At 70.1% G+C, this 57,671-nt stretch carries 49 protein-coding genes (2 of these 49 cut by a window edge); 25 read left to right on the top strand and 24 right to left on the bottom strand.

The features are described from left to right. Positions 1 to 841, bottom strand: the 5' portion of a protein-coding gene (gene phnD, locus GON06_RS03970) for a phosphate/phosphite/phosphonate ABC transporter substrate-binding protein (RefSeq protein WP_157311016.1). Its footprint begins 62 nt before the window's first position; 841 of the gene's 903 nt are visible here — the first part of the coding sequence; the start codon lies at positions 839 to 841; its stop codon lies beyond the left edge, outside the window. A gap of 128 nt (positions 842 to 969) precedes the next feature. Beyond that, a complete protein-coding gene (locus GON06_RS03965) occupies positions 970 to 1,293 on the bottom strand; it encodes a helix-turn-helix domain-containing protein (RefSeq protein ID WP_332837144.1) in 324 nt (107 codons plus the stop codon). Positions 1,294 to 1,309: 16 nt separating this feature from the next. On the opposite strand from GON06_RS03965, the gene GON06_RS03960 reads away from it, so the two are divergent. After that, complete coding sequence (locus GON06_RS03960; protein WP_157311014.1) at positions 1,310 to 1,789, top strand: SRPBCC domain-containing protein; 480 nt, start codon at positions 1,310 to 1,312, stop codon at positions 1,787 to 1,789. Positions 1,790 to 1,960: 171 nt separating this feature from the next. Here GON06_RS03960 and GON06_RS03955 read toward each other — a convergent pair whose 3' ends face one another. Continuing rightward, positions 1,961 to 2,806, bottom strand: coding sequence for a PD40 domain-containing protein (locus GON06_RS03955; RefSeq protein ID WP_157311012.1), 846 nt, complete (start codon positions 2,804 to 2,806; stop codon positions 1,961 to 1,963). 135 nt (positions 2,807 to 2,941) lie between these two features. Between GON06_RS03955 and GON06_RS03950 the strand changes: the two genes are divergently transcribed. Then, positions 2,942 to 5,383 (top strand): polysaccharide lyase 8 family protein, encoded by a 2,442-nt coding sequence (locus GON06_RS03950; protein ID WP_157311010.1) that lies wholly within the window; start codon positions 2,942 to 2,944, stop codon positions 5,381 to 5,383. A gap of 92 nt (positions 5,384 to 5,475) precedes the next feature. Then, entirely contained in the window at positions 5,476 to 6,279 is an 804-nt protein-coding gene (locus GON06_RS03945) for a MerR family transcriptional regulator (RefSeq protein WP_157311008.1), read from the top strand. A gap of 195 nt (positions 6,280 to 6,474) precedes the next feature. Here GON06_RS03945 and GON06_RS03940 read toward each other — a convergent pair whose 3' ends face one another. Further along, positions 6,475 to 7,698 carry an NAD(P)/FAD-dependent oxidoreductase gene (locus GON06_RS03940; protein WP_157311006.1) on the bottom strand — a complete coding sequence of 408 codons (1,224 nt, stop codon included), beginning with the start codon at positions 7,696 to 7,698 and terminating at the stop codon, positions 6,475 to 6,477. Between the two features lie 125 nt (positions 7,699 to 7,823). On the opposite strand from GON06_RS03940, the gene GON06_RS03935 reads away from it, so the two are divergent. Continuing rightward, complete coding sequence (locus GON06_RS03935) at positions 7,824 to 8,297, top strand: Lrp/AsnC family transcriptional regulator (protein ID WP_157311004.1); 474 nt, start codon at positions 7,824 to 7,826, stop codon at positions 8,295 to 8,297. A gap of 90 nt (positions 8,298 to 8,387) precedes the next feature. Here the strand turns inward: GON06_RS03935 and GON06_RS03930 are convergent, their stop codons facing one another. From GON06_RS03930 to GON06_RS03905, 6 genes are all read right to left on the bottom strand, one after another. Continuing rightward, positions 8,388 to 9,164, bottom strand: a complete 777-nt coding sequence (locus GON06_RS03930; protein WP_157311002.1) for a DeoR/GlpR family DNA-binding transcription regulator — start codon at positions 9,162 to 9,164, stop codon at positions 8,388 to 8,390. Beyond that, positions 9,161 to 10,042, bottom strand: coding sequence for a class II fructose-bisphosphate aldolase (locus GON06_RS03925; RefSeq protein ID WP_157311000.1), 882 nt, complete (start codon positions 10,040 to 10,042; stop codon positions 9,161 to 9,163). Before GON06_RS03925 ends, GON06_RS03930 begins: the two co-directional genes overlap by 4 nt. Then, positions 10,039 to 11,343, bottom strand: a complete 1,305-nt coding sequence (locus GON06_RS03920) for a 1-phosphofructokinase family hexose kinase (RefSeq protein ID WP_157310998.1) — start codon at positions 11,341 to 11,343, stop codon at positions 10,039 to 10,041. Before GON06_RS03920 ends, GON06_RS03925 begins: the two co-directional genes overlap by 4 nt. Before the next feature lie 127 nt (positions 11,344 to 11,470). Then, complete coding sequence (locus GON06_RS03915; RefSeq protein WP_332837143.1) at positions 11,471 to 12,652, bottom strand: ROK family protein; 1,182 nt, start codon at positions 12,650 to 12,652, stop codon at positions 11,471 to 11,473. Positions 12,653 to 12,771: 119 nt separating this feature from the next. Continuing rightward, entirely contained in the window at positions 12,772 to 13,677 is a 906-nt protein-coding gene (locus tag GON06_RS03910) for an SIS domain-containing protein (RefSeq protein WP_157310995.1), read from the bottom strand. Between the two features lie 103 nt (positions 13,678 to 13,780). After that, complete coding sequence (locus GON06_RS03905; RefSeq protein WP_157310994.1) at positions 13,781 to 14,929, bottom strand: ROK family protein; 1,149 nt, start codon at positions 14,927 to 14,929, stop codon at positions 13,781 to 13,783. A gap of 129 nt (positions 14,930 to 15,058) precedes the next feature. Here GON06_RS03905 and GON06_RS03900 point away from each other — a divergent pair, with 129 nt between their 5' ends. The 5 genes from GON06_RS03900 to GON06_RS03880 all read left to right on the top strand — a co-directional run bounded on the left by GON06_RS03900 (position 15,059) and on the right by GON06_RS03880 (position 21,565). Beyond that, entirely contained in the window at positions 15,059 to 16,102 is a 1,044-nt protein-coding gene (locus tag GON06_RS03900; protein WP_157310993.1) for a winged helix-turn-helix transcriptional regulator, read from the top strand. Positions 16,103 to 16,185: 83 nt separating this feature from the next. Further along, a complete protein-coding gene (locus GON06_RS03895; RefSeq protein ID WP_232528146.1) occupies positions 16,186 to 16,803 on the top strand; it encodes an RNA polymerase sigma factor in 618 nt (205 codons plus the stop codon). Beyond that, positions 16,800 to 17,252, top strand: a complete 453-nt coding sequence (locus tag GON06_RS03890; RefSeq protein ID WP_157310991.1) for a hypothetical protein — start codon at positions 16,800 to 16,802, stop codon at positions 17,250 to 17,252. The genes GON06_RS03895 and GON06_RS03890 overlap by 4 nt, the downstream gene beginning before the upstream one ends. 80 nt (positions 17,253 to 17,332) lie before the next feature. Next, positions 17,333 to 18,943: a S8 family peptidase gene (locus GON06_RS03885; protein WP_157310990.1), complete on the top strand. Its 1,611-nt coding sequence runs from the start codon at positions 17,333 to 17,335 to the stop codon at positions 18,941 to 18,943. Between the two features lie 207 nt (positions 18,944 to 19,150). Beyond that, positions 19,151 to 21,565, top strand: coding sequence for a CHAT domain-containing protein (locus tag GON06_RS03880; RefSeq protein WP_157310989.1), 2,415 nt, complete (start codon positions 19,151 to 19,153; stop codon positions 21,563 to 21,565). 222 nt (positions 21,566 to 21,787) lie between these two features. On the opposite strand, the gene GON06_RS03875 is transcribed toward GON06_RS03880, so the two are convergent. Continuing rightward, entirely contained in the window at positions 21,788 to 22,087 is a 300-nt protein-coding gene (locus tag GON06_RS03875; RefSeq protein ID WP_157310988.1) for a chorismate mutase, read from the bottom strand. Positions 22,088 to 22,150: 63 nt separating this feature from the next. On the opposite strand from GON06_RS03875, the gene GON06_RS03870 reads away from it, so the two are divergent. Then, the gene (locus tag GON06_RS03870; RefSeq protein ID WP_157310987.1) at positions 22,151 to 23,413 is read left to right on the top strand and encodes an AI-2E family transporter; all 1,263 of its coding nucleotides are present in this window, start codon (positions 22,151 to 22,153) and stop codon (positions 23,411 to 23,413) included. A 62-nt stretch (positions 23,414 to 23,475) separates the two neighbouring features. Here the strand turns inward: GON06_RS03870 and GON06_RS03865 are convergent, their stop codons facing one another. The 7 genes from GON06_RS03865 to GON06_RS03835 form a co-directional block, all read right to left on the bottom strand. Continuing rightward, positions 23,476 to 24,393 (bottom strand): ABC transporter substrate-binding protein, encoded by a 918-nt coding sequence (locus GON06_RS03865; RefSeq protein WP_157310986.1) that lies wholly within the window; start codon positions 24,391 to 24,393, stop codon positions 23,476 to 23,478. Positions 24,394 to 24,427: 34 nt separating this feature from the next. Beyond that, complete coding sequence (locus GON06_RS03860; RefSeq protein ID WP_157310985.1) at positions 24,428 to 25,138, bottom strand: ABC transporter permease; 711 nt, start codon at positions 25,136 to 25,138, stop codon at positions 24,428 to 24,430. Continuing rightward, a complete protein-coding gene (locus GON06_RS03855) occupies positions 25,135 to 25,902 on the bottom strand; it encodes an ABC transporter permease (protein ID WP_332837142.1) in 768 nt (255 codons plus the stop codon). Before GON06_RS03855 ends, GON06_RS03860 begins: the two co-directional genes overlap by 4 nt. Before the next feature lies 1 nt (position 25,903). Then, positions 25,904 to 26,749 (bottom strand): ABC transporter ATP-binding protein, encoded by an 846-nt coding sequence (locus GON06_RS03850; protein WP_157310983.1) that lies wholly within the window; start codon positions 26,747 to 26,749, stop codon positions 25,904 to 25,906. A 9-nt stretch (positions 26,750 to 26,758) separates the two neighbouring features. Then, positions 26,759 to 27,061, bottom strand: coding sequence for a DUF427 domain-containing protein (locus GON06_RS03845; RefSeq protein ID WP_157310982.1), 303 nt, complete (start codon positions 27,059 to 27,061; stop codon positions 26,759 to 26,761). Between the two features lie 86 nt (positions 27,062 to 27,147). Then, positions 27,148 to 28,329 carry a lactonase family protein gene (locus GON06_RS03840; protein WP_157310981.1) on the bottom strand — a complete coding sequence of 394 codons (1,182 nt, stop codon included), beginning with the start codon at positions 28,327 to 28,329 and terminating at the stop codon, positions 27,148 to 27,150. A 108-nt stretch (positions 28,330 to 28,437) separates the two neighbouring features. After that, positions 28,438 to 29,724, bottom strand: a complete 1,287-nt coding sequence (locus GON06_RS03835) for an adenylosuccinate synthase (RefSeq protein ID WP_157310980.1) — start codon at positions 29,722 to 29,724, stop codon at positions 28,438 to 28,440. A 108-nt stretch (positions 29,725 to 29,832) separates the two neighbouring features. On the opposite strand from GON06_RS03835, the gene GON06_RS03830 reads away from it, so the two are divergent. Then, positions 29,833 to 30,555 (top strand): Pr6Pr family membrane protein, encoded by a 723-nt coding sequence (locus GON06_RS03830; RefSeq protein WP_157310979.1) that lies wholly within the window; start codon positions 29,833 to 29,835, stop codon positions 30,553 to 30,555. Positions 30,556 to 30,562: 7 nt separating this feature from the next. Here GON06_RS03830 and GON06_RS03825 read toward each other — a convergent pair whose 3' ends face one another. The 4 genes from GON06_RS03825 to GON06_RS03810 form a co-directional block, all read right to left on the bottom strand. Next, the gene (locus tag GON06_RS03825; RefSeq protein ID WP_157310978.1) at positions 30,563 to 31,987 is read right to left on the bottom strand and encodes a mechanosensitive ion channel domain-containing protein; all 1,425 of its coding nucleotides are present in this window, start codon (positions 31,985 to 31,987) and stop codon (positions 30,563 to 30,565) included. Position 31,988: 1 nt separating this feature from the next. Then, the gene (locus GON06_RS03820) at positions 31,989 to 34,124 is read right to left on the bottom strand and encodes an adenylate/guanylate cyclase domain-containing protein (RefSeq protein WP_157310977.1); all 2,136 of its coding nucleotides are present in this window, start codon (positions 34,122 to 34,124) and stop codon (positions 31,989 to 31,991) included. A gap of 162 nt (positions 34,125 to 34,286) precedes the next feature. Next, positions 34,287 to 35,666, bottom strand: a complete 1,380-nt coding sequence (locus GON06_RS03815) for an NAD(P)/FAD-dependent oxidoreductase (RefSeq protein WP_332837141.1) — start codon at positions 35,664 to 35,666, stop codon at positions 34,287 to 34,289. Between the two features lie 160 nt (positions 35,667 to 35,826). Continuing rightward, positions 35,827 to 36,825, bottom strand: coding sequence for a DUF2804 domain-containing protein (locus tag GON06_RS03810; protein ID WP_157310976.1), 999 nt, complete (start codon positions 36,823 to 36,825; stop codon positions 35,827 to 35,829). Positions 36,826 to 36,927: 102 nt separating this feature from the next. Here GON06_RS03810 and GON06_RS03805 point away from each other — a divergent pair, with 102 nt between their 5' ends. The 9 genes from GON06_RS03805 (at position 36,928) to GON06_RS03765 (ending at position 47,129) form a co-directional block, all read left to right on the top strand. Next, on the top strand, positions 36,928 to 37,830 hold the full coding sequence (locus GON06_RS03805; protein WP_157310975.1) for a hypothetical protein: 903 nt from the start codon (positions 36,928 to 36,930) through the stop codon (positions 37,828 to 37,830). 211 nt (positions 37,831 to 38,041) lie between these two features. Further along, on the top strand, positions 38,042 to 39,052 hold the full coding sequence (locus GON06_RS03800; RefSeq protein ID WP_157310974.1) for an AAA family ATPase: 1,011 nt from the start codon (positions 38,042 to 38,044) through the stop codon (positions 39,050 to 39,052). Between the two features lie 5 nt (positions 39,053 to 39,057). Beyond that, on the top strand, positions 39,058 to 40,017 hold the full coding sequence (locus GON06_RS03795) for a DUF58 domain-containing protein (RefSeq protein ID WP_157310973.1): 960 nt from the start codon (positions 39,058 to 39,060) through the stop codon (positions 40,015 to 40,017). After that, on the top strand, positions 40,004 to 40,492 hold the full coding sequence (locus GON06_RS03790; protein WP_157310972.1) for a hypothetical protein: 489 nt from the start codon (positions 40,004 to 40,006) through the stop codon (positions 40,490 to 40,492). The genes GON06_RS03795 and GON06_RS03790 overlap by 14 nt, the downstream gene beginning before the upstream one ends. Further along, positions 40,483 to 41,466: a vWA domain-containing protein gene (locus GON06_RS03785; protein WP_232528144.1), complete on the top strand. Its 984-nt coding sequence runs from the start codon at positions 40,483 to 40,485 to the stop codon at positions 41,464 to 41,466. The genes GON06_RS03790 and GON06_RS03785 overlap by 10 nt, the downstream gene beginning before the upstream one ends. Continuing rightward, entirely contained in the window at positions 41,463 to 42,584 is a 1,122-nt protein-coding gene (locus GON06_RS03780) for a vWA domain-containing protein (RefSeq protein ID WP_332837140.1), read from the top strand. The genes GON06_RS03785 and GON06_RS03780 overlap by 4 nt, the downstream gene beginning before the upstream one ends. Beyond that, on the top strand, positions 42,581 to 43,345 hold the full coding sequence (locus GON06_RS03775; protein ID WP_157310971.1) for a tetratricopeptide repeat protein: 765 nt from the start codon (positions 42,581 to 42,583) through the stop codon (positions 43,343 to 43,345). The genes GON06_RS03780 and GON06_RS03775 overlap by 4 nt, the downstream gene beginning before the upstream one ends. Further along, positions 43,339 to 44,427, top strand: coding sequence for a hypothetical protein (locus GON06_RS03770; protein WP_157310970.1), 1,089 nt, complete (start codon positions 43,339 to 43,341; stop codon positions 44,425 to 44,427). The genes GON06_RS03775 and GON06_RS03770 overlap by 7 nt, the downstream gene beginning before the upstream one ends. Before the next feature lie 59 nt (positions 44,428 to 44,486). Beyond that, on the top strand, positions 44,487 to 47,129 hold the full coding sequence (locus GON06_RS03765; RefSeq protein WP_157310969.1) for a PEP/pyruvate-binding domain-containing protein: 2,643 nt from the start codon (positions 44,487 to 44,489) through the stop codon (positions 47,127 to 47,129). 26 nt (positions 47,130 to 47,155) lie between these two features. Here the strand turns inward: GON06_RS03765 and GON06_RS03760 are convergent, their stop codons facing one another. Next, positions 47,156 to 47,860 carry a ZIP family metal transporter gene (locus GON06_RS03760; protein WP_157310968.1) on the bottom strand — a complete coding sequence of 235 codons (705 nt, stop codon included), beginning with the start codon at positions 47,858 to 47,860 and terminating at the stop codon, positions 47,156 to 47,158. 198 nt (positions 47,861 to 48,058) lie between these two features. Further along, complete coding sequence (locus GON06_RS03755; protein WP_157310967.1) at positions 48,059 to 48,598, bottom strand: hypothetical protein; 540 nt, start codon at positions 48,596 to 48,598, stop codon at positions 48,059 to 48,061. A gap of 143 nt (positions 48,599 to 48,741) precedes the next feature. Here GON06_RS03755 and GON06_RS03750 point away from each other — a divergent pair, with 143 nt between their 5' ends. The 5 genes from GON06_RS03750 to GON06_RS03730 all read left to right on the top strand — a co-directional run. After that, positions 48,742 to 50,613, top strand: coding sequence for an alkyl/aryl-sulfatase (locus GON06_RS03750; RefSeq protein WP_157310966.1), 1,872 nt, complete (start codon positions 48,742 to 48,744; stop codon positions 50,611 to 50,613). A 106-nt stretch (positions 50,614 to 50,719) separates the two neighbouring features. Further along, the gene (argG, locus tag GON06_RS03745; RefSeq protein ID WP_157310965.1) at positions 50,720 to 52,165 is read left to right on the top strand and encodes an argininosuccinate synthase; all 1,446 of its coding nucleotides are present in this window, start codon (positions 50,720 to 50,722) and stop codon (positions 52,163 to 52,165) included. Between the two features lie 174 nt (positions 52,166 to 52,339). Next, complete coding sequence (locus GON06_RS03740; RefSeq protein WP_157310964.1) at positions 52,340 to 52,957, top strand: TetR/AcrR family transcriptional regulator; 618 nt, start codon at positions 52,340 to 52,342, stop codon at positions 52,955 to 52,957. Next, positions 52,954 to 55,755 (top strand): YhgE/Pip domain-containing protein, encoded by a 2,802-nt coding sequence (locus GON06_RS03735; protein WP_157310963.1) that lies wholly within the window; start codon positions 52,954 to 52,956, stop codon positions 55,753 to 55,755. The genes GON06_RS03740 and GON06_RS03735 overlap by 4 nt, the downstream gene beginning before the upstream one ends. Beyond that, a protein-coding gene (locus GON06_RS03730) for a YhgE/Pip domain-containing protein (RefSeq protein WP_332837139.1) crosses the window boundary here: on the top strand, positions 55,752 to 57,671 show its 5' portion. 264 nt of this gene lie beyond the right edge of the window; the window shows 1,920 of its 2,184 coding nt (coding positions 1-1,920); it begins with the start codon at positions 55,752 to 55,754; the stop codon falls past the right edge of the window. The genes GON06_RS03735 and GON06_RS03730 overlap by 4 nt, the downstream gene beginning before the upstream one ends.

Here is a 57,671-nt window from a genome sequence, read left to right as displayed (position 1 = left end):
GGTCCTTCTGCGGTTCGACGACCTGCTCCGCTGCCGCGAAGGAGCCGAAGGCGCCGAGCTGCTCGGCGTTCTCGGGAGTGAACACGGCGGCGATGCCCTTCTCGATCGCGGCGCGCGTGTCGTCGTCCAGCGACTGCCGCCCGAGCACGGCGCCCTGCACAGCCATCGACGGGCTCTCGCCGACCGCGCGCCACTCGCCGTCCTCGAAGGGGAACATCGGCTTGCCCAGTTCGGTGAGCATGACAGCAGTGCACGCGGCATCCACCTGCCCCTGGGCGAGCGCGGCAAAGCTGCCCTCGTGCCCGCCGGCGAAGATGGCCTCGTAGTCCTCGTCCCGCTCCAGGCCAGCCTCGTGCAGCATGTACACCGGCATGAAGTAACCCGAGCTGGAGGCCTGGTCGGCGAACGCCACGGTCTTGCCCTTCAGATCCTCGACCTTCTGCACCGGCGAGTCGTCCAGGACCACGCAGGTCGAGACCGGCTTGCCGTCGCCCTTGAAGGCGACGAGGGCGTCAACCTCACCGGTGTTCACCGCCAGCGCCGACGGGAAGCCGCTCATGATCCCGATGTCCACGTGGTCGGAACGGATCGCCTCGACGACGCTGAGATAGTCGGGCACGTCGGTGACCTCCACCTTCCGGCCAGTCTCCTTCTCGAGCATGTCGGCGAACGCCTCGATGGGGTTCTCCGCGGTGGGATCCTCCCCGACGGGGAGGGTGGCGATCGTGATCGGGGCGTCCGGGTCGGACGGTGCCGCCTCGGCGCTGCCCCCGGAGCATCCGGTGAGGGCGAGCGCGGCGACGCCGAGGAGTCCGACCGCAGGCAGGGTGTAGCGACGCATGATGACCTTTCGGGGGAAGGAGTTCCGGGATTCCGAGAACACCGGTATTCCAACTCCCGAAGGTGACGAGGAATTAGGAGACCTCCGTACCTCGAATCGAACGCTCCATGAACGTCAGGTGACGGCGGTCAGTCGGCCGCGCCGCCGAGATCGTCGAGCAGCTGCACCGCGGCGCGCGCGTACTCCCCGATCCACCTGTCGTGGATGCGCTTGATGGGCAGCGGGGCGAGCATGAGCCGCCGCTCGCGGCCGCGCCTCTCTCCGATGACGAGGTCCGCGCGCTCGAGCACCCTCAGGTGCTGCAGCACGGTCGTGCGGTCGAGCTCCGGGAAGCAGGCGCACAGCTCGCCGGTGGTCCGTGGCGACTCTCGCAGCCGATCCAGCATCCGCCGCCTCACCGGCGCGGCGAGCGCCTTGAAGACGAGATCGTCACTGTCGGAATCGGATGACACGTTGTAATCTTATAACATGTCCGAGAACGAAACTCCCCTGAACACCCTCTCCTTCACGGTGTCGGGCCGCGTCGCGCGTCCGGCCGCCGAGGTGTACGAGGCGGTCGCCGATCCGGCGCAGCTGTCGCGATACTTCACGACCGGGGGCGCCCGCGGGCGCCTCGAGGCCGGCGCCGATGTCACGTGGGACTTCGCCGACTTCCCTGGCCGGTTCCCCGTCGAGGTCGTCGAGTCCGTGCCGCACGAGCGGATCGTCATCGAATGGGATGCCGCACCCGACTCGACTCCCACGGGACGGACGCGCACCACGTTCACGTTCACCCCGATCGACGAGGGCGCACGCACGCTCGTCACCATCACCGAGGAATCGTGGAGCGCGACGGATGCCGGCGCCAAGAGCGCCTTCGGCAACTGCGAGGGCTGGACCGGCATGCTCGCCGCGCTGAAGGCCTGGGTCGAGCACGGCATCAACCTGCGCGACGGCTTCTACGCCTGAGGCGGGTCATCGGCACCCCGCGCCCCGACCGGCATCCGCCCCGTCGCGCATCGCGCCCCCTCTGCGTTCCGGTCTCACTCGATGCGGGTGTGCGCGGCCATGCACCCGCATCCGTTGAGACCGGAGCATCCTGGGCACCCGCATCCGTTGAGACCGGAGCGGGACGGGCGCTCAGTCCTTCGGGTACGCCACGTACGCGAACGAGCGCGAGTCCGGTGCCCAGCTGTTCACGTTGATCGTGCCCTGCCCGCCGAGCAGGGGGATGCGGGCGAGCGGCGTGCTCCAGCGCGCGGTGTCGACGACGACGAGCGAGACCGGCAGGTCGGCCGGATGCCCCTCGGTGCCCGCCGGGTACTCCAGGTAGACGGCGCGCGTGCCATCGGGCGACAGGTGCGGGAACCAGTCCACCGTGTCGCTGCGATGCACTCGCTCGACCTCGCCGCGCGCGATACGCGCGAGCTGGGCGTACCCCCACCGCTCGGTGTTGAAGTACAGCCAGTGGCCGTCCGGCGACCACTCCGGCCCGTCGACGTGCCCTGGCCCGGTGTCGACGACGGTCACGCGACCGCCGGATGCCGGGATCAGCGCGAGCCGTCCCGGTCCTGATCCGTCCATGCGCACGAAGGCGAGCAGCTCGCCGTCCGGTGAGATCCCGTGCAGGTAGTGGCGGACGCCGTCCTCACCGGTGATGCGGGCGACCTGGCCACCGCTGAGCAGCCCGCGGTAGATGTGGCCGTCCTCGGCCGAGAGGTACACGGCGGGTCCCGCCGGGTCGAGGACGTGGTCGTTGTTGATCGGCGGCAGCCCAGCGAACGCGATCGGATGCGGTTCGGCATCAGGTCTCAGCCGCCACAGCATCCCCTCGCCGTTCAGGTACAGGCTTCCGTCGCGTCCCCAGTTGGGCGCTTCGAACAGGACCTTGTCGGATGTCGCGACAGGGCGCGACTGCGCAGCATCCAGGTCGTGGATCTTGACCTCGCAGCGCTGGCCCTCTGCAAGAACGCGGTAGTCCGGCATCCGATGCCTCCTGTCCCGTGGTCAGGATAGACCCTTCAGGTCAGATGATTGAATGTGCGTGAGTTGATTTGTTGAGATCACTAACGATCATGCCTACACTTCGGGAAAGCCCATTCCCACTTCAGGAGGCCGATGATGTCCCCCCTTGAACTCCCCCGTCGCTCGTTCCTCGCCCTCCTCGGAGCCGGCGCACTGGTCGCAGCCGGCACGCAGCCCGCCGCGGCGAGCAGCGGCCGCGGCAGCCTGTTCACCGCTGCGTCCGATGACCCGCTCGCCGCGCTCATCGAACGGCGCCGGATCATGCTCGCCGGCGACGGCAGCGCGGCCTCCATCCCCGCACTCGCGGAGGTGCTGAAAGACATGAGCGCTGCGGCCGCGGCCAGCTGGCAGGGCATGGTTCGCCCCGCGACCGCGCCCGGCATCTGGGCCGATCTGCCGCTGACGACCGTGACGGGCACCGCGCGCTCGGGCAACATGGGCGTCACGTTCGACCGGCTGTTCGGTCTCGCGCTCGCACATGCCACCGCCGGAGTCGACCAGTACGGCGACGCGACCCTGGCATCCGACATCTCCGACGCACTCGCCTGGCTGAGCGTCAACGTGTACGCCCCGGGCAAGTCGCCGGTCGGCAACTGGTGGTTCTGGGAGATCGGCGTGCCGCGCAAGGCCGCCGACATCCTGGTCCTGCTGCACGGATCCGTGCCCGCCGAGGTGCGCACCGCACTGATGGCCGCCGCACGCTACTTCACGCCCGACCCGAACTGGCGCGGCCGGGGCACGAGCTTCGCCGAGACCGGCGCGAACCGCACCGACAAGTCGCTGTCCTGCATCCTCCGCGGCGCTCTGGACGGGCGCCCGGACGAGATCGCGCTGGCTCGCGACGCCCTCAGCGACACCGTGCGCGCCGGCAGGAACAGCGTGTTCGGCTACGTGACCAGCGGCGACGGCTTCTACACCGACGGCTCCTTCGTGCAGCACACCTATCTGCCCTATGTCGGCACCTACGGCGTGGTGACGCTGGGCGGCATCGCCGAGATCTTCGGCCTGCTCGGCGGCAGTCCATGGGATGTCACCGATCCGAAGAAGTCGGTGCTCCTCGACGCCGTGGAGGCCGCATACGCCCCGTTCATCTGGAACGGTCGGATGATGGACGCAGTGCGCGGCCGGGCGGTCTCACGGCAGAAGGCCCCGGACTACGTCGACGGCGCGGCGGCCCTCACCGCGATCCTGCTGCTGGCGCCCGGCGCCGGTGAGCCCTATCGCACTCGCTACCTGTCGCTGGTGAAGGGCTGGCTGCAGCGCTGCGACGAGACGCTGTTCGGCCTGCCTTCGCAGACCGTCGCGAAGTCGCTGCTGGTCACGTCCGCGCTCGCGGACGCCTCGATCGAGCCGGCCGCCGCGCCGGTGTACACGAAAGCGTTCGGCGACCAGGACCGCCTCGTGCACCACCGTCCGGGCTTCAGCTCCGTGGTGAACGTCTCGTCGAAGCGGATCGGCCGTTACGAGTGGGGCAACAAGGAGAACAACGTCGGCTGGTACCAGGGCGACGGCCTGACGTTCTTCTACACTCCGGCCGATCCCGGCCAGTACAGCGCCGACTTCTGGCCGACGGTCGACCCGTACCGCCTGCCCGGGACCACGGTTACGGCAGAGCCGCGAGCGAACGGAGCCGCGGACGGCACCGGCATCCCGCGGGCGTACCAGGCGTTCGCGGGCGGTCTCGCGCTGGACGATCGCTGGGGCATCCAAGGCATGGACCACCTCAACCACAACCGCACACTCAGCGCGCGCAAGTCGTGGTTCTTCCTCGACGACAAGGTGGTCTGCCTCGGCGCGGCGATCGCCTCGACCACCGACTTCGACGTGTTCACCACCATCGAGAACCGCTCGTTCGCCCCCGGGTCGGTGACCGCCCTGCGCACCGACAACCGCAACCGCGAGATGGCGGCCGACGGAGACGCCGTGAAGGTGCGCCGCAACGTGCACATCCCCGGTCACGGTGGATACGTGTTCCTGCAGGGCGAGAACGTGAGCGGTGACATCGACGTGCGGATCGTGCGGCGCACCGGTGACTGGCGAACCGTCAACTCGGGCTCGGACACCGGCGGCGACGACGTGGCCAGGACCCGCGACTACGTCACGATCACCCACGCCCACGGCACGACCCCGACGGCAGGCGGCTACGCGTACATGGTGCTGCCGAACGTCGCGCACTCCGTCACGTTCACCGAGTCGGATGCCCCGACCGTGGCCGTGCTGGCCAACAACGCCACCGCGCAGGTGATCGGCGTGGCCGGGCAGGGACTCACCCTGGGCAACTTCTTCGGCGCCGGCTCGGCAGCCGGTGTGACGGCGAGCGGGCCATGCTCGGTCGCCGTGCGCACGGATGCCGGTCGCACGACGGTCGCCGTCTCCGATCCGAGCCGTACCCAGGCGACCGCCCGGATCGAGCTCGCGGATGTCAGCGGAACGGTGGTGGAGGGTGACGAGGGCGTCACCGTCGTCTCGGCCTCGCCGCTGACGCTGGAGTTCGCTCTCGACGGGCACGGCCACGCGAAGCGGGTCGTGCTGGGCTGACGGCTCGGGACAGCACGCATCGGGGGCGGGGTCATGACGACCTCGCCCCCGATACTTGACCCTGACACCGTGGGAGACGGGAGAACAGACACATGCTGTCCATCGGAGCGTTCGCACAGATCGGCCAGGTGACCCACCGCATGCTGCGGCACTGGGACACCGAGGGTCTGCTCGTGCCCGCCCACGTGGACGAGTTCAGCGGCTACCGCTCTTACGATCCGTCGCAGCTCGCGACGCTGCACCGGATCGTCGCACTGCGCCAGCTCGGGTTCGGGCTGGACGACGTCTCCTCGATCCTCGAAGAGGGCGCCTCCGCCGAACGGCTCGCAGAGCTGCTCGGCGAGCGTCGCGCCGAGGTCGAGGAGGAGCACCGGATCGCGGCCGCGCGACTCGTCGACGTGGAGCGGAGGCTCCGGCTCATCACCGAGGAGAACCACATGTCCCGTATCGAGACCATCGAGAAGTCCCTGCCCGCCGTCCGCCTCGCGGCACGCACCGCCGTCGCCCCGGACCAGCCGTCGGTCGGCCCGCTCGTCGGCCCCCTGTTCGATGCCGTGGCCGACGCACTCGCACCCACCGGTGCCCCGTTGAGAACCCCGATCGCCACATATGAGGCACGGGAGGACGGCACGCACATGGTGGTCGGCTTCGCGTACGCCGGTGACCCCGTCGAGGGCGTCGAGATCATCGAGCTGCCGGCCGTCGCATCCGCCGTCTGCGCCGTGCACCTCGGCACGATGGACGGCATCGCCGACAGCTGGATGGCGCTGCACGAGGAGATCCTGGGCCGCGGCTCCGTGCCCTCCGGCCCGTGCCGCGAGCTGTACCTGCGGTCGGAGTCCGAGGACCAGCGCGACTGGGTCACCGAGCTGCAGCAGCCCGTGGCATCCGCCTGACGGTTCTCTCCGCTCCGGTCGGCGCCGAGAGCGAACCACTTGCAGATGGCGGACGGATCGACGGATGGCGGACCGGAATCCGGCGTGTCGTCCGCCGGATGCAGATCGGTCCGCCATCTGCAAGGCCGCGGACGCCGGATGCCGGACGCCGGACGCCGGACGCCGGACGCCGGACGCCGGATGCCGGACGCCGGCCTACCGCAGCGGATCGAACGGCTTGATCGCCGGGTCGACGCGGCCGGTCACGATCTGCTCGGCGAGCAGCTTGCCGGTGACAGGGCCGAGCACGATGCCCCACATGCCGTGACCGCCGCCGACGTACACGTTGGGGGCCTTGGTCGCACCGACCAGCGGCAGCCCGTCGGGCGTGACCGGACGCGAGCCGACCCACTCGTCGTGACGGTCGTCGAGGTCGACGCCGGTGAACATCTCGCGCGCCTGCTCGATGATCGCCTGGATCCGGCGGTGCTGGAACGGCTCGTCGGGGCGACGGAACTCCATGGTGCCGGCGATGCGGAACCGGCCCTGGTACGGCGTGCACGCGATGCGCTGGTACGGCAGGTACACCGGATGCTCCTGCGTCTTCTCGGTCTCGACGGTGAAGGAGTATCCGCGGCCGGCCTGCACACGGGTGCGCACGCCGAGCTTGCGGGCCAGCTTCGGCATCCACGCGCCGGTGGCGATGACGACCGAGTCGGCCTCCATGCGCTCGCCGTTCGAGAGCAGCACCACGGGCTTGCGAGTGGATGCCACGTCCATCACCTCGAGGCCGGTGATCAGCGTCGCGCCCCGCGCGACCACGGCGGCACCGAGCGCCTCGACGTAGGGCGCCGGCTCGAGGAAGCGCTGGTTGTCGAGGCGGTAGACGACCTTCACGGCATCCGACAGCACCGGCGCGAGGTCGGTGGGCGTGTCGAGGCGCTCCATCGGCACGTCCTGTCCGTGCCGCACGACACCGGCGACCTCGTGCAGGAAGCCCTTGGAGTGCGCCTCCTCCTTGAAACCGATCACGAACGGACCCTCGCGTGTCCAGGCGTCGACGCCGCCGGCCTGCAACTCGTCGAACCCGGCGAGCGCGATCTTGTCGATCGGCGTGAGGTCGGCCATGGTCCTGTCCCAGGCCCTGTTCGTACCGTGGGCGGCGAACTGCGCGAGGAAGGTCCACAGCCCGGCATCCACCCGGAACGGCACGTGCAGCGCGGCATCCGGGTCGAGCAGGGCCTTCGGCCCGTAGGTCCACAGGGAGGGGTCCGCCAGCGGGATCGTCTTACCGGGGGTGAGCCAGCCGGCGTTCCCCCAGGACGAGCCGGCGGCGACGCCGACCCGGTCGATGACCGTGACCTCGACTCCGCGCTCCTGCAGATGCCAGGCGGTGGCGAGACCCACCATGCCCGCTCCGATGACGATCGACCGCGACATTGCGTACTCCTTCTCTCACCAGAGATTATGAGGATTCCGAGGACGTCTATGGAGGCTTGTCGAAGATTCTTCGTAGGATGCTGTTGAACCTGCCGGAAACTGCGCGTCGGAGCGAGGAACTGCCCATGCCGGAGATCGAATCCTCGGGACCCCTGGATGCCGTCGACCGCACGCTGCTGTCGGAGCTCAGCCGCAACGGCCGCATCTCGAACACCGAGCTCGCTGCGCGGGCCGGGATCGCCGAGTCGACGTGCCTGAAGCGGGTGCGCGCGCTGCAGGCCCGCGGGGTGATCGTGGGCTTCCACGCGGAGATCTCACCGGCGGCGATGGGACTGCACCTCGAGGCGCTGATCACCATCCGGCTGCACGCGCACGCCCGCGGAGACCTTCGCCGGTTCCAGGCCTACCTGGAGGATCTGCCCGCGACGCAGCGGGTGTACTTCCTCGCCGGCGATCGCGACTTCATGGTGCACGTCGCGGTGGCGGATGCCCCGGCGCTGCGCGAGCTGGTGTCCGACACGCTCAGCCTGCAGCCCGAGGTGGCGTCGACGAGCACGTCTCTGATCTTCGCGCAGGCCGCCGGCAAGCGCGGGCTGTAGCCGCATCCCCCTGTGGGGAATGTCGCGGATAGCCGCATCCGACGCCGGGAAGCGGCCAAAAGGGACATTCCCCAGGGCCGGAGGCCGCATTCAGTCCGCGATGCGGACCTCGTAGCCCAGGGCCTCCAGCTCGGCGCGGGCGGACTCCGGCGCCCCGGCATCCGTGATGATCGTCGAGAACAGCTCGGAATCGCCGACGGCGGCGAAGGTCTCGACGCCGATCTTCGACGAGTCTGCGACGATCGCGGCACGGCGCGAGCGCTCCGCCATGATGCGGTTCACGTCGGCTTCGGCCTCGTCGTGCGTGGTCGCGACACCGGCCGGCGACAGCCCGTTGATGCCGATGAACGAGATGTCCAGCCACAGCCCCTCGAGCAGCTGCGCGACGAAGGGCCCCACCAGTTCGTAGCTGCGCGAGCGGATGACACCGCCGGTCACCACGACCTTGATCTCGGGGCGCATCGCGAGCTGCGCCCCGATGTTCACCGCGTTGGTCACGACCGTCAGGCCGTGGTCGGCCAGGTCGTCGCGGGCGGCGAGTGCCGCGGCGATCGCCGTGGTCGTGGTGCCGCCGGACAGGCCGACGACCGACCCCGGCGCGACGAGAGCGGATGCCGCAGCCGCGATGCGCTCCTTCTCGTCGGTGCGCAGATGGCTCTTGTACCGGATCGGCAGCTCGTAGGCGACGGACTGCGCGACCGCCCCGCCGTGGGTGCGGGTGAGCAGCCGGCGCTCGGCGAGGCTGTCCAGGTCGCGTCGTGTCGTCGCGGCGGACGCCCCGAATCGTTCCACGAGCTCTTCGACGCTGACCTCGCCCTGCTCGCCGAGCACTTCGAGGATCGCGTTCAGACGGGCGGCGCGGTTCATGGGGTCTCCTTGGCGTCAGGCTCCAGGGCGAAAAGTCGCAGCATCCGCGCGGCCTCCGCGGCCACGGCATCCCGTGCCGGTGAGATGTACTTGCGCGAGTCGACGAGTCTCTCGTCGGCGGCGAGCCGCTCGCGCACCGCGCGGGTGAAGAAGCCGTTCAGGTGCGTCGAGACGTTGATCTTCGTCATGCCGGCTCGGACCGCGTCGGTGATGACGTCGTCGGGGACGCCCGACGACCCGTGCAGCACCAGCGGCACATCGGTCGCGTCCCGACCGCATCCCCGCAGCGCCTCGCGCAGGCGCAGGATGAGGTCGAGGTCGAGGGATGCCGAGCGGTCGAGCATCGCGTGCGACGAGCCGACGGCCACGGCCAGCGCGTCGACACCGGTCTCGGCCACGAACGCGCGGGCCTCGTCGGGGTTTGTGCGGACGCCTGGGGCGTGCGCGCCGTCCTTGCCGCCGACCTCGCCCAGCTCGCCCTCGACGTACACGCCGGCGGCGTGCGCGCGGTCGACGACGGCGGCGGTCAGCGCGACGTTCTCGGCGTACTCGAGCTTGCCGCCGTCGAACATCACCGAGCCGAACCCGAGGTCGATCGCCTCGTGCACGAGCTCGGGCCGCTCGGCGTGGTCGAGGTGCACCGCGACCGGCGTCTCGGCGCGGCGGGCGAGCGCGAGCGTCGCCAGCGCGATCGGCTCGAGACCGCCGTGGTAGTCGGCGCAGTTCTGCGAGATCTGCAGGATCACCGGGAGCGCGGCACGGGCGGATGCCTCCACGAGCGCCTCGGCGGTCTCGAGATGGATCACGTTGAAGGCCCCGATGCCGTTGCCGTTCCAGGCGGCATCCGTCACGAGGTCGCGGGCGGAGACGAGGGTCATACTGTGTCCTTCGCTTCGGGCGAGACTTCCGTCTGTGCACCAGACGTCGCGTCGGCAACGGGTTCTCGTGCGGGGAGAGAAGTCTCGCGGGTGATGATGACGGCGGCCTCGAGGTCGGGCCAGGACGGGTGGATGTCGCCGGCGAGCGGCATGAGGACGGCGGCCGCAGACCACGCGGTCGCGCGACGCAGGATGGCCTCGGGGTCGCGGATGCCCTCGGCGAGCAGCACAGCGGCCGCGGACACCGCCGCGTCACCGGCACCGGTCGGGTTCCCGGCGAGGGCATCCGGCAGGCGGGCGGAGATCACCTCGAGGCTGTCGGATGCCACAGACGAGACCCCCTGGCCACGGCGCGCCGCGGAGCGGCCCTCCGGCACCAAACCGGACGATCCGTGGTCATCGACCGGCGCGACGGCGGCGACCGAGGACTCCGCGAACGCGTCGGATGCCACGGACGAGAGTTCCTCGTCACGGCGCGGCGCGACCTGACCCTCCGAAACCGGACCGGACGATCCGTGATTCCCAACGGCCCCGGCACTGTCGGCGGAGACCGCGAGCATGCCCTCGGCTCCGCGGGAGAGCAGGATCAGCGAGGCACCGCGACGCAGCAGCTCGCGTGCCCCCTCGATCGGATCGGCGATGCCGGTCGCCTCCGCCAGCTCGGCCGCGTTCGGCTTGAGCACGTCGGCACCGGCATCCGCCGCGCGCAGCAGTGCAGGGCCGGACGTGTCGGCGACCACGATCGCGCCGGCCTCGCGGCCGAGGGCGATCAGCGACGGCAGCAGATCGTCGGGGGTACCCGGCGGGACGCTGCCGGAGATCGCCAGGACCGGGGGTGTCTGCCCCGCTCCGGTCGCAGAAGCTGTCGGTTTCGACGCGTCGGAACGACGAGAAGCGCGACCTGGACGAGCAGCCGAGCTCAGCGCGCCGGCCACCGCGTCCCGAAGGGCCTGCCACTCGGCATCCGTCGGGGCGATGCCGCGCTCGTTCACGATCGTCGTGTCGCCGAGCGCCTCGTCGACCAGCGCGATGCTGCGCCGGGTCGCGGCGACGACCGGCACCAGTACGGCGGGCACGCCGGCGGCGGTCAGTTCGGCCCGGAACTCCTCGCCTGTCGCACCGCCCGCCGTGGTCACGGCGATGACATCTGCCCCGGCCGCGTGCGCCACCCGGGCGACGTTCAGCCCCTTGCCGCCGGCGCGCACGGCGCCGGCATCCGCTCGGTGCGTGCCGCCGGGCACGATCTTCTCGACGTGCCAGGTGAGGTCCAGCGCGGGGTTCGGAGTGACGGTGACGATCATGCGGTCACCACCGCCCGACACACCTGCACGACGCGGGCCGGGCACGCGGGTACACCTGCACGGTCCGGGAACAGCTGCACGACGCCCGCCCGTACCCGGACCGCGCATCCGTGCCCGGGCGAGGCGATCATGCGACCACCCGCCGTGCGCGCAGCGCGGAGCCGAGGATGCCGGCGTTGCCGGAGAGTTCGGCCGGGATCAGCACCGGGATGCGATGGAAGCTCAGCCGTGCGGCCAGCCGGGCGCGCAGCTCGTCGAACAGCGCGCCGCCGGCCCGCGAGAGCCCGCCGCCGATCACCACGGCCTCGGGCGCGACGACCGCGGTCAGCTGGGCGATCGACATCGTGAGCGCGTCGAGAGCCTCGTTCCAGATCTGGTCCGCCACTGCGTCGCCTTCGACGGCCCTCGCGATGACCTCGCGGGCGCCGTCCACCTCCACGCCCGTCGCCTCCTCGTACCGCCGGGCGATAGCGCCGGCCGATGCGACCACCTCGAGGCATCCGCGGGCTCCGCACGGGCAGGGCCATTCGCCGATGGGGGAATGGCCGATCTCGCCCGCGTAGCCGCCACCCGTGTACGGCACGCCGTCGACGAGGATCGTGCCCGCGATGCCCGTGCCGATGATGATCGCCACCGAATTGGGATAGTCCCGAGCGGCGCCGAGCATGTACTCGGCCCAGCTCGCCGTGCCCACGTCGTGGTCGAAGGCCACCGGCAGCCCGAAGCGCTGCTCGGCAAGCATCCGCAGCGGCGCGTTCCGCAGGCCGAGATTGCTGGAGAACACCGCCACCCCGGCATCCGCGTCGACGATGCCGGGCACGACGAACCCGACGGCCTGCGGCACGATCTCCGGATGCTGCGCGCGCAGAGCGTCGCCCAGTTCGCCGATGCGCTCCACGAGGCGCGCGGGCATGTCGTCACCGGCATCCGGTGTCGGCGTGCGCCGCAGGCCGACGGCGTTGCCGTCGGCGTCGAAGAGCGCCGACTTGATGTCGGTGCCGCCCACGTCGAACGCGAGCACCGGAGCACCGGCGCCGATCGATGCGGCGCGGGCGAGCCGCTCGCCCGATGCGTCGGAGACGACGTCCGGGATGCCGGCATCTGTCGGCGCATCCGGACCATCTGTCTCCGCATCGGCGCGTTCCGCCTCGACACGCCGAGCGCGCACCGGATCATCCGTGGCTGCCGACGCATCGGCCAGGGGAGCATCTGCGCCGGAGCCGGCCTTCCCGGCCGCATCCGACCCCGCAGCCGAACCGCGCGCGGACACCGACGCGTCGCTCGGAGACTTCGCGTTGCGTGATTCCACCGGGATCTCCGGACGATCCGGGGCGCCGGCGGCGTGTCCGGCCGGGACACGCCGCTCGGACGCCGAATCGTCCGTGGAATCCCACCGCGGATCGGATCGGGGGTCGGGAGAAGCCATGATCAGTCGTCGAGGATGACGGAGCGGGTCAGGTTGCGCGGCTGGTCGGGGTCGAGACCCTTCGCGACGGCGCGCTCCAGGGCGACGTTGTGCAGGCGCACCAGGTCGGCCATCGGGTCGATCGGATGCTGCACGAACCGGGCGCCCGTGGCACGGACCTGCGCCTCGAGGCCGTCGGGCACCTGCCCGAAGGCCCAGGTGATGCGGCCGGGGGCGGCGATCGCGATCGGCCCGTGGCGGTACTCCATCGCGGAGTACGACTCGGTCCAGGACTGCGACGACTCGCGCATCTTCAGACCGGCTTCGTGCGCCAGGCCGATGGTCCAGCCCATGCCGAGGAAGCTGTACTGCTCAGCCGCACCGAGCGCCGGGTCGGCCGCCGCCGCATCGGACAGCACGCCGGCGGCGTCGGCGATGGCGCGGTCGAGCGACTCGCCCAGCGAGGCACGGAACAGCGCCAGCGCGGTGGTCGCGAACCGGGTCTGCACGACCGACTCCTCATCGGCGAAGGGCAGCCCGATCACGGTGTCGGCCAGGTCGACCAGCGGCGAGGTGGTGTCGCCGACGACGGCGATCACCGGAGTCTTCCCCTTCACACGCTCGGTCAGCTCGAGCACCTCGGTGGTCGTGCCGGAGCGCGTCAGCGCGACGATGGCGTCGTAGTCGCGTGCGAACGGGAACTCGGATGCGGTGAACGCGTCGGTCTCGCCGTGGCCGGCGGCCTCGCGCAGCGCGGCGTAGGACTGCGCCATGAACCAGCTGGTGCCGCAGCCGACGACGGCCACGCGGGCACCCGATGCCGGCAGCAGCGACTGCTCGTCACGCATAGCTGCGGCACGGGACCAGGTCTCAGGCTGGGAGAACAGCTCGGTGCGCATGTGCGCGCCGGCGGCGGGGGTCTCGGTCATGTCTGCCTCCTCAACGGCGATCCACTGCCCAAGCTCGTGCAGTTTTATGATCGTTTTTTGCAAGTTACGCTCATGATACTGCAAAACACGGGGAACGGACAGCCTACTCCGCAAGCTGCGCGGCGCTCCAGCGCACGCCCAGCGCAGTACCCAGTGCGAACTGCGCTGCTCCTGCGAACGGTACGATCCCCCCGGTCGCGCCGCGCACAGGGACCCGCACCGTTCCGCTCGGCGGCTGTTCGGTCTCGGCCCGCACCAGGTCGAGGAACTCCTCGCCGAGCCCGGCCGCCGAACCGCCGATCACGACTTCGGCGGGATCGAGCATCGCGGTGAGCATCGTGATCACGCGGCCGAGGGCGACAGCCCCGCCGGCCAGCAGCGCCGGATCAGCCGCCTCGATGAGGGCGCGGACCTGCGCATCATCCATACCCTCGTCGAACTCCGGGCCGAGCATCGCCGGCATCGACGCCGCCGACTCCAGGCATCCGCGCCGTCCGCACGGGCATGCCCGCGCGTCGTCGCCGAACACCACCTGCACATGCCCGATCTCGCCCATCCGGGCGTGCGGCCCGGCCTCGGGCTCGCCGTCCAGCGTCACGGTCGCGCCGACGCCGATGCCCATGTGCAGGAACAGCCGGCGCCCGCTCGACGATCCGCTCGCGATCGTCTCGGCGACAGCCTCGGCGTCGACGTCGTTGACCAGCTGCACCGGGGCACCGAGCAGTGCGGACAGCTCGTCGGCGAGCGGCAGGTCGATCCACTCCAGCTGCACACTCTCCAGCACCACACGGCCGTCGGTCGCGCCGGGAAGCTGCACGGCCGCGGCGAGCAGCCGGGGCCCGAAGCGCTGCGCGATCCTGCCGAGCATCGCCCGGATCATCTGGTCGCGATCGTCGGACGAGTACACGATGCGCTCCTCGTAGACCGAGGCGCCGTCCAGGGCGATCAGCGCGGCGTGCGCATCGGCGTATCTCAGCACGACCACGAGGAAGAGATGGAGCGTCGCGTCGATCGCGAGCACGGTGGCGCGCTTGCCGCCGGTGCTGGCCGCCTGCCCGACCTCGGCGATCAGGCGCTGCTCGATCAGTTCCGCCACCAGAGAGGACGCCGTCGCGGCGGTGAGTCCGGTGGCACGGGCGATGCCGGCGCGGGTTTCGCTTCCCGAGTTGTCGAAGACCAGCTGAAGCGCCCGCCGGAGGTTGCTCCGGCGGACCAGCGCCTGACCATCGAGCTCATCCTCGGCGTACAGCATCCACCGTTCCTCTTCGCATCTCGGCCCCGGGCCTGTTGACAACGACCGAGCCCGAGCCTACGCTCGCTTTCGTAAGTTTAGTCGATGAACTAAGTAAATCGACGGGCCGCCGACCGGCAAAGGAGCACGATGGTCACTGCGACGCACATCCCGGTGCAGGGAGCGCGCCGGCACAACAGAGGTGTCGTGCTGCAGGCGCTGCTGCGGGAGACATCCGCCAGCCGCGCCGACCTCGCCCGCATCACAGGCCTCGCCAGGCCCACGATCACCGAGGTCGTGCGTGACCTGCTCGCCGACGGCGTCGTCATCGAGACCGGCCAGAGCCAGGAGGCCCGGGTGGGCAAGCCCTCGGTGCTGCTCGAGGTGGACGGCGAAGCCGTGCAGACGATCGCCATCGACCTCACTTCTCAGGATTGGATCGTGGGTGCGGTGTGCACGCCCGACGGTCGCATCCTCGTGCGACAGGAGATCGCACGGGACTCCTCTTCCGACCTGCCCGATGCCGTGGCCGCGCTCGTCGCGCGGCTCGCCGCGCAGGCCGGATGCCCGGTGCTCGGCGTCGGGTTCGGGGTGCCGATGGACGCCGCATCGGGGGATGCCGCTGCGTTCATCGGCGCCCTTTCGACTCGGGCGGACACCGCTCTGCTGCCCGCCTATGCCGCGGCCGAAGCCGATCTCGCCGCCCGCGCGGAGGCGGGCTTCGGCGACTCGGAGTTCCTGCTGGTGCGGCTCGGCGGGATCGTCAGCACCGCACTCGTCACCGGATACACGACGGGAGCCGACACGGCTCGCGAGCTGGCCCACCTCGACGTCGGCGGCGACGCAGGTCGCGAGTGCCGCTGCGGCAACAGCGGATGCGTGCACGCCTGGCTCACGGCTCTCGAGGAGCGGATGGATGCCGCCACGGACGAGCAGACCCGCGAGGCGGTGCGCATCGAGGCCGGCGAGAAGCTCGGCACCCCGCTCGCCGCGATCGTCTCGGCCCTCGACCTGCCGCAGGTGGTGCTGAGCGGCACCTCGTCGCTGATGGGCCCCGAACTCTGCGGCGCCGCCGAGTCGGCGCTGACCGCCGCGCGGCTGCGCAACGCGCCCGTCGAGGTGCGCTGCGGCCAGACCGAGGATGCCGTGCTGCGCGGCGCCGCGGCCCAGGTGCTGGCGGCCGAACTGGCCTGAGGCGCCCGTCCCGGCATCCGCCGGCCGCAATGTATCAGCGCGGCGGTTGCCCGCTCCTGGTGGATATGGCCACAATGAGCATCATGAGCGATGCCATCCCCGAGGGCACCGCCGACCAGCCCCCCGCCACGAGCCGGTGGCGCCGTGCGGCGGACCATTTCCGCGCCTGGCGCGACGGTGACGCTCGCGCGATGGACGATCTGGTGCGCCTGATGACCCCCGTGCTCTGGCACGTCGTCCGCGCCTACGGCGTGGACCGCGCCCTCGCCGAGGACATCGTGCAGACCACTTGGCTGCGACTGGTGCGCGGGCAGGACCAGATCACGGATGCCGCGGCCGTGTCGGCCTGGCTCACCACCACCGCTCGACGAGAGGCCTGGCGGGCGGGCAAGGCGCAGAACCGGGCGGATGCCACGGAGGACGCCGATCTGGAGGCGATGCTGCCCGTCGCCGCATCCGCGGAGGACGAGGCGACCGTCGCCGACGGCGCCAACCGCCTCTGGACCGCCGTGCAGAAGCTCGACGAACGCTGCCGGCGGCTGATCCGCGTCGTCGCCTTCGAAGAGCGACCGGACTACAAGGGAATCGCGGCCGAGCTCGGCATGCCCGTCGGCAGCATCGGGCCGACCCGCTCACGCTGCCTGTCGAAGCTGCGCGTGCTGCTGGGCGACGAAGTCGGCGGAACGCAGGCGGCGACATGAGCACCACCGACGACGAGCTGATGGCGGCGCTGCGCGCCCTGTGGCAGGAGAACGATCCGGTGCCGAGCGACCTGGCCGAGCGCATGGTCGCGGCCGTGGCATCCGACGACCTGTCGCGCGAGTACGCGCTGCTGACCCTCGTGGAGGATGCCACCGCCGCCGTGCGCGGCGACACCGGCACCACGACGCTGCAGTTCAGCGACGGCCGTGTCGGCGTGATGCTGCACGTCGCCGACGCCGAGGGCGGCGGTCGACGGGTGGACGGCTGGGTCGACGCGGAGTCGCCCGCGGTGGTGCTCGAGCAGGGCGAGAAGTCCTGGACGGCCGAACCCGCCGAGCACGGCCGGTTCGCCTTCGACCGGGTGCCGCCGGGGCTGTACCGGCTGCGCCTGACCGTGCGGGAGGACGCCGGGGAGCGCGTCTTCTCCACGCCGCGTTTCGAGATCTGATCCGGAAGCAGTGCCCGACCGCCGGAGGGGTGGTCGCATGAGGGAGGCCGCCGCGGCGGCACCGAACGGGAGGATGGGCGATGGAGCAACCCCCAGGATGGACCTGGCAGGACCGTGCGGAGGGGTCGATCCCGCGCGGATCGGCGCTGGATCCGAGTGTCGATCCGGTCGACGGCGTGCGCGCCTACCCGACCGCGTACCTGCCCGATCGGCTGCTGCTGATCGGGTCGGGCGACCGGCGCCGCAGGGCGGTGGACAGCGATCTGGAGTTCATCGCCCAGGCCGCGGAGTCGTTCGGCTGGCAGATCTCGGTCGGACCGGCGGATGCGACGGCACAGATCGTCGCCGGGCGGGCGGCGCGCGACGCGGCGCAGGGAGCACCGCGCGAACTCGCCCCCGGCGTCCCCGGACTTCTGCGCGTGCTGCTGACCACCCCCGACGTCGCCGGCCGCGGTGAGTCGCCGGCGCCGCCGGACTCGTGGCGGGTGCTGCAGCGGGCGCGGCGCATCTCGCAGTCGTCGATGCCTCGCGCCGGGCTCGAACATGTGCTCTCGGTCGATCCGGTGGGGCTGAATCCCTTCACGCAGACCAACCCGTTCACGCAGACCAACCCGTTCACGCAGACGAACCCGCTGCGCGGGGCAGGTCCGGTGGGGACGGACGACTACCTGCAACCGGGACGAGGCGCGCGACAGCCGGTCGCGTGGATCGGCGCAGCGCCGATCCGCGGCGCGGAACCGAAGCGCGGACGACGGCCTGTCGTCGCCGTGCTCGACACCGGATGCGGCGAGCACCCATGGCTGCCGCACGACATCGTCACCCGCGGCGTCGAGCTCGACGGCGCGCCGATCGGCCTCACCGGACACGACGATCCGGAGATCTATCCCGACCTCTACGGGCAGCTGGACGGTGAGATCGACGCGGTCGCCGGGCACGGCACCTTCATCGCGGGACTGATCCGGCAGACCGCGCCCGACGCTGACATCCTGGCGATCCGTGTCGCCGGGTCGCTCGGAGTCGTGGACGAGAGCGTGTTCCTGCGCGCGCTGGCCGATGTGATCGAGCTGAAACGACGCAACGTCCGCGATCCGAAGGCGGGCCGTCCGATCGATGTCATCAGTCTGTCGCTCGGGTACTACCACGAGACCCCGGTCGACGGGCAGTTCTCGCTCACGCTCTACGGGCTGCTGCGTTCGGCGCGCGAACTGGGCATCGTCGTGGTTTGCTCCGCGGGCAACGACGCGATCGACAGGCCGTCCTTCCCGGCGTCGCTGTGGGCCTGGGATGGTGCCGACAACGGCATCCTGCCCGACGATCTCGCTCCGCTGGTGTCGGTCGGCGCGCTGAATCCCTCCGGTCGTTCAGTGGCGCTGTTCTCGAACGTAGGGCCGTGGGTGCGCGTGTACGCGCCCGGGACGCTGGTGGTCAGCACGACACCGCCGTTCACCGGCGGGGCGCAGGCCGGCACGCGGTCCGACTTCGACGACCTTCCGCGCGAGACCGTCGACCCCGACGACTACCGCGGCGGCTTCTCGGTCTGGAGCGGCACGTCCTTCGCTGCCCCCTTCGTGGCCGGCCGGATCGCCGCGGCGTTGGGGCCGGAACTCGCGAAGGGCGGCACCCCGACGCGCAAGGCGCTGCGCAGAGCCGTCGACGAGGTGCTCGCCGGGCTGCCGAACCCGGTGCGCTGACCGAGTCGAGCGCCCCCTGCTCCGGTCTCAGCCGTTGCGGGTGTCCTGTTTGTGGACCCGCATCCGTTGAGACCGGAACATCGGGAGGGTGGGCTCTCCCTGCTCCGGTCTCAGCCGTTGCGGGTGTTTCAGCCGAGACACCCGCATCCGTTGAGACCGGAGCAGGGGGGGAAGACGGGATGCCGCAGGACGCGGCATCCTTGAGATGTGCGCCTGACCGCAGCAGAACTCCATCAGCGGGGAAAGGATGCCGCGAACCACCGCCGGTTCGCGGCATCCCGTCGCGCCCTGAGCACGGCCCAGGCGCGCACCGACGATCCCGACCTGCGCGCCCGCATCGCGGGGACGCTGTCGTACGTGCTCGCGCAGACCGGGGAGCCGGATGCCGCGGAGCGGATGTGCCGCGCTGCACTCGACGCACCAGACCTCAGTGCCGCGACCAGAGTCGTCCTGGCCGGCCAGCTGGGCATCTTGGTGATGCAATCCGGGGGTGCGGACGAGGCCGAGCACTGGTTCACCGTCGCGATCGACGGCATGGCCGACGCACCGCGAGAACGCGCGCCCTGCCTGGTCAATCGGTCGGTGGTGCGGATGCAGCGCCACGACCTCTCGGGTGCCGCAGCCGACCTTGAAGCGGCCGTCGCTCTCTACGATGCTCTCGACAATCCCGAGGCGCGCGCCGAGGCCCAGCACAACCTCGGCTACGCCGCCCTGCTCCGCGGCGACCTCGTCACTGCGCTCACCCTGATGACCCGGTCACGGCCGGTGTTCGTCGAGACCAGCGATCTGGCGACCGCGATCGCCGACCTGGACCGCGCCGAGGTGTTGCGCGAGGCGGGGCTCACCGACGAGGCCGAGGAGCTTCTCGCCGAGGTCGCGGTGCGCTTCGGCGCGCAGCGGATGCGGCAGACCCGAGGTGAGGCGGAGTTCCAGCTGGCCCGGTCGCAGCTGCACCACGATCCGGTCGCGGCCCGGAGGACGGCGGCCCAGGCGCGGCGCCGGTTCGAGGCGCTGGGCAGCGAGGGCTGGGCGGCGCGGGCGGCATCCGTCGAGCTGGAGGCGCGTCGTCTCGCCGGTCGCGCACCGTCGGCAGCGGAGTACGACGCGGTGGCCTCCCGCCTGCGCGGACTCGGGCTGGCGGGCGAGGCGGCGGCGACCGCGCTGAGCGCACGTCTCGCCGATCCGCGACGGAAGACGACGCGCGTCTCGCCCGATGCGCCGACGGCGGTGCAGCTGCGATCCTTCGAGGCCCGCTCCGCGCACGCGCTGGATGCCGGACGGCCGGCCGACGCCCGCCGCCTGGCGGCCGCGGGGCTCGACCTGTTCACCGGTTGGCAGGGGGCGTTCGGCGCCCTCGACCTGCAGGCGTCCATGACGATGCACGGCTCCGGCCTGCTCTCCGCCGGGCTCGCGGCAGCCGAGCGCTCCGACGATCCCGGCGTGCTCTTCGAGTGGGGAGAGCGGGCCAGGAACATCGGCCTGCAGGTGGTCCCTGTCCGTCCCCCGCACGACGCGGATGCGGCATCCGATCTCGCGGAACTGCGGATGCTGCGCACCGAACTCGGCGCGGACTGGGCAGCCGACCCGCGCGTGCGCGCCGTCCGCGACCGCGTGCGGGAGCGGCAGTGGAGCGCGACGGCCGGAGCGGGCGCCCGGGAGCAGGTGACGCTCGCCGCGCTGCGAGACGGACTCGCACCGGACGTCGCCGTGCTCACCTGGGTGTACACCGGTGCGGCGCTGCGCGCCGTCGTGGCCACCCGTGATGCCGCGACGATCGTGCGACTGTCCTGGGAGCGGGTGCGGCCGCTGCTTGACGGCCTGCGCGCCGACCTCGACGCCAGCGCGCTGGCCCACGGCACGCGGATGGCCGCGGTGGTCGAGCGCTCCCTAGCCGGGCGGATGGCGCGGCTCGACGACGAGCTGCTCACGCCCTTGCTCGCTCACGCGCGAGGAGCGCGGCGCCTGGCGCTCAGCGTGCCCGGCATCCTCTCCGGCGTGCCCTGGGCGCTGCTGCCGAGTCTCGCCGGCCTGCCGTTCACCCTCGCCACCTCGGCGACCCGCTGGCTGGCCTCGTCGCCGCGTCCGCTGCAGCGTGCGGCCGTCGTCGCCGGCCCCCGGGTCGCCCGCGCCGACGACGAGGCGCACGCGGTCGCACAGTCACACGGCGACGCGCTCGTGCTGACCGGCTCCGAGGCGACCGTCGGCGCCGCGACGGCGGCCGCCGGGCAGGTGGACCTGCTGCACGTCGCCGCGCACGGCCGGCACAGCGCCGACAACCCGATGTTCTCCGGACTCGAGCTGGTCGACGGGGTGCTGTTCGGCTACGACGTGGACCTGATCGGCACGGTGCCAGACACGGTCGTGCTCTCCGCCTGCGAGCTGGGCCGCTCGGCCGTGCGCTGGCGCGACGAGGCGATCGGGATGACCCGGGTGTGGCTGCACGCCGGCGCACGATGCGTGATCGCGTCACCCGTGCTGATCCCCGACACCGCCGCGGCTGACCTGCTTCCCGCCGTGCACGAGCGGATCGCCGCGGGCCGTTCCCCGGCAGTCGCGCTGTCCGAGGCGGCTGCCGACACCGGCATCCGGGTTCCGCTGCACAGCCACGGCGACGGGTTCTGAGAACTTTTCCGGCATCCGTGTATCAGCACGCGTACCAGACGCTCCTGTTCTTCGGAAGGTGCCCTTGCAGGTCCGCCGAATCTGGGGAGAGAGGCGGAGCGGAGGAACAGCCGACAGGGAGACCGGACAGCGGGGAGTCCGGACGGCTGCACCGACCTCGCCGGGGCGTCGCGAGCCGACGCGGCGCCCCGGACCCGGGTCTCAGGGGCCGGGCCGGTTCGCTCAGCGGCCTTCGGCCGCCGCGGTGTGGTGCCGGATGACCTCCGCCACCACGAAGTTGAACCACTTCTCGGCGAACTCGGGGTCGAGGTGAGCCTCTTCGGCGAGCGCGCGCAGGCGCGCGACCTGCTGCTCCTCACGACCCGGATCAGATGCCGGCATCTCGTGCTCGGCCTTCAGGTGACCCACCTGCTGCGTGGCGCGGAACCGTTCGGCGAGCATGAAGATCAGGGCGGCGTCGATGTTGTCGATGCTGGCTCGGAGGCGCAGCAGCTCGGCACGGGCGGCTTCGGCGTCAGACATGTGGCTCCTCGATCGGCGACAGTACGACGATAGCCGGAACCCCCTGACCTCTAGAGTGTGACCATGAGTTCTGACGAGAACGCGCAAACCCCGGCCGAAGCCAACGGGTACTCGGAGCAGGCGACCGCCGAGAAGGCGGCTTCGGCGAAGCCGGCGTCCGCGCCGAAGTTGAGCAGGACCGAGCGCGCCGCTGCGGCGAAGGCCGCCGAGGCGGCCGCCGAGCACCACACGTATCCCGACACCGTCGTGATCGAGCCGATGACGCCGAGCCGCTCGTTCTGGACGCGGATCGACAAACCGTTCGTGTTCGGCCTGCTAGTCACGCTCGGCGCGCTGACGGCGATCCTGTTCGGCGTCATGCTGGCGAACCTCGCCACCGTGCTGATCTACATCGCTCTCGCCGCGTTCGGCGCGCTGGGTCTCGACCCGGCGGTGCGGATGCTGGAGCGGCGGGGCATGCCGCGCGGATGGGGCGTGCTCACCGTCATCCTCAGCCTGCTCGCCCTCATCGTGCTGGTGCTCTGGCTGATCGTGCCGGTCATCGTGAAGCAGATCACGCTGTTCATCACGTCGATCCCCGGCATCATCCGCGACTTTCAGACCACCGACCTCTACGCCTCGCTGCAGAAGCAGTTCGGCGATCAGGTCGGCGAATGGGTGAAGCAGATCCAGGGGTTCCTCACCGACCCCGGCACCGTGCTCTCGATCGGCGGCGGCGCCCTGCAGGTGGGCACTTCGATCGCCACCGGCATCTCCGGCATGATCATCGTGCTGGTGCTCATGCTCTACTTCGTCGCAGGGCTGCCGAGCATCAAGACCTCACTGCTGCGCCTCGCCCCGGCGCGCGACCGCGCACGCGCCGGTGACATCACCGACCAGATCACCGACTCGGTGGGCGGCTACATCATGGGCATGGTGGTGCTCGCGTTCGCGAACTCCATGGTCACGCTCGCGCTGTTCTTCTTCCTCGGTCTGCCGTTCCCGCCGTTGATGGCCGCGATCTCGTTCCTGTTCACCCTGATCCCGCTGATCGGATCGGTGCTGTTCTGGATCGTGGGCTCGGTGATCGCCCTGTTCAGCAACCCGCTGATGGCCCTGGTGTTCGCGGCCTGCTACCTCGTGTACATGCAGATCGAGGCGTACTACCTGACTCCGAAGGTGATGAACCGCGCGGTGGCGGTGCCGGGCGCCCTCGTCGTGATCGGCGCGATGGCCGGCGGAACGCTGCTCGGCCTGCTCGGCGCTCTGGTCGCCGTGCCCGTCACTGCGTCGATCCTCATCATCATCAAGCAGATCTGGATCCCTCGCCAGGACGCCCGGAGCTGATCCCCTACACGAAAGCGGCCGGTCCTGAACATCGGGACCGGCCGCCTTCGTGTCCTGGGTGATCAGCCGACCAGACCCTGGTCCGCCAGCCAGGCCTTCGCGATCGCGGTGGGCTCCTTCTTGTCGACCGTGGACCGCACGTTCATGCCCACGAGCGCGTCGACGGTGAGCTTCGCGCTGACGGCGTCGATGACGTCCTCTGCCTTGTCGGGGAAGTCCTCGGCGACGATCGGCACCACGTTCGAGGACAGGATCATGTTGTCCGGATCCTCGAGTGCGACGAGCTTCTCAGTCTGGAACGCCGGGTCGGCGCTGTAGATGTCGGCCACGTCGATCGTGCCCGCCAGCAGCGACTCGAGCGTCGTGGGGCCGGTGGCCGAGAACGCGAGGTCGACGCCGTACACCGTCTTCGCCGCAGCAGGCCCGTAGGGCCGCTGCTCGAACTCGGGCGCCGCGCCGATCGTGAGCTTCTTGTCGGCCTTGGACAGGTCGGCGATCGACTTCAGTCCGTACTTGTCGGCGGTCGCCTGGGTGACCGTGTAGGTGTCCTGGTCGGTCGCCTGCGCATAGTCGAGCGCGTCGAGCTGGTCGGGCAGCGCGTCCTCCAGCGCCTCGTAGACCTCGTCGGGGCCGGTCGCCTTGGTGTCCTTGTCGAAGTACTCCAGCAGGTTGCCGGTGTACTCCGGGAACAGGTCGATCGCGCCGGACTCGACCTCGGGCATGTACGCATCGCGCTGCCCGATGTTGAACTTGCGGTCGACGGTGAACCCGGCGTCCTCCAGCGCCTGCGCGTACACCTCGGCGATGATCTCGTTCGAGTAGTACGCCTGCGAGCCGATGACGATCGTCTTGTCGCCTCCGGCGGCGGGCTCCTTGCTGGGCTCGTCGAGCGGGTTGCCGCCGCATCCGGCGAGCGCGACCGCGGCGAGCGCGGCGATGCCGGTGACGGCGATGGTGCGGGTGGTGCGTCCGGCGAACATGATGTTCCTCTCTGACGGTGGTTTCGATGCAGGTTCAGGTGGCGGGTGCCGCGGCGCGTGCGCTCGCGCGCGCAGTCGTGCGCCGCAGCCCGGTCGGGACGGATGCCCGCTGTGCGAGCGCGAGCAGCAGGTCGGCGAGCAGGGCGAGGGCGGCGACGAGGATGGCGCCGGCGAGCACCATGTCGAAGCGGTTCAGCGGAATGCCCTGGATGATGGGCGCGCCCAGCCCGCCGAGACCGACGTAGGCGCCGATGGTGACGGTGGCGATGATCTGCAGCGCCGCAGAGCGGAGGCCGGCCACCAGCAGCGGCAGCCCGAGGGGCACCTCGACCTTCCAGAGCAGCTGCCAGCGCGTCATCCCGAACGCACGGGCAGCGTCGATCACCTGCCGGTCGATCGCCTCGAACCCGGTGTAGGCGCCGGCGAGCAGCGGCGGGATGCCGAGCAGTACGAAGGTGACGACGGCTGCGGCGGGGATCTGCAGCACCCCGAACAGCAGCACCAGCAGGATCATCAGGCCGAACGACGGCAGCGCCCTTGCAGCGCCGGCGAACGCCACCGCGACCTCACGGCCCTTGCCGGTGTGCCCGATCGCCCAGCCGACCGGCACGGCGATGATCGCGGCGATCAGCACCGAGACACCGGTGTAGAGCAGGTGCTGCCCGAGCATGACCGGGATCGAATTCGGGCCCTGCCACTGCTCGGGCGCGAACAGCCACGCGAAGGCGTCGGCGAAGACGTTCATCCGCGCCCTCCCCCCACGACCGGCAGCGCGCCCGGCTCGATCGCCGCGGGATCGCCGACGGGGTCGACGATCGCGGAGGCGGCGCCGTCCCCGGCATCCGCGTCGCTGCGCGACCCACCGCCGCGGCGCGAGCCGAGCCGCGTCCACGGCATGAGCGCCCGGCCCAGCAGCACCAGCAGCACGTCGACGACGAGGGCGATCACCAGCACGGCGACGACGCCGGCGAGCACCTCGGCGATCAGCCGTCGCTGCAGGCCCGCGGTGAACAGGTAGCCCAGGTTGGTGACGCCGATCAGGATGCCGACGGTCGCAAGCGAGATCGTGCTGACCGCCGCGACGCGGAGCCCGGCGAGGACGACGGGCCCGGCGAGCGGGAACTCCACGGTGAAGAACCGGCGCATCGGCCCGTAGCCGAGCGCCGTCGCCGACTCGCGCACCACCGGATCGACGGAGTCGAGCCCGTCGGCGACCGCGCGCACCAGGATCGCGATCGCATAGATCGTCAGCGCGATCACCAGGTTGAGCTCGGTGATCGCCGAATAGCCGAACAGCGCGGGCAGCAGCATGAACAGCGCCAGCGAGGGGATCGTGTAGAGCAGGCCCGTGGCGACGATGATCCAGCCGCGCAGCCGCGTGTAGCGCCAGGCCACCCAGCCCAGCGGCACCGAGAGCACGAACCCGCAGACGATCGCGATCAGGCTCTGACGCAGATGCACGACTGAGAGATCGAGGATCATCCCGATGTTCTCGACGATCCAGTCCACGTCAGCCGCCTTCGACCACCGGCGCCGCGGCATCCGAACCGACGATGGATCCCTGGGTGCGGCCGAACTCGTCGACGACGACCGTGCCGCGCGGCGTCTGCTTCAGCCGCAGCGCGCGCTTGCCGCGATCACCGCCTATGAACGCCGCGACGAAGTCGTCGGCCGGGTTCTCGATGATCTCGTTCGGGGTGCCGCGCTGCACGATGCGCGCGCCGACGTCGAGGATGACCACCTGGTCGCCGAGCAGGAACGCCTCGTCGATGTCGTGCGTGACGAACACGACCGTCTTGTCGAGGTCGCGCTGCAGCCGCAGCAGCTCCTGCTGCAGGTCGGCCCGCACGATCGGGTCGACCGCACCGAACGGCTCATCCATGAGCAGGATGTTGGGATCGGCGGCGAGCGCGCGGGCGACGCCGACGCGCTGCTGCTGCCCGCCGGACAGCTGCGCGGGGTAGCGCCCGGCGAGCGACTGCGCCAAGCCGACGGTGTCGAGAAGCTCGCGCGCCCTGGCGTGCGCCTCTGCACGGGGCACACCGGTGATGCGCAGCACGGCCGAGACGTTGTCGATCACGGTGAAGTGCGGCATCAGGCCGGAGTTCTGCAGCACGTACCCGATGCGACGGCGCAGGGCGACCGGGTCGCCGGTCAGCACACTCTCGCCGTCGATCTGCACGTCGCCGGACGTGGGCTCGACCATGCGGTTGATCATGCGCAGCAGCGTCGTCTTGCCGCATCCGGACGACCCGACGAACACGGTGGTCTTCCGGGCGGGGATCTGCAGGCTGAAGTCCCGCACCGCGGAGGTGCCGTCGGGAAAGGTCTTCGAGACCGATCGGAATTCGATCATGAGCAGCTCCTAGGAGCGCACCTCCACCTCGGGTCCGAAGGCGACGAAGTCGGTGAAGTCGACGCCGGCACGGGCGATCGCGGCATGCGACGGCTCGGGGTACGACCAGGCGATGTCCGCATGCTTCTCGCCGTCGATCACGGCGGAGAGGTAGTGTCGCGGTCCTCTGTCGTCTTCGGCATCGAACGCGGCTCCCTCGACCAGTGCCGCGGGGTGCACGCTCGCCGGCGGGAAGTAGTAGTCGCCCTCGAGCAGCACCAGCTCGGACTCACCGGCGTCGGCGAGCACCGTTCCTGCGAAAACTGCCTTCATCAAAGGCCTCCTCGGGGTCTGCTCCGAGCCTAGGGTCTGCCGCCGACATCCGGCCGTGTTTCCCACGGAACCGTGAGAAACACGCGTCAGCGCACTGGCAGGAAGCAGGTCGGCGCGGGCGCCGGAGCGGTGTGCCGGACGTCGCGCGGAGCACCCGTGCGCTCGTCGAGATCGAGCACCGAGACCGTGTCGGACCGCTGCCCCGCCACCAGCAGCGCCCCCTCGTGCACGAGGTGGTGCCGCGGCCAGTCGACACCCGAGTCGGCGAGCGCGAGCGGCTCGACGATCTCGCCGGCACCGCGCACCCGAAGCGCCGCGATCGTGTTGCTGCCGCGCAGTGCGGTGTAGAGCGTCTCGCCGTCGCGCGAGCGGGCGAGTTCGGCCGGATAGTCGTGACCAGGCGTCGCGATCGCCGAGACGACCACACCCGACACGAGGCCCCAGCGACCCTCGCGGTCGGCCGCCAGCGTGAAGACCTCGCAGGAGTACTCGGTCACCACGTGCAGGTGGCCGCTGGGGTGGGCGACCATGTGCCGGGGCCCGGAGCCGCGCGGCAGCACGACCTCGTGGTCGAGCTGCAGCCCCGTCGTTCCCGGCCGCCAGATCCGCACCAGGTCGAAGCCGAGATCGGTCGTCGCGATGCGCCCGTCGCGGAGGAACGCCGCGGCATGCGCATGAGAGACCCGCGGTTCGGTTCCGGTGGGGGTCGGGTACGGGTCGGATGCTGCGGCGGCATCGTTGCGGATGGCGGACGGATCTGCGTCCGGCGGAGCATCCGCCGGAGTGTCGTCCGCCGACTGCAGATCCGTCCGCCACCCGTCGGGGGCTCCACCGGAAGTCTCGCCGAACAGCGCAGCGCGCAGTGCGGCGGCCTTGTCCGCGGCATCCGGGACCAGTCGTCCTTCGGCGTCCAGCCCGATGCGCACGACCCGGCCGTCTCCATAGCAGCTCGCGACCAGGAACCGGCCGTCGGGCGAGACGGCCAGGTGGCAGACGGCCTCGCCGGCGGGCACCGGCGCGCCCAGCGGGCGCAGCGCAGACTCGCCGGAGCGCACGAAGGCCGCGACCTCGCCGGATCCCTCCAGCGCCGCGTACACGACGTCGAGCGACGGATGCTGCGCCAGCCACGACGGCGAACCTGCGGGCACGACCGTGCCCCGGTAGGCGAGAGTGGTCTGCGGACGCCCCTCGTCACCCGCGAGCAGGCCGATGCCCGCAGCATCCCCGTCCATGCCGGGGCCGTAGCCGCCGAGCCAGAACCGCGTCATGCGGCATCCTCCCTCGCGAGTGCACGACCTGCTGTCGAGTGCACGACCAGTTGACGTGAACAAGCCGTGCGCTCAGCGACAAGCCATGCACTCGGCGGAGCGCCCGACTCAGTCGAGCAGGTCGTGGCGGACGATGACCTCGTCGCGCTCCGGGCCGACGCCGATCACCGAGATGCGCGTGTTGCTCATCTTCTCGAGGGCGAGCACGTAGTCCTGCGCGTTCTGCGGCAGGTCCTCGAACCGGCGGGCGGTGGAGATGTCTTCCTTCCAGCCCGGGAAGTACTCGTAGACCGGCTTCGCGTGGTGGAAGTCGGTCTGGTTCACGGGCACGTCGTCGAAGCGGGTGCCGTCCACGTCGTACGCCACGCAGACCGGGATCTGATCGAGGCCGGTGAGCACGTCGAGCTTCGTGAGAACGAGGTCGGTGATGCCGTTCACGCGGGTCGCGTAGCGGGTGATCGGGGCGTCGTACCAGCCGGTGCGGCGCAGGCGGCCGGTGGTCGTGCCGTACTCGAAGCCGGTCTTGCGCAGCCACTCGCCCATCTCGTCGTTGAGCTCGGTCGGGAACGGACCCGAGCCCACGCGCGTCGTGTACGCCTTGACGATGCCCACGATGCGGTCGAGGCTGTTCGGGCCGACTCCCGAACCGGATGCCGCACCTGCGGCCGTCGCGGTCGACGAGGTGACGAACGGGTAGGTGCCGTGGTCGACGTCGAGCATCGTGGCCTGGCCGCCCTCGAACACCACGACCTCGCCGCGGCCGAGCGCCTCGGCGATCAGGTGACCGGTGTCGGCGACCATCGGACGCAGGCGCTCGGCGTAGACCAGCAGCTCGTCGACGATCTCGTCGCAGGTGATGGCGCGGCGGTTGAAGACCTTCACCAGCAGGTGGTTCTTCTGGTCGAGGGCGCCCTCGACCTTCTGCCGCAGGATGTTCTCGTCGAACAGGTCCTGCACGCGCAGGCCGACGCGGTTGATCTTGTCGGCGTAGGCCGGGCCGATGCCGCGGCCGGTGGTGCCGATGTTGCGCTTGCCGAGGAAGCGCTCGGTGACCTTGTCGAGCGTGCGGTGGTACTGAGTGATCAGGTGCGCGTTCGCGCTGACCTTGAGCTTGGAGACGTCGACGCCGCGGGCCGAGAGCGCCTCGAGCTCGCTGAAGAGCACCTCGAGGTCGACCACGACGCCGTTTCCGATGACCGGCGTGACACCCGGGGTCAAGATGCCCGAGGGCAGCAGGTGCAGGGCGTACTTCTCGTCACCGACGACGACGGTGTGCCCGGCGTTGTTGCCGCCGTTGAACTTCACCACCCAGTCGGTGCGCTCGCCGAGCAGGTCAGTCGCCTTGCCCTTGCCCTCATCGCCCCACTGGACGCCGATGATTACTAGTCCTGGCATGGGTGGACCCCCTGGATTGCGCTGTTCGCCGGGCTTGCACCGGCAGATGAGCTGGCCCTGAGCGGGCCTTTCCATCCTACCGAAGCTGCCCCGCGCTACAGTTTCGCCATGACGACATGGTGGCCGTGGGCCCGGCTCGCCGCGGCCGCGTTGGCTGCGGCGGCGATCATCGCTCAGCTGGTGCGCACCCTCGAGCGCACCCTCGCAGCATCCGATCCGTGGGCCGCGCACGTGCCCACGGTCGTGACGAACTTCTTCAGCTTCTTCACGATCCTGTCGAACGTCGGCGCGGTCGTCGCGCTGACGATCGGCGGTGTGTGGATGCTGCAGCACGCAACCGGCCCCGAACCGCGCTGGCTCGCTACCCTGCTGCTGTGCGTGGCGACCTACATGATCGTGACGGGCATCGTCTACAACGTGCTGCTGCGCGGGATCGCCCTGGATCAGGGTTCGACGGTGTGGTGGTCGAACGAGGTGCTGCACGTCGTCACGCCGCTGTTCCTGCTCGCGGACGTGCTGTTCGCGCCGCGTCCGCGGGCGCTGCCCTGGTCATCGCTGTGGATCGTGGCGGCGTTCCCGATCGCGTGGGTGGTCTACACGCTGATCCGCGCGAACTTCATCGTCGCACCCGCGACCGGAGACCCGTGGTGGTACCCGTATCCGTTCCTGAACCCGCACCACGTGCCGGGGGGATACCTCGGCGTCGCCGGGTACGTCGTCGGCATCGCGATCGCGATCATCGCTGTGGCGGCAGGAGTGCTGTGGATCGGGCGGCGACGAGCAGTGGCGGGCGCGCCGGCGGACGAGCCCGATCTGCTCGAGGCGCGCTGACTCCTCCTCAGCGCTCGGTGAGGGCGTTGATCGTGAGGCCGCGTTCGGCGAGCGCCTCGGTCGCCTGCGCACGGCGCATGTCGAGCAGGTCTCCGATGTCTGCAGCGAGACGCGGGCGGGAACGGACCAGGTCGTCGACGGCGGCCAGCGGCACCGTCAGCACCGTCAGCATGCCCGCCGCCGTGCTCACCGCCCTGCTGGGCTCGCGGGTCAGTGCAGTGTGGCCCACCAGGTCACCTCGCTCGGCCGTGGCGAACTCGATGCGGCTGCCCTGGATCTCGAGGGCGATCGTCACCGCACCGTCCACGATGAACTGCACATGGTCGGGGACCACGCCCGTGCCGAGCAGGGTCTCCCCTGCGCCGTATCTCTCCAGACGCGACGAGGTCCGCAGCAACTCGCGATCCGCCTCGTCCAGATGCAGATGCGGCGCCAGTGCGTCGATCGCGGCATCCAGCCGCGCAGGCTCGGCGATCGGGTCCGTCGCATCGCCGTCGAGCGCCAGCCCGCGCCGACGCGCGGCGTACCAGAGCCAGGACAGGTAGACGGTCAGAGCGCGAGTGGCATCCGCAGGGGACGCCACCGGTATCGACACCGAGTACGCGCCCTTGCCCGAGTACTCCACCGACACCTGCTCACGCGGCAGCCGCAGCGGCAGTCCCTCGGCCACGTCGACCAGCAGGGCGACCACTTCGTGCGGCGGATCGTCCGTGGTGAACGCGACATCCGCGGTCGCGGCGTACGGCCCCGCGGGCTCGCTCATGTTGGTGAACGACGCCCCCGAAAGGGTCGAGTTCGGCACGATCTGGATGCCGGAACCGGTGTCGATGTGCACGGCCCGCCAGTTCACCTCGATGACCCGGCCCTTCACGCCGCCGGTATCGAGGTGATCGCCGATCTTGAACGGCTGCTCGAACAGCAGCAGCAGGCCCGAGATCACACCGCCGACAGCGTTCTGCAGGGCGAGGCCGATGACGATGGAGGTCACCCCGAGTGCGGCGAAGAGTCCGCCGACGTCGGCGTTCCACACCCAGGAGAAGAGGATCGCGAGACCCACCACGACCAGCACCAGGCGCGCGATCTCGACGAAGATCGTCGGGATGCGCTTGCGCCACGACCCCTCGGAGGCGTTCGAGAACAGCACCACGTTGAACGCCGACAGCACCAGCAGGATCACCAGGAATCCGAACACGGTGGCGACCACCCGCACCCAGACCTGATCCGCGGGGGACTGGATGGCGAACGCGAGAAGCGCGAACAGAGCGCCGGCGGGGATCACCCAGTTGCGCAGGATCGCGACAGGACCGGCGAGCGGGCTGTTGCGCCGGCGCAGTGCGCCGAGCAGCTCGGTGATGCCCACCAGGAGCACCGGGAAGCCGATGGCGATCCCGATCACCCACCACGCCCAGCCGTCGGCGAAAGCCTCAGCCATGTCAGGCCACCTTCCACACGGTCTCGGTGCGGCCCTTCACCTCGACGGAGCCGGCCTCGATGTACGTGAACAGCTCATTGGTGCGGTCCCGCACATCCTGGCTGACGTAGATGCCCGGTTCGCCTGTCACCGAGCGCACCCGGTAGGCGAGGTTCACCGCGTCGCCCCAGAGGTCGTAGGCGAGTGTGGTCCGTGCGACCAGGCCGCTCGTCACGGTCCCGGTGTCCACGCCCACGCGCAGAGCGACATCCGCCCCGTTCTGGGTGTTGAACCGCTCGATCACGCCGAGCAGATCACGGGCGAACTGCACCGAACGGCGCACGTTGTCGACGCGCGGGACGACCAGGCCGGAGGACGCCAGGTAGCCCTCGTGCAAGGTGCGCACCTTCTCGACGCCGGCCTTCGCGGCGGCCTCGTCGAAGCCGCGCATGAGCACGTTCAGCTGCGCGACCTCCTCCTCCGGTGTCAGGGCCGCCGCGTACTCGTCGAAGCCGACGAGTTCCGCGAACACCACCGACACGTTGTCGTGCGCCTCGGAGATCGCCTCATCGCCCGCACGGTACTTCGCCGCCACGCTCTCGGGCATGAGCGTGTGCATGAGCTTCTCGTTCTCGGAACGCTGCTCGTCGATCAGCTGCTGCTTGATGCGCAGGCTCGACGCCATGTCGTTGAACGCGCTGCCGAGATCGCCGAACTCGTCGCGCGAGCCCTGCGGGACCTGCACGTCGAGGTCGCCCCCGGCGACACGGTTCACCGCGCCGACCAGCCGGTGCACCGGCCTGGTGAACACCTGGGCGAGCAGCAGCGAGAGGAGTGCGACGGCGAGCATGATGCCCAGCAGCCAGATCAGGACCGTGCGGGTGAAGTCCGCCGTCGGCGCGAACGCCTCGTCGGCGTCGATGCGCGCGATGACCACCCAGTCCAGATCGGGCACGTCGAGCGGCCCGTAACTGACGACCGTGTCACCGCTGCGGTAGCCGGGACCGACCTTCGTGCCCTCCTCGCCCTGCTGCGCCAGCTGGACGCTCTCGGCCCGCGCCGGCTGCAACAGCACCGTTCCGCCGACTTCCACGACGCGCTTCGCGATCCGCGGCGGGGTGCCGGCTCCGACCACCGCCCGGACATACTCCTCCGGCTGCTCGATGACGAGCCGCGAGTTGCTGCGCATCAGGTCATCGCGCCCCACCAGATACACCTCGCCGGTGTCGCCGAGTCCCTGCCCCTTCCACTTCTCGTCTCCGGTCATCACGTCGTTCACGAACGAGAGCGGCAGCTGCATGGCGAGCACGCCGGTGATGCGGGAGTCGTTGCCGATCGGCGACAGTACCCACATGGTCGGGACGTCCAGCGACGGGATCCACCGTTCGAAGTCGGTCAGCACCGTCGTGTTCACCGAGTTCGTGGCGACGGCGTCGCGATAGGCGTTCGCCAGCGCGCTCTCCTCGTAGGGCCCGTCGTTGAGGTTCGTACCGAGGTCGACCCCCTTGTACGCCGAGAACACCACGTCACCGTCGAGGTTCAGCAGCAGCACGTCCTCGTATCCCGCGTTCTCCACGAGTCTGGCGAAGTAGTCTCCATAGCGCTCGGCGGCGACCGAGTACGAAGTGCCGTCGCCGGCGTCGTTCATCTTCAGAATCGCGTCGTAATCCTTGTCGAAGTCCTCGTTCTTCACCGCGTAGTGGGCCTGCAGCCACTGACCCGCGGCGGATGCCGGGATGAAGGCGGTGTCGCCGTACTCGGCCTTGGACCGCTTCTCGAGCTCGGGGACGAAGACGTCCCCGTGATAGGTCTCGAGCGCCTCCTGCTGTGCAGCATCCAGCTGCCTCTGCTGCAGCTCGTCGAAGGCGGCGTTGAGCGCGACTGATGCGTTCTGCGCACTGAGATTGCGTGAGTTCAGTGCCGCGCTGCGCTTCGCGTCCTCTATGGCCGTCGCCATCTCGTAGCTGCGCATCTCGCGGATGGTCGTGAGCTGGTCGATCGCCGATTCGTGCAGCGACTGCCGGCCGTTGATGAACCCGACCGCGCCGACGATCACCGATGACACCAGGCTCACCCCCAGCAGCATGATCAGCAGCTTCGACTGGATGCTGAGCCCGCCGCGCCTCCGGCGCTTCGTCCTCGCCCGTTCCTCTGTCACCTGGGTAGCGTCGGCCACCGTGATCCCCCCGTCCGAGGGGTCGTCACGATCCCCCTCGCGACCGACGTTATCGGTATCCCAAATCCGGATGGAAGAGGCGAGGAGGAATTTTCACGTCGCCGACGATGCCGCTCCCGCCGGCGACGGGAGCGGCATCTTCACTCAGACGGCGAGCAGCCCCTCGCGGTCGTCGGCCGGCGTCGACAGGTAGCGCGGGAGCGAGTCGTCGAGCTCCTGCAGCCATGGGGTGTGGTGTTCGACGGCCATCGTCCCGGTCATCACGGAGCGGTACGCGCGGTCGCGGTAGCCCATGATGTCGGCCTTCTTGTCGTGCTTCCACTCCAGGAAGATCTCGACCACACGGTCGATGTCGAACTCGGGGTAGTCGGTCTGCCGCATCAGGTCGCGCACGTAGTCGGCCTGGAATCGGATCTCGTCGGCCGCTGTCCCGATCTCCTCGAAGCGTCGCCGCCAGTCCGCGATCGACGCCGCGCGCTCCGCGGCATCCGGCAGTTCGATCCTGCCCAGGATGAGATCGCGCACGTACCAGGCCTGCACGTCGAACATGTTGAAGGTGAACCACTGGTCCTGGGCGCCCAGGTAGGCCACGCGCGGATTCTCCTGCCACACCACTCCCCGGTACAGCCCGTCGGGGTACACGTTGTTCGGCGACGAGAGAGACAGCTCGTCGGGCAGGAACGGGTACTTGTGCAGGTAGCCCGTGCAGAGGATGACCGCGTCGAAGTCCTTCGAGGTGCCGTCGGCGAAGTGCGCAGTACTGCCCTCGAAGCGCTCGACGACCGGGCGCTCCTCGAAGCCGTCCGGCCAGTCGTAGCCCATCGGCGCTGAGCGGTAGCTCGCCGTGACCGAGCGCGCGCCCATCTTGAACGCCTGGCTGCCGATGTCCTCGGCGGAGTAGCTGCCGCCGATGACCAGCACGTCGCGGTCGGCGAAGCCCTCGGCGCCGCGGAAATCGTGGGCGTGGCTGAGGTATCCGGGGAAGGTCTCGATGCCGGGGAAGTCCGGCACGTTCGGGAAGGAGAAGTGGCCGCTGGCGATGATCACCCGGTCGAACTCCTCCACGCTCGATTCGCCGCTGGGCAGGTGCTCGCTGGTCAGGGTGAACACCTCGCGTGCGGCGTCGTACTCGACCCAGCGCACGATCGTCTGGAACCGGATGCGGTCGCGCACCGCGGTCTTCTCGAGGCGGCCGGCGATGTAGTCCCACAGCACCGGGCGCGGCGGGTACGACGAGATCGGGCGCCCGAAGTGCTCGTCGAAGGAGTAGTCGGCGAACTCGAGCGCCTCCTTCGGGCCGTTCGACCACAGGTTGCGGTACATGCTGGAGTGCACCGGCTCGCCGAACTCGTCCAATCCGGTGCGCCAGGTGAAGTTCCACTGGCCGCCCCAGTCGGCCTGCTTCTCGAAGCACACCACGTCCGGGATCTCCGCCCCGTCGCGGGCAGCGGACTCGAAGGCCCGCAGCTGCGCCATGCCCGAGGGGCCGGCGCCGATGATCGCTACTCGTTCTCTGCTCGTCACGTATAGTCCTCTTCTTGCGTCATGTATGAATCGCAGCCGCGACCGTCCGGCGGAACAGGGCTCCGCCGGGCACCGGGAGCAGGGATGCTCGACCGGCCCGCGGAAGCGGCTGTCCTTCGACCGTAGCAGGAGGCGCGCGCATGCCCGCAGAGGGCTCTGATCACCAGCGGTTGTGCACGTCCTCGGCCCAGCCGAAGATGCCGTCGAAGGCGATGTGCTCGCCGCTCGCGGTGCGGAAGGTGCCCGACCAGTCACCGAAGCACTGGTCGGTGGACGACGACAGGATGCCGAGATTCATGCGGCTCCGCTTGTCGTAGCCGGGCGTGAACGTGGCATCCAGCTCGCCGCCGGTGATCCGCCAGGGGCGGCGCCAGTCCGCGATGTCGTAGTCCCAGACGAGCTCGGCACTGATCTTGTGCAGCCGGCCGTCCACGAGGAAAGCGTTCTCGGTGGATCCGGTGCCGTCGGTCCACTGGCCGCCGACCTGCACGCCGATCGTGCGGCCGTGCGAGATGCCCGACCCCGCGCCCCAGTTCCAGCGCACGTCATAGGGCCAGCGCCCACGGCCGTGATCGAGCACCGCCCACGACGCGCCCTGCGGCAGCTCGTGCTCCACGCCGTCGAGGATCAGGATGCCGGATGCCGGGCGCGCGACGTCCTTCACCGTGTACTGGAACCGCTTCTCGCTCCAGGGAACGACGACCGCGAGCCGCTCGTGCCCGTCGGGGAGCGCGGCGACGACGTCGATCTCGGCACCGGGGATCCGCGCGCGCAGCCGTGTGCCGGCATCCGTGTCGTCGATGTCGATCTCGAGATCCTTGGCGCGGGCCCTGCTGGGCCCGGCCTCGAGCCGTGCAGGCAGCCGCACGCCGCGCGGCGGGATGTTCGTGACGGAGCGGTGCCAGGTCTGCCCGGTCGCGCGGTCCCACACCCACACCTCGTGCACGGCGGCGTAGTCGATCGACGAGACCGTCAACCCGACGACGTGGGTCGGCGTGGCGATGTTCCAGTACTCCCAGCGCTTGTTGCGGCCGCGTCCGCGGCCGATCCCCGCGGTGTCGACCAGCGGATGCCGCGCCCAGCCCACCGCATCCGGGTTCAGCCGGCCGTTCGGGAGCGTCAGCGGGACGGGAACGGTGAGCTCGCGCTCTGCAGGCATGGCGGATGCCTCTCTTCTCGGGGTGGGATCACCCTATCCGGGTAGGGTGATCCCACGGCCGCCTCCCCACCGGCCGCGCACCCGAACCGATCGGTGACCCTGATGTACCGCAGCAGCTACGAAGCCCCCGACGTAGCGCCCTCCGATGACGCCGTCGTGCTGCCGGACGCGCTGAACCTGCCCGCACACGAGCTGCCTGCGCCGCCCGCGCCTGTCGTCCTCCCGCCCGCAGAGCCGGGCGGAATCGTCCCGCCGGCGCCTCCCGTCCCGCCCGCGCCTCCTGTCGCTCCGGCAGCCGACACTCCGACCGTGCCGTTGCCGATGTCGCCGCAGGTGGCGCGCGTGCGCAATGAGAAGAGACTGCCTCTCCGCGCGCTCGCGTTCGCAGGAGGCGCGATCGTCGTCGTCGGCATCGTCGTCGGCACCATCGCGATCGTGAGCGGAGGCGGCGAACCGGCATCCGTCGCACAGGACCGGGCATCGCTCACTGCGCCGTCGGACTCGGGGCTGCCGGGCGAACGCGGCGGACCCGCGCCCGTCCGCACCGCGCCTCCGACCACGACTCCGGCGCCGACCGCTGCGCCGGTCGTGCCGCCCGCGCAGCCGGCGCCTTCGGCTCCGCCCGTGACCCGTGCTCCCCAGCCGCAGCCTTCCGCACCGGCGGCGCCGAAGCCTCCTGCCCCGTCGGAGCCCGCGGTTCCAGCGGCGCCCGCGCCGCTCGCGTTCACCGGCATCCAGGAGAACCGCGGCGACAACGCGATCGGCATCGAGATCGTCAAGAGCTACACGCTGTCGATGACCGGTCAGCCTGGTGCGACGGCCGCGGTGAAGTACGGCTGGAAGGATGCCGGGTCGGTGACCTTCGACGCCGCCGGGCACGCCACCCTCGAGATCGGACGGTCGGTGCTGAACCTCATCCCCGGCAATCCGCGCGTGCGCGCGGAGTACTCCGACGGCACCGAGGGCGACCCGATCGAGATGCGCCGCAAGGACATCCCCGCCTGAACCGCGCTCCGAGGCGCGACGACTACCCTGTAGCGGGGCCGCCGCACGGCCCTTCGTGAGGAGACCGACGATGACCGAATCCTTCCCCGCCGCAGGCGGGGCGTCCGCAGCGCCCCCGCCGCCGCCCGCACCGCCGATCTCTTCCGTCCCGGGCCCTTCGACAGGCTCAGGGACCCAGGGGGCAGGCTCAGGGACCCAGGGGGCAAGCCCCATGCCCCAGGTCTCGGCGACCCCGGCCACGGCCTCCGACACCGAGCTCGCGCAGGCCCGCGAGATCATCCGTGTCATCTCGGACTCGTACTCGACCAAGATGGTCGGCCAGGAACGGCTGCGCACCAGCCTGCTGGTCGCCCTGATCGCCGGCGGTCACATTCTGCTCGAGTCGGTGCCGGGCCTCGCCAAGACCACCGCGGCGAGCACCCTCGCCGACACCGTGAAGGCCAGCTTCAAGCGCATCCAGTGCACGCCCGATCTGCTGCCCGGCGACATCACCGGCAACCAGATCTACGACGCGTCCTCCGGCACCTTCCGCACCGTGCTCGGTCCTGTGCACGCGAACTTCGTGCTGCTCGACGAGATCAACCGCTCCAGCGCGAAGACCCAGTCGGCGATGCTCGAGGCGATGCAGGAGCGGCAGACCACGATCGGCGGCGAGGTGCACCCGCTCCCCCGTCCGTTCCTCGTGATCGCCACGCAGAACCCCATCGAGCAGGAGGGCACCTACGAGCTGCCCGAGGCCCAGATGGACCGCTTCCTGCTCAAGGAGATCGTGGAGTACCCGAGCCCCGCCGAGGAGTTCGAGATCCTCGGACGCATCGATTCCGGTGTGCTCGACCCCGACAGGCATGTACCAGGCGCGATCAGCCTCGACGACGTGCGCACGCTGCAGGAGACCGCCTCCCGCATCTACGTCGACCCCTCGATCCGCAACTACATCGTGCAGCTCGCCTACGTCACCAGGAACCCTGCGCCCTACATCGGCGAGGAGCGCGCCCGGTACATCAAGTACGGCGCCAGCCCCCGCGCGAGCATCGCCTTCCTGCAGGCGTCCCGCGCCCTCGCGCTGCTCAACGGCCGCACCCACGTGTTGCCCGAGGACGTTCGCGAGCTGCGTCACCTGGTGCTGCGGCACCGCGTGCTGCTGACGTTCGAGGCCGACGCCGAGGGTGTGCGCAGCGAGGAGATCATCGACCAGATCTTCGCCGCGGTGCCGACCCCGTAGCCCGCATGTCCAGCCTGATCACGCAGGTGAAGAGCAAGCTCTTCATCCACTCCTCGAAGAAGTCGATGCACGCGCTCGACGGCGCCTATGCGTCGCTGCTGCGCGGCCGCAGCCTCGACTTCGAGGACCTGCGCCCGTACGAGTACGGCGATCAGGTGCGCGACATCGACTGGCGCGCGACGGCCAAGCACAACGAGCCCCTGGTCAAGCGGACGAAGGCCACCCGCATGCACACGGTGCTGTTCGTGGTCGACACCGGGCGCGGCATGCGCGCCCTCGCCGAGGACGAACGGCCGAAGTCCGAGTCGGCCGTGCTCGTGGCCGGCGCACTGGGCTTCCTCACCGTGCGGCACGGGGACGACTTCTCCGTGGTGCACGGCGACGCCGCCGGCATCCGACGCATCGCCCCGAGCGGAACCGAGGGCGGACTCGAACATGCCCTGCGGCGCATACAGCGCGCTGTCGGCGCCAGCACCGCGCCGAACGACCGCGATGCGCTGCTCGGCTACGTCGCGCGCACCATCGCGCGCCGCATGATCGTCGTCATCGTCACCGACGAGGAGCCCACCACCGACGAGACCGAGCGGATGCTGCGCCGGCTGAAGGTGCAGCACGACGTGCTGTGGGTGACGCTGCGGGACGCGGATCCGGTGCTGCCGGGTCCTGAGCGAGCGAAGCGAGACGAAGGGCGCTCAGGACCCGGAAAGACTCCGGCTCCTGAGCGAGGAGCGAAGCGACGAGACGAAGGGCGCCGCGACGTCGACACCAGCTGGCGGGTGCCGGACTTCGCGCACGGCGACCCCGAGATCATGGCCGAGCTGGCCGCGCAGGAGGCCGCCGACATCGCCCGCCGCGACGACCTGCTGCGCCGGCTCGAGATCAGCCACACCGAGATCGAGGGCCAGGACTCCGCCGTGCCCGCGCTGCTGAGGATGCTGAACCGGAGGTCGCATGCCCGCCTCTGACGACCTCTATCCGCCGGCGCAGTACGGCTGGGGCTGGATCCTGCTGGCCGTCGGCATCGTCGCCCTGCTCGCGCTCGGCGCCTGGCTCGTGATCGCCCTGACGAAGCCCAAGCGCAGCCTGACGGTCGCCGGCGTTCCGGCATCCGCTCCGCTTTTCGTCGACGTGCTGGGCGCCCTGCGCACCGACTACCTCGGCCGGATCCAGCAGATCGAAGATGCATACCGTTCACGGAATATGGATCCACATACGGCGAACCTCGAGCTCAGCCGCACGGTGCGCGCCTTCGTGAACGAGTACTCGGGCCTGGAGGCGCCGGTGCTCTCGCTCGATGATCTCGAGCACCGCGGCGTGCATCCCGCCCTGATCGACGCGCTGCGCCGGCACTACTACCCGAGCATCTTCCAGCGCGGCCCGGCCATCGACCCGGTCGCCGGCGCCGAGGCCGCCCGCAGGGTGGTGACCTCATGGCACTGATGAACGGATGGATGCTGCTCGTCGCCGCCGGAATCGTCGTGCTGGCGGTGGGCCTCGGCGTGCTGCTCGGCCTGCGCCACGGGCGCATCGGCGACGGCGAGGGCGCGCTGGTCTCCCGTGCCGAGCGGCTGCGCCGCCTGCCGTCGTTCCGCACCGCCGTGCGCCGGCGGATGACCGCGCTCACGGGCATCCTGGGTCTCGGTCTGATCGCCGCTCTGCTCGGCGGCGTCGTGGCCGCGCGCCCGATGGCGGCGCAGACGATCCAGCCGGTGAACACCAGCCGCGACATCGTGCTCTGCCTCGATGTCTCGGGCTCGATGACCGACGTCGACCGCGAGGTGATCGACGTGTTCGACAACCTGCTCGACGGGTTCAAGGGCGAGCGCATCGGCCTGACGATCTTCAACAGTTCGCCGGTGCAGGTCTTCCCCCTGACCGACGACTACGCCTTCATCCGCGACCAGCTGGCGCAGGTGCGCAAGGGCTTCGACTACCAGACCGACACCCCTGACCACTGGGTCGGCACGCTGAACGGCCCCGGCGCCTCGCTGATCGGCGACGGCCTCGCCGCCTGCACGATGCGGTTCGACCACCTGGATGACGAGCGCAGCCGCTCGGTAATCCTGGCCACCGACAACGAGGTCAACGGCGCACAGATCCTCACCCTCGACGAGGCGTCCGCCTATGCCGCCTCGCAGAAGGTGAAGGTGTTCGCGATCGATCCGATCGGCGACGCGAAGGTGCAGACCAGTGCCGGGCTGACGAAGGCCGCACAGGCGACCGGAGGTCAGGCGTACGGCCTGCGGGACACGACCACGGTCTCCGACATCGTCGGGCAGATCCAGAAGCAGGAGGCGGCGGCACTGCGGGGTCAGGCGCAGGTGATCTGGGCGGATGCTCCGAACCTGTGGATCGCCCTGCTTCTGGTCGCCGTGCTCGGCTTCCTCGCACTGCTGTGGGTGGTGAAGCTGTGATCCTCCAGCCCGTGCTCAATCCATTGCTGCTGGTGCTGCTGTGCGCACCGGTCGCCGCGGCGATCGTCTGGGCGCTCGTCAAGGTGCGTGGCCCGCGCTGGATCTGGGCGCTGCGCATGCTGATGCTGCTCGCCGCCTTCGCGATGCTGCTGCGTCCCGGAATCCCGGGCGGCAGCTCGCAGACGCTCGCCACCGACACCGACGTCGTGATCGCCGTGGACACCACGGCGAGCATCGTCGCCGAGGATTGGGCCGGCGGCAAGCCGCGCCTAGACGGCGTGCGCGCCGACGTGCAGAAGATCGTCGACGAGTACCCCGGCGCGCGCTTCGCGCTGATCACGTTCGACGCGACCGCGCAGCTCCGCCTGCCGCTCACGACGGATGCCACGGCGCTGATCTCCTCGCTCGACGTGCTGCGCCCCGAGGTCACCGCGCAGTCGCGCGGCAGCTCGATCGGCGTCGCGAACGAGCTGCTCGCGAAGACCCTGCAGTCGGCCGCGAAGGCAGCGCCGGATCGCGCCCGGATGGTGTTCTACCTGGGCGACGGCGAGCAGACCTCGCAGAACGAGCCGGAGTCGTTCGGCACGGCGCAGAAGTACGTCGACGCCGGCGCCGTGCTCGGCTACGGCACCGTCGACGGCGGGCCGATGAGGATCACGACCGGTCGCGGCGCGACCGGCTCGGAGTACATCGAGTACCAGGGCCAGGAGGCGCACTCGGTGATCGACGAGGAGAACCTCGGGAAGATCGCCGATCAGCTCGGCGTCGAGTACGAGCACCGCACCGCGGATGCCGAGATCACCCTGCCCGAGGCGCCGAAGACGACGACCGACTACGCCGAGTCCGGGGAGGTCGGCGACGTCGTCGAGCTGTACTGGGTGTTCGCGCTGATCATCGTGCTGCTGCTGGGTGTCGAACTCGCCCGCGCGACCATGCTCGTCACCCGGATGCGGGGGCTCGCTGTGCCCTCATCGGCTCCTGAGCGAGGAGCGCAGCGACGAGACGAAGGACGCCCTTCGTCTCGCTTCGCTCGCTCAGGACCCGGGTCGCGGATCCTGAGCGAGGAGCGCAGCGACGAGACGAAGGACCCGCGGCGCGATGAAGGGGGTGGCCGATGACGACGCAACTCGACCCGGCATCCGCTCTTCTCGCCGCGAACCGGCGGCGACGCCGCATCCGTCGCTGGATCGCGATCTGCAGCGTGCCGCTGGTGCTCGCCGGGCTCGTGCTGGTGGCGAAGCTGCTCAGCATGTACGCGTTCGCGCACCAGTCGATCAGCGCCTACGTGACCGGCGACTACGCCGGCTCCGAGTCCGCCGCGCACGGCCAGTCGTGGTGGAACGTGTTCGAGCCGTACAAGGCGCCGTTCAACGCCGGCACCGCTCTCGCCGGCGCCGATCGGCTGCCGGAGGCGCGCAGCGAGCTCGAGGACGCGCTGGAGCTCGCGAACGGCCTCGAGGAGTGCGACGTGCGGATCAACCTCGCGATCGTGGTGGAGCGGATGGGCGATGCCGAACAGGCCGGCGGCGACGCGGCGAAGGCCGCGGAGCTGTACGGCGAGGCGCTCGAGATCACCGTGGACACCCCGAAGGAGTGCGACAGCGAGCAGGCGCAGCAGCAGTCGTCCGACCCGAGCCGCGACATGGGCGACACGCTCGACGACCTGAAGGACCGCCTGCAGCAGAAGCAGCAGCAGGGCCAGCAGCAGCCCGATCAGGGCCAGGGCGGCGACGAGCAGACCGAGCAGCAGCCCGATCAGGGCAAGCTCGACGACATCGAGGGCAAGCTCGGTCAGGGCCAGCAGGATCGCGAGGATCAGCTCGGCGGCGGATCGGATGGCGACGAGGGCGCAGGCTCGGGGACGGACAAGCCATGGTAGACGAGCAGCGCTCCCGCTATCTCGGCGATGATCAGGGCGCGCCGCCGGTGCCGCCGCCCGGCGGCTATCACGGCGCCCGGCGCATGGCGCCCGCCCCCGCGGCACCCGCGGCGACGGAGACCGTGCAGATCGACGTTCCGAAGACGAAGGCGAACGCGCTGGGCTGGGTGGCGCTGGTCGCCTCGATCCTGTTCACCCTGATCCTGCTCGGCGCGATGACCGGCGGCGGGGCCGACCCGGTGTACTCGGTGACCGTCGTGGTGCTGCAGCTGGTCGTCGTCGGCGTGATCATCGCCGCGCTGCTGACCGCCAGGGGCCGGATGCTGGGCGCGATCGCCCTCGCGATCGCGCTGCTGTTCAATGTGGCCACGGTCGGTGCGGTGGGAGCCGTCATGGCATCCGCCACCGGATCCTACGACGGCGTGAAGAGCGAGGCGCAGAAGCACGAGGAGGCGTACCCGGGGGTGAAGGGCACCTCGAACTCCGAGGTGCTGAGCCAGTCCTCGCTCGAGGACGTGCAGGCGAACGGCGAAGAGCTGATGGCGGAGATCCGCGCACGGCTCACCGACGAGTTCGGCTACACCTGGAAGCAGTCCGGCACGCCGACCACTAGGCCCGAGCGCAACGGCTACGGCGGCGAATCGCTGCTGCAGCAGTACACCTCCGAGCAGTGGACGACGGTCGAGCCGGTGCGCGACAACGACCGCAAGCGCGAGATCGCGTCGGTGATCGACGAGGTGCTCGCCGAGCGCGACATGTACGCGCTGTACCCGCTGAACTCGTCCGAGTCGGGCATCTCGAACGACATGGTGGCGAAGCTGTACGGCTCGGCCGATGTCGAGGAGCAGCACACCTGGGAGTGGTACAGCGACGCCTACCCCGACCCGCTCATGCTCTACGTCGACGCGTTCGATCCGTCCAAGGACCCGACCGGCGCGGCCCAGGCCGACCGCGAGGCGAAGCACCAGGCCACCGGCGAGCCTGTCGAGGGCGTGCAGCTGACGATCATCGCCCGCAAGGTGCTCAGCGAGAAGGACCGCGCCGAGTTCGAGAAGCGCATCGGGGAGTACCCCGGGTTCTGATTCGCGTGACGCGCGGTGAGGTGTTTCCTCAGCCGCCGCGCGCTCCTAAACTCGCGAGAATGACTGAGCAGAACGCTTCGCTGGTCCGTCCGCTCTCCGATCTCCGCAGCACCGATGTGCAGCTCGCCGGCGGCAAGGGGGCGAATCTGGGGGAGCTGCTGCGCGCCGGGTTCCCGGTTCCGGACGGGTTCGTCGTCACGACGGCCGCGTACGACGCATTCGTCTCGGCGGCGGGCATGGATGCCGCGCTCGAGAAGCTCGCGGCAGGTGCCGATGCGGATGCCGCCCAGGAGGCGGCGGCGCTCTTCGCCGCCTCCGACCTGCCCTCCGACCTCGTCGAGCAGATCGCCGCCGCGTACGCCGCACTCGACGAGGGACCGGTCGCCGTGCGCTCGTCCGCGACCGCCGAGGATCTGCCCGGCGCCAGCTTCGCCGGCCAGCAGGACACGTATCTCAACATCGATGGCACCGCCGCAGTCGTGCATGCCGTGCGCCGCTGCTGGGCGTCGCTGTGGAACGCCCGTGCCATCGCCTACCGATCGCAGGTGGGACATGAGGCGGCCGCCGGCCTCAGCATCGCCGTCGTCGTCCAGCGGCTGATCCCTGCTGAGGTGGCCGGTGTGATGTTCACGGCGAATCCCGGCAACGGCCGCAGGGACGAGACGGTCATCACCGCGTCCTGGGGGCTCGGCGAATCGGTCGTCGGCGGCCTGGTCGAGCCCGATGAGTACACCGTGCACGACGACGCCGTCGACCGCCGCATCGCGACGAAGGCGGTCATGACGGTGAGAGTGGACGGCGGCTCGGAGCAGTCCGAGGTCCCTTCATCGCAGGCAGACGCCGCCACGCTCACCGACGCCCAGGCCCGCGCGCTCGCGGCGATCGGCGCCGGCATCCAGTCCCACTTCGGCGCTCCGCAGGACGTCGAGTGGGCGCTCGCCGACGGCGAGTTCCAGATCGTGCAGGCACGGCCGATCACCGCTCTGCCCGAACCCACCGGTGAGGTGCCGACCGACTGGCCACTGCCGCGCAAGGGCAGCCTGTACTTCCGCGCCAGCATCGTCGAGCAGATGCCCGACCCGCTGACGCCGCTGTTCGCCGGCCTGGTGAGCGACGCCGTGCCGTTCGGCCTGCGGTCGATGCTCAGCGGTGTCGCGCCGGACCTGTCGACGCTGGACATGGCGTTCCCGACGATCAACGGCTACGCCTATTACGACTATCCGCAGTCGACCTTCATCGCCATGCTCAAGGCCACGCCGCCGCTGATGCGCTTCCTCCTGCGCAAGGGCTATGCGATGGACAAGTGGCACGACGAGGCGTTGCCTGCCTATCGCGCCGTCGTGGCCCGCCACGCGGACGAGGATGCCTCGCAGCTGTCGGCCGCCGACCTGATCGCCGGCGTTCGGGAGCTGCTCGGTGCGGCGTGTGCGTACTACAGCATCGTGCAGATGGTGATGCCGCTGGCCGGCATGAGCGAGGTGCTGTGGACGAAGCTGTACGACTCCACGATGCGCCGCGCGGGCGACCCGCAGGCATCCGACTTCCTGCTCGGGTTCGATTCGGCGCCGATGCGCTCGGAGCGTGCGCTGCACGAGCTGGCCGAGTGGTGCCGGACACAGCCGGGTCTGGCGGAGAGCCTTGATGCCGGTGACGACCTGCCCGAAGAGTTCCAGAAGCGCCTCGACGCGTACCTCGCCGAGTACGGTCACACCGTCTACAACCTCGACTTCATCAACCCGGTGCCCGCGGATGATCCCGAGCCGGTGTTCGAGACACTCAAGCACACGATCGCGGGTAACGCCGCAGACCCGGGCGAGCGGCAGCGAGCATCCGCGGCACGGCGCGAGCGCATCACGCGTGAACTCATCGCGCGACTGGATCCGGTACGCCGTGAGCTTGCCGAGCGCCGACTCCGATCCGCCCAGCTGTGGGCTCCGGTTCGGGAGGACGCCCTCGCGGCGATGGGGCTCGCCTGGCCGGTCCAGCGCCGGCTGCTGCGCGAGCTCGGCGCTCGGCTCGCGGCATCCGGCGCGCTGGAATCCGTCGAGGATGTGTTCTGGATCACTGCGGCAGAGGCGGATGCCGACGCCGCTGCGCTGGACAGCGGCGCTGCGCTGCCCGATCACCGCGCCGACGTCGACGAGCGACACCGCACCTGGCGCGGCCGCCGGCTCGCGACACCGCCGCAGTATCTGCCGAAGGGCGGGTGGATGACGTCGATGGAGCGCTTCATGCCGGCGAGGGAGAGCGATGAGACGGGGCCCGTGCTGCACGGTACCGGCGGGTCGGGCGGCCAGGTGACGGCCCCGGCGCGTGTGCTCGGCGGCACGGCGGATTTCGCGAGCTTCCAGCCCGGCGAAGTGCTCGTCGCATCCATCACGACCCCGGCGTACACACCGCTGTTCGCGCTGGCCTCGGGCGTGGTCACCGACATCGGCGGCGTGCTCAGCCACGGCTCGATCGTGGCGCGCGAGTACGGCATTCCCGCGGTGCTCGGCACCGGCAGCGCAACCAAGCGCATCTCCACCGGAGACGTGCTGACCGTGAACGGCGCGACCGGCACCGTGCGGCTGGACGGGGCGCCGGATCAGGCGGCGGATGCCGCTGTCGAACCGAAGCGCGGCAAGGTGCTGGCCATCCTGCTCGGCGTCGCGGCCGCTGCCGGGGTCGTGCTGCTCATCGCGCGCCGCAGGCGGCACTGAGCGATGTGTCGAGAAGACAGGCCTGATCAGCCCAGGAACGACAGCCCCGCTGCCACGGTGAAGCCGAGCACCGTGAACAGGCCGGTCGACTCCTTGGCCTTGGACTGCGCCTCGGGCACCATCGAGTCGACCAGCATCACCAGCAGCGCGCCGGCGGCGAACCCGTCGACGGCGGCCTGGAAGGCCGGGCCCACGGCATCCGTGATCGCGAAGCCGGCGACGGTCGAGAGCATGCAGACGACGGCCACGGCCGTCCACAGCAGCAGCATCCGCGACTTCTTCATGCCGGTTTCCAGCAGGTCGGACGCCGAGCCGATCGACTCCGGCAGGTTGGAGACCAGGATCGCGACCACGAGCGCCAAGCTGACGCCGTCGCCAGAGGCGAGGCCGATGCCGAGCACGAGCTGTTCAGGGATGCCGTCGAGCAGAGCGCCGATCGCGAGCGGCATGCCGGACGGGCCTTTCGCCGCCGCGGCCCTCGCGTCGACGATGCGATCGGCGACGTAATAGGTCAGCGCGCCGACGGCGAGACCGGCGACGAGAGGTACCGGGCCACCGAGACCCAGCCCTTCCTGCACCAGCTCGAACGAGATCGACGAGATCAGCGCGCCGGCGCCGAACCCCAGCACGATGCCGAGCAGACGCGGCGGCCAGCGTCGCAGCGTCGCGAGCCACGCGCCGACGAAGAGCGGCGCCGCGGCGACGGCGCCCCACAGGAAAGCACCACCCATGCAAGGAGGTTAGTGCAGCTCCCGGCGCCGTCGGAACGACACTTTGCTCCTTGCGCCCTGCTGGTGCGCGTCACGGCCGGCCTTCGCCGCGACCTCCGGCGTGTGGAAGGAGGGTAACGCCGCCCCGTGCCGCTCCGCACCGACGAAAACCTCCTTCCCGCACGGGCGGTCCGGCGGGTGCGTCAGGAGCGGCGCGCGTCAGCGCAGCGTGCAGGACGTCGTGCCGGTCACCTGGTTACTGTCGCCGTCCGCGCGCACGCCGTCGCAGTTCAGGTCGCCGCCGACCGTGTTCTTCACGAGGGTGGCGTGCTGGGCGTCCGAGATGTCGAGCGTGCCGCCGACTTCCGTGAGCTTCACGACCACGCCCTGGGTGCGGGTGATCGACAGATCCCCGCCCACCTTCGAGCCGGTCACGACGATCTCGCGCAGGCCGCCGGCGGTGACGCCGCCGTCGAAGGCGCTGTCGATGAGCTTCACGATCTCGTAGCCCTCGAAGGACAGGTCGCCGGTCACGTTCTGGCCGGTCACGATGCAGGCGCCGTCGTCATCGGCGGGCCCCGCCTCGCACAGCGCGTCGGCGCGCTCGACCGGCGTGGCGGCATCCGTCTCGCCGGCATCCGTCGTCTGCGTCGCCGACGGAACCGGCGGCTTCGCGGCATCCTCCGCCTGCGGCGCGCAGGCCGACAGGCCCAGCGCGAGAAATGCGGTGACGAACAGCATGCCGGTGGTGCGGCGCATTGCGATCTCCAGAGTTCCGTGGCAAAGGAACCAGGGTAGCCCGGGCCCTTTTCACAGGCCAGTCCGCTGGCGCGCCCTGCGCGTGGCGGCCAGGATGGACATGGGATAAGGGGGGACCGCCCCGATGGATGACTGGAGACGCCATGGATCACAAGCCCGCTTCGGCAGCAATCAAGGCGCAGCACGACGCTGCGCTCAAGAATCTTCCGTTCGACGACACGACCGACTTCGATGACACCGCACGCGGGCTGATCGCAGAGCTGAAGCCGAACGTCGTCAAGAACGCGGACGGCGAGGTCGTGTGGGACAACGACACGTATGCCTTCATCGACGGCGACGCCCCTGACACGGTGCACCCGAGCCTGTGGCGGCAGTCCACGCTGGTGGCGCGCGCCGGTCTGTTCGAGGTCGTTCCCGACGGCATCTACCAGGTGCGCGGCAGCGACCTCTCCAACATGACGATCATCGAGACCGACACCGGCATCATCGTGATCGACCCCCTGATCTCCACCGAGACCGCCGCCGCGGCCCTCGCGCTGTACCGCGAGCACCGCGGCGAGCGCCCCGTCGTGGCCGTCCTCCACACGCACTCGCACATCGACCACTTCGGCGGCATCTTCGGCGTCACCTCCCAGGAGGAGGTGGATGCCGGCACGGTGCAGGTCATCGCCCCTGAGGGCTTCGTCGAGCACGCCGTGTCCGAGAACGTGTACGCGGGAACGGCGATGGGTCGTCGCGCGGGCTACATGTACGGCGCCGCGCTCGAGCGCGGTCCGCAGGGCGCCGTGGGCGCCGGCCTCGGACAGACCACCTCCACCGGTGAGGCGGGGATGATCGTGCCGACCCTCTTCATCACCACCACCGGCGAGACGCACACGATCGACGGGATCGAGATCGAGTTCCAGATGGCGCCTGGCACCGAGGCTCCGTCAGAGATGCACTTCTACTTCCCGAAGTTCCGCGCCCTGTGCATGGCCGAGAACGCCACGCACACGCTGCACAACCTGCTCACGCTGCGCGGCGCGGTCGTGCGCGACCCGCACGTGTGGTCGCAGTACCTCACCGAGGCGATCGCCACCTTCGGCTCGCGCACCGACGTCGTGTTCGCCTCGCACCACTGGCCGATGTGGGGTCAGGACCGCATCGTCGAGTTCATGGGTCTGCAGCGCGACCTGTACGCGTACCTGCACGACCAGACCCTGCGCCTGATCAACCGGGGATTCACCGCCGCCGAGGCGGCCGAGGCGTTCGTGCTGCCGCCCGCGCTGGAGAACGCCTGGCACGCCCGCGGGTACTACGGGTCGGTCAGCCACAACGTCAAGGCGATCGTGCAGCGCTATCTGGGCTGGTTCGACGGCAACCCGGCACGGCTGTGGCCGCACCCGCCGCAGGAGCAGGCGAAGCGCTACGTCGCCCTCGCCGGGGGCATGGACAACATCGTCGCCGCGGCGCAGACCGCGTACGACGAGGGTGACTTCCGCTGGGCTGCGACCCTGCTCGACCACGCGGTGTTCACCGACGAGAACCACACCGCAGCGCGTGCACTGTACGCGGACACCCTGGAACAGCTGGCCTACGGCTCCGAGAACGGCACCTGGCGCAACTTCTTCTTCTCGGGTGCGACCGAGCTGCGCGGGAAGAACTTCGGCACCCCGACCGTGACCAACGCGCCGTCGATCGTCGCGAACCTGACCGCCGAGATGCTGCTCGACGCGATCGCGATCAAGATCGACGGCCCCAAGGCATGGGACCTCGACCTGGCGCTCTCGATCGAGTTCACCGACCTGCAGCGCACGTTCCGCGTCACGCTGCGCAACGGCGTTCTGGTCTACCTCGAGGACGGCGAGGGCGACGTCTCGCTCACCCTCCGGCTGACCAAGGCGCGGCTCATCGCCCTGGCAGCCGGTGACGCCACCTCCCCCGGCATCGAGACCGAGGGCGACATCGAGACGATCAAGAGCATCCTCGCCGTCGTCGATCCCGGCGACCCGGCGTTCGCGATCGTCACGCCGTGACATCCGTCTGATCGGGCCGGAGCCCCGTCGCCTCGCGCGGCGGGGCTCCCGTCGTACCCGGCATCCGGGCCGGAACGCGCGACGCGCCGCCGATAGACTTGATCGCATGTCCAAGGTCCTTCAGTCCCTCCCCGTCGGCGAGCGCGTCGGCATCGCGTTCTCCGGAGGTCTCGACACCTCCGTCGCCGTCGCGTGGATGCGCGACAAGGGTGCGATCCCCTGCACCTACACCGGCGACCTCGGTCAGCCCGACGAGGACGACATCGAGTCGATCCCGGGCCGTGCGCTGGAGTACGGCGCCGAGGTCTCGCGCCTCGTCGACGCGAAGACCGCGCTGGTCGAGGAGGGCTTCGTCGCCCTGCAGTGCGGCGCCTTCCACATCCGCTCCGGCGGCAAGACCTACTTCAACACCACGCCGATCGGCCGTGCCGTCACCGGCACCATGCTCGTGCGCGCGATGAAGGAGGACGGCGTCGACATCTGGGGCGACGGCTCCACCTACAAGGGCAACGACATCGAGCGGTTCTACCGCTACGGCCTGCTGGCCAACCCCCGCCTTCGGATCTACAAGCCCTGGCTCGACGCCGACTTCGTCACCGAGCTCGGCGGCCGCCAGGAGATGAGCGAGTGGCTCGTCGAGCACGGCTTCCCGTACCGCGACTCCGCCGAGAAGGCCTACTCGACGGATGCGAACATCTGGGGCGCCACGCACGAGGCGAAGACCCTCGAGCACCTGAACGTCTCGCTCGAGAGCGTCGACCCGATCATGGGCGTGAAGTACTGGGACGAGTCGGTCGCGATCGCCACGGAAGACGTCACCGTCACCTTCGAGGCCGGCCGCCCTGTCGCCCTGAACGGTCAGGAGTACTCCGACCCGGTGGCGCTGGTGTTCGAGGCCAACCGCATCGGCGGTCGCCACGGCCTCGGTATGAGCGACCAGATCGAGAACCGCATCATCGAGGCGAAGTCGCGCGGCATCTACGAGGCCCCGGGCATGGCGCTGCTGTTCATCGCCTACGAGCGTCTCGTCAACGGCATCCTCAACGAGGACACCCTCGCGACGTACCACGAGCAGGGCCGGCGCCTCGGCCGCCTGATGTACGAGGGCCGCTGGCTCGAGCCCCAGTCGCTCATGCTGCGCGAGTCGATCCAGCGCTGGGTGGGCCTCACCATCTCGGGCACGGTCACGCTGCGGCTGCGTCGCGGCGACGACTGGACGATCCTCGACACCGTCTCGCCGAACCTGTCGTACGGCCCGGAGAAGCTCTCCATGGAGCGCGTCGGCGACGCGGCCTTCGGCCCGGTCGACCGCATCGGCCAGCTGACCATGCGCAACCTCGACATCGCCGATTCGCGCTCCCGCCTGGAACAGTACGCGGGTCTCGGCCTGGTCGGCGGCGCCACCGGCGAGCTGGTCGGACGCGTCACCGCCGGCGAGGCCGCCGAGATCACCGAGCAGGTCGAGGGCTCGGTCTCCGAAGCCGACGAGAAGCTGACGGATGCCGTGGACGTGGCCTCCGAGGGTGCTGCGTTCGACTCGGGCACCGACTGATACGAAGTCTCACGAAGGGCGGATGCTGCGGACTGCGGCATCCGCCCTTCGTCGTTCCCCCCCTTCGATTCGAATCGCGCAATTGACCCCATCTGAGGCCCGAGAGGGACCAGTTGAGCGATTCGAAGGAGGATTAACTTGCACAACATTGTGCAGGTTTGTACACTGGAACACATGACCACCGCCCGTGTGCCCCGCAGCGATGCCCGTGCGAACCGCGCCGGCATCCTCGACGCGGCCCGCACGGCGCTCGCGACCGACCCGCACGCGTCGGTCGACGTGATCGCCCGTGCAGCCGGTCTCTCCCGCCGCACGCTGTACGGTCACTTCGACGACCGCGACGCCCTGATCCGCGAGCTGATCGTCACCGGAGCGCAGCGCTTCAATGCCATCGCCGAGTCGATCACCGACACCGACTCGCGCCTCGCGCTCGCGCGGCTGGCGACGCGTCTCTGGCAGGAAGCCGCGCACGTGCAGTTCGCCGCCGTGCTCGCCCTCGACGAAGCGCACGTCGAGCACACGGCCGAAGCGCTCGCACCGCTGCGCCGCGCGGTCGCCGCACTCGTGCGCCGCGGCCAGGAGGACGGCAGCTTCCGCACCGATCTCGCGGCGCCCACCGTCGCGCGGCTGATCGAGGAGATGGCCCGCACGGTCGTGGCGAGGACGGATGCCGCGAGCGCGGGCGCCGCGGATGTGGCGGTCCGCACAGTGCTGAGCATCGCCGGCCTTTCCTGGCGCGAGGCGGATAGTCTGCTGGCAGCACATCCCGACATCGCGGAGGTCGCTGAATGAGCTCGGTCGGCACTCCGAACGCCTGGACCGTCTTCCGCCGCGACGTCGGTCGTCTCGCCCGCGTCAGCAAGGCGTGGATCATCATCGTCGGTGTCATCGTGACGCCGTCGCTGTACGCGTGGTTCAACATCGTCGCGTTCTGGGATCCGTACTCGAACACGCAGAACGTCTCCGTCGCGATCGTCAACCAGGACGAGGGCGCGACCTCCGACCTGACCGGCCCGATCGACGTGGGCGGCGAACTCGTCACAGAGTTGAAGAAGGATCACCAGCTCGGCTGGGAGTTCCTCGACGAGGACGAGGCGATGGACGCCGTGCGCAGCGGCGACAGCTACGCCGCGATCGTCATCCCTCCGGACTTCAGCCGCGACTTCCTCAGCGTCACGACGGGCGACATCACCCGGCCCGAGCTGAAGTACTACGTCAACGAGAAGGCGAACGCGATCGCCCCGAAGATCACCGACGTCGGCGCGTCCACGCTCGACAAGCAGATCAACAGCACCTTCGTCTCGACGGTGTCGCGGGTGATCACCGAGCAGCTTCAGGCTGCCGGCATCGACGTCGAGGGTCGGCTCACCGAGGCGCGCGACGATTCGATCACCGCGCTGGACGACGCGGTCGCGAAGGTCGCGGCCGCGCGCACGGGTCTCGCGGATCTGCAGAACGGCCTGACGGATGCGCAGGGCAGGCTCGACAGCGCCGCCGGCACGCTCGACAAGGTCGACCGGACGCTCGCCGACGTGCAGAAGTCGATCGCCCAGGCGCAGGCCCTCGCCGCCGAGACCCAGCAGGAGCTGCTCACCGTCACCGACAAGGTCACCTCCGCCTACGTCGAGGGGGCCGGTCTGCTCGCCGACGCATCCGGCAAGATGAGCGCCTCGATCGCGACGCTGTCGGCCGGTCTGCAGCAGGCGAACGTCGCCGTGGGGACGGCGATCGACGACATGACGGCCGTGATCAAGGCCAACGGCACTGCGCTCGACGAGCTGCAGGCCGCGCTGGATCAGACCGACCCGAACTCGGATGCCGCGCAGAAGCTGCGCGCGGCGATCGACGCCCTGCAGCAGCGCAACGCCGCAGACCAGCAGGTGCTCGAGCAGCTGAAGACGCTGAACGGCGACGTCACGAACACCCTGAAGTCGCTCGATGCGGCATCCGGCAAGGTCGATGCCGCGGTCAAGCAGGCAGCGACCTCGGCGAGTGACATCCGCGCCGCGCTGATGAACAACGTCCCCGACCTGAACCGGGCGATGTCGGCGCTGTCGGCCAGTGCCGACGGGTTCTCCGCCGCCGTGGGCGCGCAGCGCTCGCAGGTGGCGCAGGCGCAGAACCTGCTCGCCGGACTGAAGTCCCAGCTCGCCTCGACGACCACCGCGCTCACCGCCCTGGACGGCAACCTCGCCACCGCCGAGGAGGGCCTCGGCACGGTGCGCACCGACGTGCTGGCGCTCGGCTCCGCCGACCTGTGGCAACGGCTCAGCGAGATCAGCGGACTCGACCCCGAGCAGATCGCCGACTTCATGGCCTCTCCAGTGCAGGTGCACGAGAACGTGATGTTCCCGACGCAGGCGTACGGCTCCGCGATGGCGGCGCTGTTCACGAACCTCTCCCTGTGGATCGGCGCCTTCGTGCTGATGGTCATCTTCCGACTCGAGGTCGACACCGAGGGCGTCGAAGGCGTCACGGTGCGCCAGGCGTACATGGGCCGCTGGATGCTGTTCGCCGCGATCGTGTTCTTCCAGGCGCTGCTGGTCTCGATCGGCAACCTGATTATCGGCGTGCAGACTGCGAACGCGTTCGCCTTCGTCGGCACCAGTGTGCTCATCGGGCTGTCGTACCTCAGCATCATCTATGCGCTCTCGGTCGTCTTCGGCTATGTGGGCAAGGGGCTGGCCATCCTGCTGGTGATCTTCCAGATCCCGGGGGCATCCGGTCTGTATCCGATCGAGATGATGCCGGACTTCTTCCGCAGCCTGTACCCGTTCCTGCCGTTCACCTACGGCATCGACGCGCTCCGCGAGACGATCAGCGGCTTCTACGACGGAGCCTGGTGGCGCGCCATGGGCACGCTCGCCGTGTTCGTCGTGCTGGCCTTCGTGCTGGGTCTGTTCCTGCGACGGCGGCTGGGCAACTTCGCGCTGCTCTTCAACCGCAAGCTGGCCGAGAGCCGGCTGCTGGTCAGCGAGGACGTGCAGATCGTCGGCCGCCGCAGCACGCCCCAGATCATCCGTGCGCTGACCGACGGCGACGGCTTCCGCGCCGAGAACGCCGCGCGCGCACGGCGGTTCACCGAGCACTATCCGACCCGGCTGCGGCTCACCCTGATCATCGGCGTCGCCGTGATGGCCGTGATCGGCGTCGCTGCCTGGCTGCTGCCTGGCGCCAAGGCGTCGATGCTCGGCCTGTGGGCGCTGTGGTGCCTGATCCTCATCGCCGCGCTGGTCACGCTGGAGTACATCAAGCAGAGCATCGAACAGGCGTCCGAGCTGGGCGCGATGCCCGAGGCCGATCTGCGCCAGGCGCTGGTCGACGAGACGACCGGCGCCGGGATCCTGCACGACGACGCACCGCACGGCGCGCCGGAGGAGACGGATGCTGCGGCGAGCGCCTCCGCCGTCGGACCCGCGACCACCGCGACGGCGGTGCTCGAACGGCCCGAGCCGGAAGCCGACGCCGAGCCGGACGACGACACGGTCGTCCTCGAGGAGCTCTTCGAGCCGGATCCCGGTGAAGAGTCGGATCCTGCCGAGGAGCCGGAGCCCGAAACCGAGACCGACGATGAGGAGGAGCAGAAGTGAAGAACATCCTCGCCGTGCTCCGCTTCGACCTGCGCCGCGCGACCAGCAGCGTCATGGCCGTCATCGTGCTGTTCGGGCTGGTCGTGATCCCCTCGCTGTTCACGTGGTTCAACGTGATCGCGAGCTGGAATCCGTTCGAGAACACCAAGAACCTGAAGGTGGCCGTCGCGAGCGTCGATGAGGGCTACCAGAGCGACCTGGTGCCGATCCGTCTCAACGTCGGCGACCAGGTGCTGTCGGCGCTGCGCGCCAACGACGATCTGGACTGGGTGTTCACCTCGAAGGCCGACGCGATCGACGGCACGCGCTCGGGCGAGTACTACGCCGCGATCGTGCTGCCGCCCACGTTCAGCGCCGACATGATGACCTTCTACGCGAGCGGCTCCGAGCCGACCCGCATCGAGTACTACACGAATGAGAAGAAGAACGCGCTCGCCCCGAAGATCACAGAGCAGGGCGCCGGCGAGGTCTCCACGAGCATCAACGAGGTCTTCACCGAGACGCTCAGCGAGGCCGGGCTGAACATCATCACCTCGCTGTCGTCGTACCTCGATGACGCCGACACGCAGGCCGCGTTGTCGCGACTGCAGGCGCACGTCGCCTCGGTCGCCGCGCAGCTGCGGGCGGGATCGTCTACGGCCGACATGTTCACCTCGCTGATCGAGTCCAGCCGGCCGCTGGTCGACAGCGCCTCCGGTCTGGCGTCCTCCTCCGCCGACACCCTGCGCAGCGCGACCGGCGCGATCAGCGACGGCAAGCAGGCGGCGAAGGCGCTGAAGCAGACGCTCTCGACCACCACCTCCGCGCTCGGCACGGCCCTGTCGGCCACGGCCGACAGCTACCAGGCGGTGGCCGACAGCGTCGACGAGGTCTTCGCCTCCCTGGACGCGCAGTCGGCGAGCTCGGCCGACGCGCTGCGCGCCATCGGGGCGCGCGTGCAGACCCAGATCGACCAGCAGCAGAAGGTGCGCGACGACCTCGTGAACAACGTGCGGCCGCTGCTGCCGGACAGCGCGCTGGATGCCTTCGACTCGGCCATCTCACGGATCGATGCCGCAATCGCGCGCGAGCAGGCACTGCAGGTGCGGCTCGACGACGCGGCCTCGCAGATCGTCGCCGGCAACGCCGAGCGCCAGGCCACGCACGCCGAGATCACGAAGCTGATCGCCCAGGCGAAGGCGGCGGTGCAGGACGCCGGCAAGGAGTTCAAGACCAGCCTGCAGCCCAAGCTCGATGCCCTCGCCTCCACACTCGCCGATATCGGCCGTGACGTCGATTCGATCGGCGACGACCTGTCGTCCGCGGCGCAGTCGCTGTCGGGCTCGGACTCGCTGGGCAGCGTCCTCACGAAGGGCGAGGCTCTGACCTCGGGAATCTCGGCCTCGCTCGCCGAGACCGCCGACCGCTTCGACGAGCTCGACGCCGCACTGGCGAAGGCGGTCGACACCGGCGACCTGAGCGACCTGCGCACCCTGATCAGCGAGGACCCGCAGGCCCTGGCCACGTTCGTGGCAGAGCCCGTCGCGCTGGAGCGCGTGCCCGTGTACTCCGTCGTGAGCTTCGGTGCCGCGATGACCCCGCTGTACACGGTGCTCGCGCTGTGGGTCGGGGCGCTGCTGACCGCGGTGGCGATCCGCGTCGACCCGCCTCAGGACGAGGCGTCCGGTCTTCCGCAGCTCTCCCCCGCCGAGACCTACCTCGGCCGGTTCGGCATCTTCGCGATCGTGGGCTTCCTGCAGAGCTCGCTGGTGTGCCTGGGCAGCATCCTGTTCACGCAGGTACAGCCGCAGCATCCGTTCCTGCTGATCCTGGCGGGCTGGGTGAGCTCGCTGGTCTTCATGCTGATCATCTACACGCTGGTGGTCACGTTCGGGAACGCCGGCAAGGCGCTGTCCGTGCTGCTGCTGGTGATCCAG

The organism is Microbacterium sp. MAH-37, assembly GCF_009758255.1.
In the GTDB taxonomy this organism is placed as follows: Bacteria; Actinomycetota; Actinomycetes; order Actinomycetales; family Microbacteriaceae; genus Microbacterium.
Note: the sequence above shows the minus strand (reverse complement) of the source record. Positions and strands in the feature narration are given on the sequence as shown.

Excerpts from the sequence above, each read along its gene's own strand:
- GON06_RS03960 (WP_157311014.1), top strand. The coding sequence starts at position 1,310 with ATGTCCGAGAACGAAACTCCCCTGAACACCCTCTCCTTCACGGTGTCG.
- GON06_RS03955 (WP_157311012.1), bottom strand. The coding sequence starts at position 2,806 with ATGCCGGACTACCGCGTTCTTGCAGAGGGCCAGCGCTGCGAGGTCAAG.
- GON06_RS03950 (WP_157311010.1), top strand. The coding sequence starts at position 2,942 with ATGTCCCCCCTTGAACTCCCCCGTCGCTCGTTCCTCGCCCTCCTCGGA.
- GON06_RS03945 (WP_157311008.1), top strand. The coding sequence starts at position 5,476 with ATGCTGTCCATCGGAGCGTTCGCACAGATCGGCCAGGTGACCCACCGC.
- GON06_RS03940 (WP_157311006.1), bottom strand. The coding sequence starts at position 7,698 with ATGTCGCGGTCGATCGTCATCGGAGCGGGCATGGTGGGTCTCGCCACC.
- GON06_RS03935 (WP_157311004.1), top strand. The coding sequence starts at position 7,824 with ATGCCGGAGATCGAATCCTCGGGACCCCTGGATGCCGTCGACCGCACG.
- GON06_RS03930 (WP_157311002.1), bottom strand. The coding sequence starts at position 9,164 with ATGAACCGCGCCGCCCGTCTGAACGCGATCCTCGAAGTGCTCGGCGAG.
- GON06_RS03925 (WP_157311000.1), bottom strand. The coding sequence starts at position 10,042 with ATGACCCTCGTCTCCGCCCGCGACCTCGTGACGGATGCCGCCTGGAAC.
- GON06_RS03920 (WP_157310998.1), bottom strand. The coding sequence starts at position 11,343 with ATGATCGTCACCGTCACTCCGAACCCCGCGCTGGACCTCACCTGGCAC.
- GON06_RS03910 (WP_157310995.1), bottom strand. The coding sequence starts at position 13,677 with ATGACCGAGACCCCCGCCGCCGGCGCGCACATGCGCACCGAGCTGTTC.
- GON06_RS03905 (WP_157310994.1), bottom strand. The coding sequence starts at position 14,929 with ATGCTGTACGCCGAGGATGAGCTCGATGGTCAGGCGCTGGTCCGCCGG.
- GON06_RS03900 (WP_157310993.1), top strand. The coding sequence starts at position 15,059 with ATGGTCACTGCGACGCACATCCCGGTGCAGGGAGCGCGCCGGCACAAC.
- GON06_RS03895 (WP_232528146.1), top strand. The coding sequence starts at position 16,186 with ATGAGCGATGCCATCCCCGAGGGCACCGCCGACCAGCCCCCCGCCACG.
- GON06_RS03890 (WP_157310991.1), top strand. The coding sequence starts at position 16,800 with ATGAGCACCACCGACGACGAGCTGATGGCGGCGCTGCGCGCCCTGTGG.
- GON06_RS03885 (WP_157310990.1), top strand. The coding sequence starts at position 17,333 with ATGGAGCAACCCCCAGGATGGACCTGGCAGGACCGTGCGGAGGGGTCG.
- GON06_RS03875 (WP_157310988.1), bottom strand. The coding sequence starts at position 22,087 with ATGTCTGACGCCGAAGCCGCCCGTGCCGAGCTGCTGCGCCTCCGAGCC.
- GON06_RS03870 (WP_157310987.1), top strand. The coding sequence starts at position 22,151 with ATGAGTTCTGACGAGAACGCGCAAACCCCGGCCGAAGCCAACGGGTAC.
- GON06_RS03865 (WP_157310986.1), bottom strand. The coding sequence starts at position 24,393 with ATGTTCGCCGGACGCACCACCCGCACCATCGCCGTCACCGGCATCGCC.
- GON06_RS03860 (WP_157310985.1), bottom strand. The coding sequence starts at position 25,138 with ATGAACGTCTTCGCCGACGCCTTCGCGTGGCTGTTCGCGCCCGAGCAG.
- GON06_RS03850 (WP_157310983.1), bottom strand. The coding sequence starts at position 26,749 with ATGATCGAATTCCGATCGGTCTCGAAGACCTTTCCCGACGGCACCTCC.
- GON06_RS03845 (WP_157310982.1), bottom strand. The coding sequence starts at position 27,061 with ATGAAGGCAGTTTTCGCAGGAACGGTGCTCGCCGACGCCGGTGAGTCC.
- GON06_RS03840 (WP_157310981.1), bottom strand. The coding sequence starts at position 28,329 with ATGACGCGGTTCTGGCTCGGCGGCTACGGCCCCGGCATGGACGGGGAT.
- GON06_RS03835 (WP_157310980.1), bottom strand. The coding sequence starts at position 29,724 with ATGCCAGGACTAGTAATCATCGGCGTCCAGTGGGGCGATGAGGGCAAG.
- GON06_RS03830 (WP_157310979.1), top strand. The coding sequence starts at position 29,833 with ATGACGACATGGTGGCCGTGGGCCCGGCTCGCCGCGGCCGCGTTGGCT.
- GON06_RS03825 (WP_157310978.1), bottom strand. The coding sequence starts at position 31,987 with ATGGCTGAGGCTTTCGCCGACGGCTGGGCGTGGTGGGTGATCGGGATC.
- GON06_RS03810 (WP_157310976.1), bottom strand. The coding sequence starts at position 36,825 with ATGCCTGCAGAGCGCGAGCTCACCGTTCCCGTCCCGCTGACGCTCCCG.
- GON06_RS03805 (WP_157310975.1), top strand. The coding sequence starts at position 36,928 with ATGTACCGCAGCAGCTACGAAGCCCCCGACGTAGCGCCCTCCGATGAC.
- GON06_RS03800 (WP_157310974.1), top strand. The coding sequence starts at position 38,042 with ATGCCCCAGGTCTCGGCGACCCCGGCCACGGCCTCCGACACCGAGCTC.
- GON06_RS03795 (WP_157310973.1), top strand. The coding sequence starts at position 39,058 with ATGTCCAGCCTGATCACGCAGGTGAAGAGCAAGCTCTTCATCCACTCC.
- GON06_RS03790 (WP_157310972.1), top strand. The coding sequence starts at position 40,004 with ATGCCCGCCTCTGACGACCTCTATCCGCCGGCGCAGTACGGCTGGGGC.
- GON06_RS03785 (WP_232528144.1), top strand. The coding sequence starts at position 40,483 with ATGGCACTGATGAACGGATGGATGCTGCTCGTCGCCGCCGGAATCGTC.
- GON06_RS03775 (WP_157310971.1), top strand. The coding sequence starts at position 42,581 with ATGACGACGCAACTCGACCCGGCATCCGCTCTTCTCGCCGCGAACCGG.
- GON06_RS03770 (WP_157310970.1), top strand. The coding sequence starts at position 43,339 with ATGGTAGACGAGCAGCGCTCCCGCTATCTCGGCGATGATCAGGGCGCG.
- GON06_RS03765 (WP_157310969.1), top strand. The coding sequence starts at position 44,487 with ATGACTGAGCAGAACGCTTCGCTGGTCCGTCCGCTCTCCGATCTCCGC.
- GON06_RS03760 (WP_157310968.1), bottom strand. The coding sequence starts at position 47,860 with ATGGGTGGTGCTTTCCTGTGGGGCGCCGTCGCCGCGGCGCCGCTCTTC.
- GON06_RS03755 (WP_157310967.1), bottom strand. The coding sequence starts at position 48,598 with ATGCGCCGCACCACCGGCATGCTGTTCGTCACCGCATTTCTCGCGCTG.
- GON06_RS03750 (WP_157310966.1), top strand. The coding sequence starts at position 48,742 with ATGGATCACAAGCCCGCTTCGGCAGCAATCAAGGCGCAGCACGACGCT.
- argG (WP_157310965.1), top strand. The coding sequence starts at position 50,720 with ATGTCCAAGGTCCTTCAGTCCCTCCCCGTCGGCGAGCGCGTCGGCATC.
- GON06_RS03740 (WP_157310964.1), top strand. The coding sequence starts at position 52,340 with ATGACCACCGCCCGTGTGCCCCGCAGCGATGCCCGTGCGAACCGCGCC.
- GON06_RS03735 (WP_157310963.1), top strand. The coding sequence starts at position 52,954 with ATGAGCTCGGTCGGCACTCCGAACGCCTGGACCGTCTTCCGCCGCGAC.